This is a genomic window from Mesorhizobium sp. M0894 (genome assembly GCF_040319725.1).
Classification (GTDB): domain Bacteria; phylum Pseudomonadota; class Alphaproteobacteria; order Rhizobiales; family Rhizobiaceae; genus Mesorhizobium.
The window spans coordinates 1-57,671 of record NZ_JAMYOG010000018.1 but is presented as its reverse complement, the minus strand read 5'-3'; the positions used below and the strand labels follow the sequence as shown (position 1 = coordinate 57,671).

Here is a 57,671-nt window from a genome sequence, read left to right as displayed (position 1 = left end):
CCATCGCAGCGATGAAGATGTACCAGGCCGCCTTGGCGGCCGCGATGTGAACGGTCCATTCGATTTCGGCGTCGTCGGCGGTGAGTTCCTTCACTACCTTGCCATGTTCGTCATACCCATAGATTCGAAACCGGACGGCCTCGCGCCGGATTGCGCCGGTCTCGTCCCGGCATTGCGCAGCGGTCCGGGGCGCGGGACGCATCACTTCAGGCGCAAGTATCCATTCCTCGCTATTGCCAACGCGTGCGATTCCGATGCCGGGATGGATCTCCGCCCGAACGACTTCTGCTGCCATTGTCCCCCTCCGATCTTTTGGTCCGTCGAACGGCCGCCTTCTGACTTCGCGGTCCGTTAGGCTGCTAGAGCCAGTTGGCAAACCGAGAGACGATGCGGTTTTGAGGCTGCTCTCGCAGTTCCTGCAGGGCCATCGTATCCATTTCGAGCGCTCCGACGCCCCTGAAGATCACGACAATCGCTTTCTTCATCAGCTCCACGTCCATGCCACCGTGACCGTGGTCATGGCCATGATGGCCGCCGTGACCTCCTTCGTCGGCGGGCCCCTCCCAAGGGTCGTCGACATTGACCCACGTGCCGTCGACGACGAACCACTCGACGTTCCTGAGTTGTCTTCGCTTGACCGTTCCGGGCCGTGCGGCTTCCTGCGCCTTGAACCAGTCTTCAATGCGGTCATCGACCCAGCCGTGCAGCCTCCAGAACACCGGGCTGACGTGGGAGGAGAAGGTGGCGCCCAGATGATCGTTCGAGCGATCGAACCAGCCTTGAGCGAAGTCGTCGTCCTGCCGCCCCTCCGGGATAGCCAGTCCGTCGCGCGCGGGATCCCGCTGGATCGAAGTCCAGCGCATATGCATCCAGTTATGGATCGTGAATTCGATCCACGCGCCGAGCTCGCCGAGCGTGACCGTGGCGAGCCAGGCGGGGTTGGCGTATTGAACCTCCCACGATCGAAACCGGCCATTGAAGACCGCTGGGGTGCGCAGCGCCGCCAACCAAGCGGTCGTGCTCGCATCATCCGGCACGATCCAGGCCGGCGGCACCGCATAACCGTCGATGTTGCCAATCACGCGCTTCGCGCGGTCAGGTGCGAAGTCGGCGAGGACGCGGGGCTCGGGCAGCCGCTTCCAACCGGCGGGAGCGTTGGCGCCGGCGATGTCGCGAACCGCCTTGATCATACGCCGGTGCATGAACAGGAAATCTTCGCCGGAATGGTTCGCCAAATTGACGGGGCCGAGACCGGCTGACCGTTCTTTGCTGGGGGTTCCGGGCTGCCAATTATTGTCCCGAAGCCAGGTCTTCTGCTCTTCGGCGAGGTCGTCCCAATTGTCCCGGCTCGCATGCCACAGCTGATGATGCAGGCGCATCTCGGGACTTGCCAGCATCACCACGACGGGCTCGGGCAGGGGTGTCGCGCTCCGGGACTCCACGAAGTCGTGCCTCACGGCATAGAAGGAATAGCTCGCACCGGCCGGCGCGCCGTCATGCTCTACCGTGCGGAGCACAGTCCCGACGAGCGTCGGCTTCTGCTGCGCCGAGGGCTTGAAGTTCGGATGTCGCGGCCAGGTGGGGGCCAGCACACATTGATAATCGTAGATCCATGACTCCCAGGCCGATCCCTTGCGGCCGACAGCGCGGAATGAGACCGACACCGGATCGCCATCCGAATAGGTTCCCTCGACCGAGAGAAACGGGTACGGCTTTCCATTGCCATCGTCGGCAGGCGTCGGATCAACGCGCTCGCCGAGGTGACCGAACACACGTTTCGTGGCCGGATCGATGTCCAGATAGAGTTCAGCTTGCCAAAGCTGAATCCCGCCGCTCGGCTCGGCTCCATCCTCGACATTGAAGAAGCTTCTGTAAGTCCAGATACCGCGAAGTGCTTCCATGACATCCCCCGGGTGCCTCACACTATTATGCAGCCGTCGATTATTTTTGGTGTAGTTATACCGGCGGATGCTTGCGCCACTCTACTACCGGTCACGACAAATGCAACGCACTCGAAAGGAGGAAGCGACCACCTTCTACAGAGAGGGCGTCGCCTTGCAGTTTCGCCAGAACCACCAGGTGGTCGGCTTCCAGTAATCCGACCAGGCTTTTAGGTTTCGTGGCTTTCCGATCCTCTTTTGCCTTGGAACTGCGAGCACGCCCTTCATGATGGCGACCCGCCGCCTGTCCAACGCGCGGCAAGCGGCGCGCCCGAGAAATGACCCTGGGCAGCTCGGACCGAACCACTCATCCGCTATTTCAGGGGTGCGGGATCCAGTGCGGCAACATAGTCCTTCACCGATCCGCGGAGAACATGGTCGGCCATTACTAGGAAGATCTTGAGGCGCTCTCCGTATCGAGCATCCGGGTGACGATTGCCTCCGGCAACGATCGTTCGGATCAAAAGAGCTCGCATGCGTCCCTCAAGCCCCTCACGGGAGAGGGCCGCGATGTCATGGAGGATACAATCATGGAGATAACCCGCAAAGGTGTCGCCGATCCGGTCGGACAGCGCGACCGTGACCATCGCGTTGCCGAGGGCGACGGCAGCATCCGCCGGGATGGCGCCTGACGAAGACCCATGCCTGTCCGAAATCGCGGCATGCGGCGATGAGGGCGCGAGATGCCTTATATTGCGTATCCAATTGCCCATGACGTCGAATGCTTCGTACAGCAGGCGGGCATTGCGGGTGGGGAATTCCGCCATCGTGTCGATGTTCTGACCGGACGTGTCGTAGATTTTTTCCAGCTCGGTAACGAAGAGTGGCAGGTAGAACAGCCACATATGGTAGGGAATACTCTGACGCATGGCCTCATTGACCATGATGTCGAAATACCGAATGCCCACAAACGCGATGTCGCGCCATTTTTCATCGTCGAAATCATCGGCGCGGTCGTTGAGCTGGGCGGCATAACCCCTGTTTGTCCCTCCGCGGATCGTATTGATGACGGCGTCGCCTATGGGCTTCCAGGTGCCCAGCTTATGGGCCGTCTCGGCATCGCCGAAGAGAAATTGCAGCAAGACATTCTCCTCGGGAATTGCGTATCCGCCTTTGTCCGCGAGGTTCTGGTTCTGCTCGCTTTCCTGGTAGAGCCTGCTGCCGCTGTCGGCGATCATGTCACGCAGGGCCTTGTCCGAGAAGTCGAAACGCGGTTGCAGTTTGATCGCCATGAGGTCCGGCAATGCATCCGGCCGCATCGTGACGAGGAACTTTCTGAACTCCTCCGAACGCAACAGCATGCGTACGATTGTCTCGGCGTCGGCTTGGGCCTTACGGCCGGCCGGGACAAATTGCTTCGTCCATCGCATTCGCCGCCGGAACCACTCATAGATACGTGTGTTAGGGGCGACCCCCGACTGCTTCGGCTCGTCCTCTTCTGACCCGACCGGTTTGAAGGTTCGGATTTTCTGGCGTTGAAGCCAGTTCGTGTCGGCCAACCAATCGTGCGCTTTCTGCGGTAGTAGCCGCCGCTCCGCCACGGCCTCTATCAAACCGAGATGCGGCCGTATGAAATCCAATAATTCCGCAAAGCGACGATCATAAAGCAGGGTCTGCACGATCTTGCCAACGGCCACCAGCGAGCGCGGCCCCGGCTTCAGCAGAACGTTGAGGCCCCATGCAAGAATTATCCAGACGAATACCACCAGGAAAGCAGCCTGGGGCGGTGTGAAGGTGCCATCCTTCGGGAAAGTCAGCCAGGCGCAGGCTTCAGCGCTTGGCAATCGGCACCGCTGGCTCATCAAGGGGAAGAATTCGAAGTAGACAACAAGCGTGACTACGATAAGCGCCAACGGAATTTGCACAGCCAGATGCAACTGCGCGCGTAGGCGCGTCACCGGCGATACGATTGCGTAGAATGCGATGAAAAGCGCGAGAAAACTCAGGAAACCGTCCAGCGTCACCGAGCTTCTCCTGTGCAATTCGGATGCAAGCCCAAGCCCGGGAAACCTTGGGAATCATCACTGTCGAACTCGATGTAGTCTTTAAATATCGGGATCAGGGCATCGGCCTCAACCGGGGTGTACCCAGGGGATTGGCAGAGGATCACATAGTCGAACGGTTCGGCGGCCTGATAAGCTTCAACCGGAATCTTATGAAACGGGATGGGCGGCTCAAGGCTGTGCGGCAGGGCAAGGAGCTCTTCCCTTGAACGAGCGTCGCGGAAACGCGGCACATATCGCAATTTCATCACGCCGCATGCCGCATCGCCGTTCCAAATATGATCTGGGTTGACGCAACCCGAAGAGATGAGGTCGTCGAGGAAATGCTCGATAAGCAAGTGCCCCTTCAGAACGACCGGCACGAGCGGATCGACGTCGTCCATCAGCTCGTCAAACTCCACTTCATACCGTTGCCGATCGTCGGTCATTTCAATAGTTCTAGGATGGCTGTGTCGCCACAAACCAGTGCGGCAACCTTGAGGTTGATCGAACGTAGACGGCGCCTCCACGAATAGCAGGCTTTGCTTACGCAAGCGGGGGGGCGGAGACGCGCTGCGCCGTCATTTCGCGAAGATCTGCAATGGATGCCAGTGTACGCTTGGACCAAGTGTCAAACGCTGCCCGATCCCGCGCTCCATGCTCGAAGCTCCGATTGTCTTCGGCCAATCTTGTCAGTTCGCGGACGAGCCCAGTTAGCTTAGCGTCACCCTCGATATTGATCTGCACGTAGGATGCCAGTACTTCGAGACCCTCGACGGCGACAGGCACGCCATCTGGATTGTAGTTTTTGGCCACATCTTCAAGCTCAACTAGGCAGCGGGCCCAACCCTCAAGCGCTATGCGCTCCTTCTCGTTTCGCGCGCCCTTCAGAACGAGCGCATTCGCCAGGGCATGCAACCGCTCAGGTGCCTGGTCGAGCCAGCGATCGACAATTGGCATGGCAACTTGCGTAGGGCTGCGGGAATGCGTTCTTGCGTCGGCAGCAATTGTTGTGATCCGCCCAGGAGCGAAATCCAGATAACGACACACCTCCACCTGCAGCGATCGCAACTCGGCGACGTTGACCGGCCACCATCGTGCGAACTCCTGGGCTCGGTAGAACGCGATTACTTCCACTGAATTCCGCCCGTTTCCGAGACTCCTACGCTTGAATTCGACGAGGCTGAAGGAGGCAAACTCCTCCCCGCTTCCATCAGCGGTAAAGTCGCGGAACGGATCCACCAACACGGCCAGAGCGCGCGTGCTGGCCTTTTGCTTAAGAAGCTTCTTGATGCGCTCAATCTGATCGATCTTGCCACCATAGCGACGCAACCGGCTCCCATGGACAAATGGCATGCGCTGTTCCAGCTTTGACCGGCCGAGCTGCCACCAGCCAACGAGTTCCCTCAACCACTCCTGACGAGCACCGGGTTCAAGCGGCTCAGCCATCGGGTAGTTGTTTGGCAATGGCAACATGTCGGTGTCGAGGGATGGCAGGTCGAGATGGACGATAAGCGTATTTCCCTCGGCCTCCGCCCGCGCCACCTCCACCACGCGCTCATAGACCTCGTCGATATCGCGGCCTTGAATGGTCGTGGGTCCGTCGGGAAGGTTTTCTGACGCCCAAAGACGCTTCCTGATAGCGGGAATGGCTGCCGCATCGACGCCGCCGCGCTGAAGCGGTATCGGCTCGACGCGGATCGATGGCGTATAGGGCAATCCCTCTAATGTTAGCAAACGCACCGCATCGGTTTCGCGCCCGGTGTCGAAAGTGGCGCCGGACACGACGAGGACACGCCGGGCATTATTCCCGGCATGGTCATAGACATGATCGAACTGCGCCGCATGTTCATGCTTGTGGCCGTGAACGACAACGTCGAACTCCCGATCGCGAAGGAAGCTGCGCACCTGTTCGAGGTTGGAGAGGTCGGAGAATGCCTTGAGCTCTTCGCGAAGGCTTGGCGCTCGTAGGTGGTGATGCAAGACAGCGATACGTAGCTGACGCCCATGGTCCGGGCACGGAACTGCGTCGACCAACCGTCTTACCTCTTCCAACTGCTGCTCCGAAACCCTCGCCATGTCATAGCGAGCGAGTGCGTCGAGTTGCTTGCGCAGACTGGCTTCTTTTTCCTTGTCGGTTCCTGCGGCCAGTTGCGGGAGGTGTGACCACACGGTGGCGAGCGGCTCGGGAAGAACTGCGGCCGCGTGGCACCAATTGCTCGAGTTTATCGGAAAGATTGGCCCAGCGGTTGCTGCAATCCACGAGAATATGAGGCACGGCGGAATCTGCTTCTTCGATTCCGTCCAGCCATGGCACCACGCAGCCCCGGTCGCGCCAGGTCGTGCAGAAGTCTTTGTAGCGCCTCGCGGTTCCCGGATCATATTTTCGGTCGACGTCGTGGTTGCCAGGGGTAGCGACGATCCGCTCGGGGGTGATGCCGAATGGTCCAAAGGAGTTGAGGAGCAGGTCAAGAAGCAGCTCGTGGCCGCCTTGCCGACCACGATCCTGAGCGTCCCCCGAAAAGATTATGCCGTCGAGACACCGATCTTCGCGCTTCAGCCGCTCGGCAAGGCGCTCGAACACTTGTCGAAGGGCTAGCTCCCGTGTTTGTGGCGGCAGTCCGGCGACCATGGTTTTGCGATCATCGCGCTCCAGAGTGGTGCCCGCATAGGCAATGTGGGCATCCGTGACGTGTAGGAAGGTTGCCGAGGTCGACTCCATAATAATTCCTTTTCTGCAGTCTACGTCATCGACTTTGCTGAAGGCTAGGCCAGCTGGAAAGAAGTCACCGCGTCATTCACTTGCATCAACGATTCTGTTGAGACAAGATTCTTGCTGCGGGAGGGAATCATTATGTACGTGGATGGCAGATCGCTCCTAAGGAGCCAAGGCTCGCTCTTCGGGATCGGCGACCGGCCAATCGGCCTGGATGAGTATCAGGACTTCACCACCCGGACCGATCGCAATGATAAGGCTGGCGCCGATGGCCTTGGCTTCGTGCTGCTCGGCTTGTTTGGCGAAGTCGGCAGCCTGCTAAGCGCGCTGAAGAAGAAGCAGCGCGACAAAGACGCCTTTGCGGCGTACCACGACGAAGTCATTGAAGAACTGGGCGATGCCCTCTGGTATTTCGCGAACGCCGCACTCCGCGCTGAACTGCCGCTCAGCCAGATAGCCCGCAGTGTGCCAGCCAAGCTGGAGGACTGGGACTATGAGGGGCGTTCCGGAGCCGCCTCGACCTTCGAGGACCTGCAGCAGACCGAGGTGCCATTTGTCGGTCCTTTGGCAGGTGACGAAGTGGAGCACCGCTTGCTTGTCCTTGCCGGCAAAGTCGGCGTGCTGCTGGCCGACTGGAGCGAGGGGCAGATCAGAGAGAACCGCGATCGGCTGTCGGCTGATCTGGTCGAGATTTTCCGCGCGCTGCTGATCGCAGCGGACGACGCTCGCGTCAGCCTAGAACAGGCGGCTCGCAATAACGTCGTCAAGACGCTCGGCCGGTGGCCCGACCACCGGGACTGGGGGCCATTGTTCGACGAAGAGGTTCCTGAATACGAGCAGCTTCCGCGCCTGATGCGGGTTTCATTCGTTGAAAGGACAGTGAATGGACGCACATTCGTCGTGCAGCAATGGAACGGCGTCAACCTGGGCAGCCCGCTGACCGACAACCGTCACCAACCCGACGACTACCGATACCACGATGTCTTTCACCTGGCCTTCGCAGCGATTCTAGGCTGGTCGCCAACATTGCGCGCATTGCTGCGCCTCAAGCGCAAGAGCCGGCCGGAGGTGGACGAGAACGAAGACGGCGCCCGCGCCAACATCATTGAAGAAGGCATCTCGACCTGGATCTTCAATCATGGTCTACGGCACGCTGAGTTTCGGAACGTAACGACCCTTGAGTACGGCCTGCTCAAGGCTGTTCACGAGCTGGTGCGCGGCTATGAGGTCGAGAGCCGCCCCCTGTGGCAATGGGAGCGGGCGATTCTGGAGGGTTTTCGGGTCTTTCGCGAGCTCAAGAAGCATCGCAACGGTGTGGTCGTCATTGATCTCACCAAACGAACAATCGATTTTGAAGAGCTGCCATGACTGAACATCCCCACAACGCTGAAGAGTTTGTCAAACTCGTTGCCGACTTGAGGTTCGAAGACGCTTTCAATCCATACTCGGATCGTTGCTCGGACTTTGATCAACCCGATGCCGCCGATATCCGCCGACACAACCTGATGGCCGTTCTCGACGCAGCAATCGAGCGGGGTGTCGCTTCCATCTGGGTGGCCCGCGATCTCGGATACCGCGGCGGACGTCGTACAGGATTGGCCCTGACCGACGAAGTCCACCTACCCGCACATGCCGATTTGCTGGGGACGGCTCCATTATCCCGATCTACGACCGGCCCCGTCGTTGCTGAGCGCACCGCGACCGTGATTTGGCAGATGCTGAAGGCGATCGGACAGCCAGTTTTCCTTTGGAATGTCTTTCCGCTGCATCCGCATGCCGCCGGAGACCCGCTCTCCAATCGGTGTCACACGCGAAGGGAACGACAAGCGTGCCGGCATGTGATGATTGGGTTAATCCACCTGCTGTCGCCGCGACGAGTGCTCGCGATTGGCCGGGATGCGCAGTTAGCGCTCGAGGATCTCGGTGTCGCCGCGGACAAGGTCAGGCATCCGAGCTACGGCGGGCAGGCCGAGTTCATCGAGGGTGTCAGCACGCACTACGGCCTGCAAAACCTGGGAAAGGAAGCTACCCTTCCGCTGTTCGCCTGAAACGGTCGGCGATGATCGGTTTGCGCGAACGGTATCATGTTCGGTATTCCCGCCGTTCACTATGCCCGGCCACGAGCGCATCCGGGGACTCCGTCAGAAGAGAACGGCCACAAGCACCCATCACGCCGCCTCTCTGACCAGCCGCGCGGTGCAATTGTCGATCAGCGTGGTCACGTCGGCCTTGCCCCAGCCCTCCGTATCGAGCCTAGCCGATGTCGAGTTCACGGTCAGCGTGCCGACCTCGAACCCGCTCTCACGGGCGATGAAGCCAAGCAGGCGCCCCAAACCGAGCAAGTTGCCCAATGTCTTCTGGACGTAATAGTGGTTCCGATAGAGGGCGATCATGTGCAATGAACCGCTCCGCTCGGGTTTGAGCTCGATCATGCTCAGGCACTGACGGTTCAGGGCTTTGCGCAAGTCCCTGGCAGGGTCGGAAATGATGATCTCGTAGCGGTTCTCGTAGAAACGCCCTATCCGGGCGTCGTTGAGCATGCGGATGTTCTCGGCGAGCTGGTCGATACGGCCCCCCTTACGGTCTTTCCAATTGACCATGCGTTCGAAATAACGACCCCATTCGCCTGGCGTGCACATTCTGCGTTTGTAGACGTCCAGGTAGCGTTCGCGCAGTGCGTCGACGCCATCGCCCCGGTCAAGGCTGGACGGGAAGATCGTGTTGGCCACGGTAACGATTGGATATGCCTCATGCTGCCGCAGAAAGCGGTCAACGGTCATGATCACCGCCTCTTCGTCGGCATCGGTGGTAAGAGGGTGCTCGATGTGAAGCATCAGCCCACCAAGCGTGAGGTTAGGTTGGGCGCGCAGGTGAGCGGCGGCCTCAACCCACGCGCGCACGGGCGTCGATGCCGGCGGCATCGGATTGTAGAACATCGCCATCTCCTTCGCTGATGCTGAAGCCGCCGCACAGACGGCGGCTCATATATGTTTCCCGGACCCAGGCGTGCCCAGCGGCACCCCAGGCCGGACCCCAAGAATTCCGAACCAGGATAAGATCCTCGCTATCGAAGCGACCGTGCCCGACGGCAACAACAGCGTGCCCCCGCTGGCGGTCGATCGGTTCGCCGTCTTTGGGCAGGATGATTTCGTTTCCCGTCCGAAGCCACGTTGTTGCCGCGGTGAAAGCGGACGAGACGAAGAGCGCGAGGACGACCGGGCTGCCGCCATCGAGCCGCTCGCGTATCTGCTGGACATTCGTGTCGCAGCAATCCGAGCCGCAACGAAAAAGCGGTGATACGCTCGGGGGTGGCCTCCAGGCTGTTGCTTGCACCGGCAGGCCTTTGTACGGCCAGACAGGCTCGAGCGGCTGTCCGATATCATGCAGGACCTGGCGCGTATCGGGCAGAGTCGTCCCTTCAGCGGGGCCGGTGCCGGCCCGTTGGGCGGCGTGGTAGAAAAGCCACTCGACGCACAGGGAATCAAGGTCGCCGCGGGCCTGTTCGTGTACTGCCGAGGCCGCAAAAGATAGGCAGGTCGGGCGGCGACCCTGATCCCGCACTGGCCCCAGGACTGACCGTAAGTCTGTCAGGATATGCAGCGTCATGAGGCAGCCAGAAGCTCCTCGCGCTGCGGCTCGAACAGACCAGCCTCGTCGCTCGTCGCTGTCTTGCAGTAGAGCGTGAGCAACTGCGGATCGTCGTTTGGTGCCCACGGTCTGACTTCGCGGAGGGTCAACTGCCCAGCGAGTGGCCGCTCCGCCTGCGCGAGCACCCGGCGCACGGTGGAGGAGCCAATCTGCCCTTCCGGGACAGGGTCCCGTCCATCCCGCAGAATTGCAAATCCGGCGTCACGAAGTTCGTCGAAGGTCCAGACATAGCCACCGCCGCTGTCTTCTTTCAAGCGGAGCAGAAAGAGATCATCGCGGCTGGCTTCGATCACGGCGCCTTCGTCGCGCTCGGTCAAATGCCAGACGTCGACGCGCTGGGCATTCTTCAAAGCGTAGTCGCCCAGGAGCCGTCGCTTGAGATCGCGCGGTTCCACATCTCGGAGGTGCTGGCCCAGGGTGCGGCCGATGACATGCTCCCGTTCGAGCGCGAATACAGTCGCGCGGTAACTTGTGCCGAAGCGGAGCGACGCCTGATAGACGGTTTCGGGTTGCTCGAAGTGCCTGGGCTCCCAGTCGCGCAGTTCCATCTGCTCCTTGATCAGATAGGGCGGCAGCAAAAAGTAGGACGCGAACGCATCCGCTTCTCTCTCTTCAGGGGCGACTATCGACCTTCTCGACGCATCGCTGGCCCAAGGCGCGCGTCGCAGAATCCGGTCGTCATCGGCATGTGGATCGTGACCCAGAAAGAGGTGGCCGAGCTCGTGGGCGGCTGTGAACCGCTGCATGCCGAGCGGCCTACGCGTGCTCAGGATGATACCCGCAGCCCCATCCTCGCGGATAAAGGCACCAAGCAGCGGCTCGAGCGGCTGGAACATCAGCATTGCGCCCATCCGGGCAATACACCCAAAGACGTCTACCCGCTGCGCTCGCGATGCGCCTATATCGAGCCGCAAATCCCGCTGTAGGCGCTTAGCGCCGCGGATGCCGCGGAGGATGGATTCGCGCTCATTACGACCGACCATCACCGGTGACCTTCGACCTGGAGCGCAGGAACTCGGCAAATCGCTGAAGCTCCTGGCGGTCATTGTCCGAAAGGGCACTCGCGGTGCGTGCGAGGAATGCCACATCGGGCGGTACGACCGCTTCCGCTTCCTCCCCGGTAAACCAGGTCACCGGACGCTGATACAATCGCGCAAGCCTTTTGAGCTCGATTGCGCTGACCCCTCGACGCCCATTCTCGATTTCCGAAACAGCAGTGCGCGGCAGCTCCATGTGCTGTGCTACCTGCTCCTGCTTAAGCCCGACATATTCTCTTGCCTCGCGCAACTTGGCGCCGAGGACTAGGCTCTCATCCTCATTGACGGTGAAGCCGATCCGTTCAGCGGTCATGACACTTGCTCTCCTTCCGTCTGGTTCTTTGCTTGCTGCTCTTCCAGCAACTCCACAACGCGCTGGGTGAAGACAGCGACGCATGTATTTTCGTCATTGAAGCCGCCCGGCGGCATTGCGGCTTCGGGCAGCTTGACATTGAACTCCTCTTCGATCCGGAGAGCGATCGATATCATGACCAAGGAGTCGACCTGGGGTTCCCACCCTGCCTTGGGGGTTGGTCGATCGGCTTGAGCGCTCCGAATCTCGTCGCGGATAACTTCCTCGATAGTGGCGGTCGACACCGACATCGATAACCTCATGTCTCGAAATCCGACACAGATATAATGCATGTCGGAATTTCAGACAACACGCAACGTCAAAAAATAATCCGCAGCAGGACAGGTAAGGCGTTTCGCAGCGAGGTTCAGTTGTCAGGCATTGTGCTCGGACCGAAGGGCAACAGGGCCAGTCCGAACCCCTATGGGGGGCGTTCCGCTGCCGCTCCCCAAAGAGACTCAGCTGGTCTATTATCTATTCGGTCCCGCCGCGAGGGGGCGCTTCTCCGTCCCGGCTATGCAGAGACGCCGGGGGCGCAGGCAAGGGGATGCCGGAGGCTCGGCTCGCGGCTTGTCCTAGCAGGTTCTCTTCTCTGATTGGGGTCGTTGAGATCAAGCTCCTGCTGATATTGTTCCGGACCATGTCGCCCCGCGGGTCACTCGCTTCTCTTCGCGGTCGACGTTAAGCCGCCGCATGATGGGGTCAGTAGAGCGAGGCCTCTCAATCTGTTGAACGACCTTGGGAGAGTTCGTCCCAGGATCGTGCCTGCTAACGAGATCGCCTTGCCCGTCGTCCCCACGGGAACGATCCGGCTCACGCCCTTTCGGGCGGAATCAACTCCTCCTTCGTTGGTCCGTTATCCCGTATTTCATGCCGGTACGGGGCCGGGTGCCTTGCCGAAGCGGAATTCTGTCGCATCGCTTCCACATGCGATGCAGGATGACAGCGAGCTTGCGAGCAACAGCAACTCGGGCTCGGGCCATACCGCGCCGCTTGGCGACGTTCATACCCCACGCTCTGAGGCTCGACCATTTCTTGCTGAGCACAAGCAGCGAATGAGCCGCCTCATAGAGGGCCGTGCGGGCGAGCTCGTCACCGCATCGGCTTACCTTGCCCTGAATGTCCGTCTCGCCAGATTGATAGCGTGCCGGGGTCAGACCCAAATGCGCTCCGACATCCCTCGATCGGCGAAAGCGGTCCGGCTGATCGACCGTGGCACGAAAGGCGAGCGCGGTGATGGGTCCCACACCGGGCACGGACATGAGGCGCCGGCAGACTTGCTCCTTGCGGGCGATATTGAAGACCTGCTTTGTCAGTCGCCCGAACTCGCGCAACATCGTTGCCACGATCGCCAGAAGCGGCTCGACAAGCGCCATGATGACCGTATCTGCGCCAATCAGTTCGCGCACGCGATGAGCGAAAGTTGCGCGGCCTGGAGTGCCGAGCTTGATGCCGGCCTCCCGCAGAATCGCCCTAACGACATTTTCGATCGTCCGCATTTCATTGAGGACCGTGCGTCGCGCAGCGAAGAGGGATCGCCAGAGCCGACACTGCTGGCTCTTCACATGCACCTGCCGATACCAGCCGGTGCGCATGATCTGCGCCAAGGCGCGGGCGTCGTTGCGATCGGTTTTGTTCGGCATCGTTTTCATCGCCGCGTTGGCCTGCCGGGTCTCGATGCAGATCGCCGGCAATCCTTCGGCGCGAATACCGTCATAAAGCCAGGCTGTCAGCGAACAGGCTTCGAGCCCGATGCGCTCCAGCGGCAGATCGATTTTCCGCAAGGCTTCATAAAGCGCCCTCGGCTCACTCGCCGCCCGCCCTTCCTTCACGATCCGGCCGCTCTCGTCGACGACACAGATCGCGGTCTCTTCCAAAGACACGTCAAGTCCGGCAAAATATTTCATGGCTGCTCCTCCTGATGTTTGTGGCGATTTACATCGACCACGTTCTCACATCTCGACAGGAGCAGCCGCCCTCAATTTGGCTCGGGCGAGACCCCAATCACCCATCTGTTGAAGAAGTCTGACGTATTGCCTTGAGGATGGCCTCGTCGCCGTTGTGGTAGGCGAATGTGATCTCGATCGAGCCGTCGTTGAGCAATTCGGCATGGCCATCGCCTGTGACTTCATCCATCTCGTCACACCCGGCCCATGTGAAGTGAACTATCGAGGGGCTGTAGCTCAGATCGAGACCGGCTTGCAGGGCGCCAAAGGCGATCTCGCCGTTGTCGTCGGGTCCGATGGCGATGGTTGCGGGTCCACCGAGGTTCAGGTAACCGCGATCCCACAGATCGGCTTCGATGATCCGCCAGCGGCCGATCAGTTGGCAGCCTGCGGGCACGGTCATTTCGACGCCGCCAAGAGCTTGGGCAGCCGCACCAGATTGTAGGCGGCGGCCGCGAAGGTGAAGCCCACCCAACGCGGTCGCGGCCGCGCAATTTGGTCTTCTCCTGCCCAGCGACGGTTTTGATCCAGCCGAACGCCTCTTCGATGCGCTTTCTGATGCGCTGGCTGACGGCATAGCCACCGTGGCGCGTGGTGCGGCGATCGATCGCCGAACGACGGCCGTTCGTGTTCTGCGCTACGTGTGGTGTCACCTTCATCGAGCGCAACTCGTTGACGAAGTCCTCTGCGTCATAGGCCTTGTCGGCACCGAGCGTGATCGCCCGCGGCCGGTCGGCACGAGGTTCGATCATGTGCAGGGCCGCACCCACTCGGCATGTCCGTCGGCCAGCGTCAGACAGGCTTCCACCAGCAGGCCGTGGCGGTTCTCCATCAACCCATGTCCCATGAAGCACAACCTGGCCTCCTTGCCCCGCCCTTTGCGGTAGAGCCTGGCGTCGGGGTCCGTAGTCGAGGCGTGCGTCTCGTTCGATCGCCTCTCGCCGCGGAGGTCCGCCGCCTTCTGCCGGCGGTTCGCCATGACCGCCGCTTGGGCCGCCCTTTGGCTTGACGCTCTTCATCGAAGCCCAGGCCTCGATCAGCGTGCCGTCGACCGAGAAGTGATCCGTGGACAGGAGCTTCTTTGGGTTGCGCCAGCACGGCCGCCAGGAACTTCGCCGCGATATCGCCCTCCAGCAGCCGGTCACGGTTTTTGGAGAACACCGAATGGTCCCAGGCTGCGTCGTCGACGCCGATGCCGACGAACCAGCGGAACAGGAGGTCGTATTCCAACCGTTCCATCAAAAGCCGCTCCGAGCGGATCGAATAGAACGCCTGCAAAAGCATCGCCCGCAGCAGCTTCTCCGGCGGGATAGATGGCCGCCCGATCGGCGAATATAGCGCCGCGAACTCACGCTCCAGCCTCGACAGGGCTTCAGTCACGATCGTCCTGATCGCCCGCAATGGATGATTGCGCCGAACCCGGACCTCAAGGTCCACGTAGCTGAAAAGTTCGCCAGTTCGATCGTCGCCGCCGCGCACTCGTCACCTCCGAATCCTTCGGAGCCAGTGAATCATTGCTGCGGTCCGGTGGCGAGGGCCTTTTTCAACAGACCGCAGCGAGTACCGTGGCATAGTCTTATGCCGTCGACGGAATGTCCTTGTAATATTCCATTCATGGGCGATTATATATTTGACAAACCCGCGACCTTTTTCGATATCGGTGCTATATTTCCCGCTCACTCGGTCCATGGGGGTCGACGGTATGCAAGCGGGGCATTCACCTAGGTGGGCGGATAAGTACGGGCATTTGCTTCGATGGATCGCGTTAGTCGCGTCGACCATCGCCGCAACCTTGGCAATAGTGGCGGCCATCGCCCTCTTGTTCCATACTGGTTTTGATTTTTGGAAGGATGAGTTGAAGGCTCATTTCTTGGGAACGATTGGATTCGCAGGTATAGTCATAGCGAGTTTCGGGACAGTCACCTTTTTACGGCAATCCGAAGGACCAATTGAGTTTGAGGCGCTGGGCTTTAAACTGAAGGGCGCCGCAGGACAGGTGGTCCTTTGGGGCTATTGCGTCATTATCCTATCCTTGTGCGCTAAGCTACTTTGGTAGCCGGGCCGTGGGGCGGATTTCACCGGCCTTGTCCCGTTTTCTTGAATGTACTGTCTCGCTACCCAGCGGTAGGGGATTGGCAATCCACTTCATGAGTGGAGATAGAGCACAAAGCCACCTCCCTCTAACGAAATATTGTTAGTGTACGTTTGATTTTTTGAGTCAATTATTTCGGATCACGAAACGAAACATCCGAAAATGCGAGCCGATCCGGTCGGGAAGTGTTTGTGTCCATGTTGCTTCAGCATAGGTGAAGCTGGATGCGCCGAGCACCGCCACGAAGATCTCTGCCTCGCGGATCTTGACCTGCCACGGGTAATTTCCTCCATCTGAGATTAGAGTCCGGCCTCGATTGAAGGACGGACTGATGAAGAGAAATCGGTTTACGGAAGAGCAGATCATCGCGGTTCTGCGTGAGCACGAAGCGGGGGCAAAGGCGGGCGACCTGGCGCGCAAGCATGGGAACGCTTACCTCGATCTCCGGCCGCCGGGTGGCGCGTGAACTGACGGAACTGATCGCCCGGCGCGGCAAGCCGGGCATGATCGTCTCTGACCACGGCACCGAGTTCACCTCGAACGCGATCCTCGCCTGGTCGAAGATCATCAGGTGGAATGGCACTTCATCGCGCCGGGCAAGCCGATGCAGAACGGCTTCTGCGAAAGCTTCAACGGGCGGATGCGGGACGAGTTGCTGAACGAAACCCTGTTCTTCGGCCTTGACCATGCCCGAAACAACCATCGCCGAATGGGCAGACGACTACAACCGATCGCGCCCACATTCGGCGCTCGGATACATCACGCCTGCGGCTTATGCCGCCAATCTCACCGCAACGGACGATCGGCTGCGCAACCCCGACCTGCTCCGCCGATCACCCGTTGCTCAATCCGCGCCATACGGCGTAAAACCCGCCGAGGCTCTAACTGCAGCCGGATGAAAATTCAGTGGCAGGTCAGGTGGAGAAGCCAGACGAGATCATAGCACTTCAGGTCATCACTCGCGGTCGTGTCGGTGAGCGTCGTGGGAAGAAGCTTGATCTCCGAAAGGGCGTTCACGGGAGGGGACGGCAGAGTAGGCGTGCCATCAGCCGAAAACGGTATGTCATAGAAGTGCCACTAGACATGCGCGAGGTGATCAGAAGTACCAGATGTTCTGGCCAGCGTCGGCGTTTCCAACGTCATCGCCTTCCGATTTGTAGCAATCGGGCGTGTGGAGGGTTCTGCAATTCAATCGGTCTTGATGTCGTCGGCCCAGGTCGCCGCCCGAACAAAGGCCTGTTGTGCAATCTCATCGTGGGCAAGCCTAGGCCCTTGGTCCACATGCCGTAGGCAGGATGCAGCTTTATCAGCGCGTCCACCTTGATCTTTGTTGCAGGCTTTAGTCAACCCTAAGCAATTGGGGCCACCTCCATATGACCCATATCCTACCACGCCATCGAGGGAGACATGGGACCGATCAAGATTGCAAAGACCGCAAGGGCAAGACGGAACAACGTCGCCTCCTTCGTTGGCGTACTTTTTCGCGCAGTTTATCGGAAGTTAGAACTGAGCGCACACTACGCGCAAGGGGAATCTATCCCAATATCCTCTGCTTGCTATTCTTTTGCGAGCAGGCATTTAATCAGAGATTTCTTTACGCACCAAGGTGAGAGTTTAATTGTCTCGACGGTCAGGGGACGGGTGCAGGGAGGGTTCAATGGGGCGGCGAGACGTATTGGGTCAGAGGCCGCGACGCTCCATCATTTCCGAGCTGGTTGTGTGCGGCTTCACTGCAGGCCGGTGGACCTCGCCAAGTTCCAATGCACGGGGGAGCTAGACAGCAGCGTGGTCAAGCGCGTCTCCTTCAACGCCGAGCATGTCTATATGCTCATTCGGCTCAAGTAGGTCAGGCATCACGAGATTGACCAGGCACCGTTTTGCAACTTCTTGGCAGTGGGATCTAAGGTGGCCTTCTACAACGCGAGCATCGAGGCATGCGGGGGAGGGTCACTGACGCTTGGATTGGGATCGCGATTTCGCACCTGTTTTTCGATGTCGCAGCCCACAAGAATGCCAACATTGAAACGGTTGTGGTCTCGTGTCCGTCACGAGCCAATGGCGGCAGAAGTCGATCGCGGCATGCACCAAAAACTGCTCAGGCTGCAGTTTCAGCAAGGGTCCTACACGCTCAACAGGGGAAATTGTGGCTGCCGTCTCGTCTGGATTTCAGGGTTGACAGGAACTCACCAAGCAAGGCCTGACTCATCCTGCTGCCGAGCCAGCGCTGATTTATTTGGATACATTCCAAGCCCCTAATTTTCCGATATACTGTTTCGGCGTGTGTGGGCTGGGTCGCTGACATGATTGATTCAGACGTGTTTGATTTTGTCGAACGCTGCAGGAAGCACACGGCAACCGGGCCGTTGCTAAGTGATCTTCTTGAAACGGTCAGAAATCTCGGCTTCGAACATCTCATCCTGAGTGGTGTGCCACTTGGAGGGCAAAAGCTGGCGCCGATGGTTGAACTGAATGGCTGGCCCGCAGGCTGGTTCCAACGTTATGTCGAGGCCGAGCATGCCGCCGTTGACGGCGTCTGCATATACTCGGCGAAAACCCTGAAGCCGTTCCTTTGGGCCGACGTCCCAGCAAAATGGTCCGATACGGAAGGTTCGCGACGGGTTGCGGGCGAAGCGACAGAGTTCGGCATCTGTAGCGGCTTCGCCGTGCCAATGCTCAGCGTCCACCATTGGCAGTCTGTCTTGTCATTCGCCTCCTCTGCCAAGTCCTGCACGCTCTCTCCGCGGCAGCAGGTGCAACTGGTGACGATGGCGGTATACGCCGGCATGTCGATCCAGGCTCTGTCAAATGACGACGGCGATGAGGGTCCGCTGACGGATCGCGAAAAGGAAGTGCTTTTGTGGGCTGCGGCGGGCAAGACTTCGTCGGAAACATCCCAGATCCTCGGCGTGACCGAGCGCACCGTCAAATGGCACGCTACGCGGGCTCGTGAGGCTTTTGGCGTCGCTTCGACCACGCAAGCCGTCGTCGAAGCAGTGCGCAGGCGTCTGATCCATCCCTGAACGTGTCAACTGTCCGATCGGACAGGTGACGTACTTTAGCGCGCCTGCAACTATTCTCCCGAAGAACGATCGGGGGATCGCGCAATGATAGCTGCCCATGTCGTCAACGCGCATAACAAGTATCTCTACGAAAACGAATTCGATGAGTTTTTGCGCCGGCGGCACGACTTTTTCGTGCACCAGAAACATTGGCGCCCTGCGAGTCCGGATGGTCGCGAGCTGGATCAATTCGATACGGAAGCGGCAACCTATCTGCTGGGTATCGAAGACGGTCGCGTGGTGACCTCGGCTCGGTTGATCCCAACGAGCGAGCCGCACATGGTTTCGGAGGTCTTTTCTCACATGTGCGAAAAATCGGGCGTGCCCAGGCGTCCCGATTGGGCCGAATGGACACGCACTTTCGTCGTGCCTGACAAACGCTCGACCGGGCTGCGGGGCACGCTGACGCAGCTGTGCTGCGCGGTGATGGAATACGCACTCGACGAGGGGCTCGGCGCTGTCGGCGGCATCCAGGAAACCTACTTCATGCCCCACCACGGCGCGCTCAAATGGCGGGCCGAGCCGCTGGGGATGGCCAGGGAAGAAAACGGTGAGTGGTACATTGTCGCCTACATAGAAGTGAATGAGGCGGCCCTGGCGAGTGTTCGGAAGATCCTGGGCATCGGCCATTCGCTGCTGGTTCGTCGCGGCATTCAACGGCCGTTCCTCGAAAGCAGCAAGAACCTGCTGCGCGTGCCTGCATAACAACAATCGGCATCGGGAGGAAAGCATGAAAATGGGGGCCATCCTCATCGCTACAACTATCGTCGTCGTTGGGCTTGCATCCGGCACTCAGGCCCAGCAGGTCACAGCCTCCGGATGCGCGGAAGCCGTGTTGAAGCGGGCTGCGTCATGATAAAAGCCGGCCGGGAAACCTGACCACGAGAAATACTGCGCCAACAATAAATAGCATAGACAAAGTTTAAGAATATGTATAGATATTAATACAGATTTTGGCTAGAGAAGACGGCAACGTTAGCAGAATTATTATGCGCTCTGCGCTCTGCGCTCTGGGATCTATGTGATGGTTGATAGATATGCGGATATTGTAGGTATCCTCGAAGAAGCTGTGTCGTCAGGTGACATTGGCGCACATAAGAATTTCTGGCGTACGCTGACGCGCGATGAATTTGTCGCATACAAGGTGTTTGGCAGCGTGGCGCTGATTGCGCCGTCCAAAATGGGCAATGGGTTTGACCCGGTAGAGTCAAACCTTGTCAAGGCGCTCGAAGCGCGCCCGCCTTTCGGGCGCGACGTTGGAATTGCCGGAGCAACGTTCAGGAGAATGCCAGCGGGGCGCCCCGTTGTTTCTCAGGATCAGATCGATCGTGTTCGTGCATGGCTTGAGGCTGGAGCGCCAGCCTGATCCAGGAGGAAAAACGAAAATGAACTTGATTGCACGCATGAGCGGCTGTGCCGCTGCACTTTTAGTCCTCAGCGCAATCTTTCCAGCGTCATTGCAAGGGCAGAGTGGAGCCCCTGTACTACAGCCCAATCCTGCAGATGCAATCAATCAGCCTCACAAGCACGCCTGGGATCTTTTCCTGGCAGTCAATCATCCAGCCGACCTTTCCCATGGGCGTGGAATTGCTGATCCTACGAAGAAGATCGGCGATGCCGGGCAGGTGGTCTGGGAGACGTGGAAATTAGCCCGGACCGAAGTGTTCTTAGACCCAGCCACGAAACCTGAGACATGGGAAACACCGCCCAGCAATACTGCGAAGATTGTTGACCCGCCAAAGTCGTCGGTCTTGGTCGCGGAGCTGTTGAAAGGCAAGAACGGCATCGGCATTCAGCTCGATCCCGGCGAGCCGACCAACGAAACACGCATGAACAAGGCAACATTCGATTTTATGCGTGACAACGGACTTTATTCAGTTGAGGGACAAGAAGAATTCATGCAGGCCAAGTTGGCCGCGGCGCAGAAGATGTCATTTCCACTTGAGTCGGTTGAGGTGAAGGCCTCGTGGAGGAAATTTGCTGTGGCTGAGGAGAAGCCTGAGATTTCTGGTCGTTACTACACGCACCGCGACGAGAACGGTGTGCTCTGGGGTCTCGCCGCGTTGCATATTCTTACTAAAGAGGTTCCAAACTGGTTCTGGACCTCGTTCCGACAAGTTGACGGGCCAACGCCAGCATTTCCACAACCTGATCCTGTTGGTCGACCGGCTGCTCTCAATGGAACGGTTTGGCAGAACTATGAACTCAGCGGTGTCGAAACGGATTTCGTCGATTCAATGGGACGCCCAAATATCCTTTCTGATCCGATAATAGAGGGTGGTTTTGAGCATTCTTCTTGCATTAGCTGTCATGCCCACGCGGCCATTCGGACCAAAGTTGATGACGTACGAGATGAAATGCCGTTCTTCTTTGGTGTAGACGGAGCAGGCCAGGGGCTTACCCCAATAGGGCCTCCTGGACATGACACGTCGCTGCCGGTCGCCGACCAGACAAATATGTTCTTTGATGCCAACGGAGATCTGCAGTTCTTTCAGCAGGATTTCGTTTTCGCCTTACGGCGGGCGAATTCCCGCAAGTAGCGCTGGATTCCGGGGCGGCATCGCCGATTGAAACCAGCTATCACCACGCGACAACAGTTCGGAGGACGTGACCATCATGTCGTTTTCGGTTCGTGGATTGCCAGAATATCACAAAGGTATGCTCATTGTGGGTCTTCAACCGTCAATGGGTCGGTTCTGGCCGGGAGCGGACCCGGGTGTCATTGCTGCCTCGTTTGATACCCCGGCTATTTCGGCGATGGTGGGGCTTTCGCGGCGAGGCATGATCAAGCGCGTTATCCCGTTGTCGTCGGCGAGCCCAGGGGACGGGTTGGTTCCGGTTCTAGCTAGCTCCGCTGCAACCATAGCCGATTCCGAAGCAAGATACGGCGGGGGCGGGGCCCGTGTTGCTGCTGCGCTTGGCGCCACCGCGAGCCAGAAACGCAGCAAGGATGCAAACGCGGGTGTTTGCATTGTCGAGCTGGACTCGGAGGGCGACGAACATCGCTTACGTGACGAGCTTGCTAACGACCCGGATGTCACATTTGCCGCGCGCGTCCCCGTCCGCTACGCCTCAGTTCGTCGCCCTCGCCGGAGCAAGGTTACAGGTGCGACGCCGACGGCAATTCCTCCCGCCGGCGATATGTGGAACCTGGCGCGGATTGGCTGGAGCGAAGCGCGGGGATTGCCTGATTTCAAGGATGCAACGAAAATAAAGGTCGCCGTTCTTGATACTGGAATTGACGAACAGCATCCGGATTTGGTCGGTCGGATAGCTGGTTATGTGCATACCTACGCAGGCGTATCCGCGCCATCCGGTCCAGAAGATGTGATTGGACACGGTACTCATGTCGCTGGAACGATCTGTGCAAATTTCGATAACGTTTTCGGGGTACGCGGTATTGCCTCTTGTGCACTGCTGGCATGGAAGATCTTTGATGACGAGCCGGATCTCCTTCGGGTGCTGCTCGGACCAGACGAGTACGTCTATTATGTGGATCCTGTGATGTATCGTCGTGCGCTGAGCGAGTGCCTGGACGCGAAAGTTGATGTCGTCAATCTAAGCATCGGTGGGCCGGGTGAACCTGACCCGCAGGAAAGGCAGTTATTCGACCTGTTGGTGGCCGACGGTGTTACGGTCGTTGCAGCCATGGGAAATGAACGCAGTTTGGGTAGTCCGATTTCCTACCCTGCAGCAATACCAGGTGTGATCGGCGTTGGTGCGACGACGATTAATGACAGGGTCGCCGATTTTTCGAACAGAGGGGGGCACATCTCAATCGCCGCTCCTGGCGTTGGCATATGGTCAACGCTACCGACCTATCCTGGTCAGACGGGCTTCGTAGCGGCGACAAGACCAGATGGAACATCGATCCCGGGGGCGCCGAAGTCGCGGGACACGAACTACGCCTCCTGGCAGGGTACGTCCATGGCCAGCCCGCACGTTGCGGCAGCGGCGGCGCTAGTGCTCGCGAACAAGGGTAGGATGCCTGGGGGTGACGTGAGAACTGCGTTGATGAACTCGGCTGATCCTGTGCCTGGTATGGGTGGCGCTGCATTCCATCCCGACTATGGCGCCGGCCGGCTGAACTTGGTAAAATTGCTTGGTTAACAACGGTAGGAGCCTGTGTTTTTGCCCCAGCCGGATGTATTGCTGTTCAACTTTAAGTCGGATGTCCCCAGACTCCGTCGGGATGAGTTGCTGGCGACCATCGAAGGGTGGTCCGAAGTAAAGGCGGCGCAATATCTGAATCCTACGGCGAAGCGCGCTGAAACAGCTCGAATGGGTTACGTCGAACTGACGGAAGGCGCCGACACTGAAGCCGTTGGGCGCAAGCTTTCGGAGCTCGTTGAAGTTGAGATGACTCAGGAGCCGGCACGACGCGGGCTTTAGGTGGTGGCCTGAGATTAGCTGGGGCGGTTGTCTCCGATGGCACGGTCAAGGGCGAGCGAATAGTTTGGTGGCGAATCCGGACGACTGCACTTCGCCTCACGCATTAGAGCGACACGCCGGCGTTCTGAAATGGTGGATAGTACGGAAGTTACTAAGACCGAGATTGAACGTTCGGCAGCCGCCCCATTCTGCGTTCCAGTATCGGGGGCCGGCGTCTTTGTGGTGAAAATGGAAGTATTCGCAATGTCTTAGAGGTGGGGTGCACCGCAAACCGATGGCCAGAAAACGCAAATCCTCGGAAACGGCGCCCAAGCCGATCAAGGCGCAAGATGCGATGGTGCTGGACCCTACGGATACGGGGTCGCCGTTCATACCAGTTGGAGTAGGCGAAGGATCGTCGGGTGTAGCCGCAAGTCAGCCGCCCACACCGGAAGAAGACCTCGTCGTCGAAGTTGAATTGGCGCCGAGCGCAACTGCAATTGGCTCTGCGCTCTCGAGCAACACTGCGGGCTATCTCGCAGAAGTTGCCGGTGCCGCGCCGCCGGACGTGGCATTGCGCGGCGTCTTGCGGCGCTATGGGTTGCTTGAGGCGCGATCGGTGTTCACAGAGGGGCAGGTTCAGGCGGAACAGGCGCGCCTCGATGCGCTTCGGGCCGCGACCGCAATCGGATCTGCATCGGTTGAACAGGCAAGTGCACTGGAGCGCCTTCCGCCGCTGTCCAGCTTCATGCGGCTGCGCTTTCCGGGGGGTACGCCTCCGTCCGAGGTGACGACAGCGCTCAAGCAACTGCCGGAGGTCAACAAAGCGGTTATCGTGCCCAAGGCGGCGCCTCCAATGCTCGCCTTGTCGGAGCCCGATCCTACCGATCCACAGATCGGTGACGGACCGCTCACGTCGGACCCCGCGAATGGACTGGAATCGCAGTGGTATCTTCATCGCACCCGCGTGCCGCAGGCTTGGCAGTATTCGCGTGGCGCGAACGTTGTGGTCGCAGATATCGATTGGGGTTGCCGCACATCTCACCAGGAATTTCGGGCTTCCATCGATCGCTGCTACAATGCGGTCGATGGCGGTGCCGATGTGACGCAAGGATCGCACGCGGCCCACGGGACCGCGGTGCTTGGCATCGCCGGAGCGCGTGCAGACGGCGTTGGCATGGCCGGCTATGCGCCGGAGGCTTCGCTTTGGGCGGTCCAAGGGGACAGTGGCCCGAACGCACCCGTCTTCGAAGAGCCGTGGGCCGAGGCGGTCGACTTCGTTCGCCGCACCAATTCAGCGAACCGACGCAAGGTCGTGATCGTAGAGGTTCAGACTGCGCTCGGCGGCAATTTCGAGCAAATCCCATCCGTGCATCGCGCGATCCGTGCTGCGATTGCTGACGGCTGCGTCGTCTGTGTGGCTGCGGGCAACGGCAATCGACCGGCCGACAGGACCGATTCCGACGAGCCGTTCGATCCAACCGGCTCGATTCTGGTCGGAGCGACCGCATACGACGCCAACTTGAACAAACGCGCCTTTTTCAGCAACTACGGCGGCCGTGTCGTGGTTTCGGCACCAGGTGACCTGAACCACGACCTGACCTGCGGTCATGCGTCGGACTCCTCTTACCGCAACGGCTTCGGCGGCACGTCCGGTGCGACCCCTAAGGTCGCAGGCACCGTCGCGTTGATGCTGTCGGTGAACCCGGACCTGACACATGGCGACGTCCGGGACATCCTTTCCGGAACGGGCTCCACGCTGGTTGAAGATCCCGGCAAGCCGATCGGCACGTTCCTGAACGCCGAGGCCGCGGTGGCCGAGGCACTGCGTCGTCGCAGCTTGGGCCAGCCCACAGAGGCACTGCGCACGCCGGCCGGGCTGGAGGTGGCCGAGCCGCCGAAAACGAAGTCGGTCCATGGCATCAATCGTCGCCAGAGCCAATTGGTGCTGCCCAGGAATACCGGCGGGCCGATCAGCTGGGAGACGGTGGCCGAAACTCCGATTGTTGCCGACGCGGCCTCCGGCGAACAGCTTCCGGCTGGCGACAAGACGCTTCGGAGCTTTCGCGAAAGCGTCGAGGGCACTCTTACGCAACAGGATCGTATTCTGATCGTCGGGCAGGCAATCCAGATGCTCGACAATTTCTATGTCCATCGCCCGTTAAAGGAAGCGATCCACGCGGTGCGCCCGATCCAGCGACTTCGCGTGCTCCAGCGCCGGCTGATGCAGGAGAGCAATATTCCTGCCGGTGAACGGGACGAACTGGCGTTTCACAATACGCTAACTCAAGTTTTCAACTCGGTACGCGACCTTCATACGAATTATCAGCTTCCGCAGCCTTATCGCGATTACATCGCCTACCTGCCTTTCGAGGTGGCCCCGTTCTATGAGAACGGAGTTCGGAGGTACGTGGTAACGCGTGTGTTGACCGGCCATCAATTCCCCGTTCCCGAATTTGGGTCGGGCAGCGAACTGTTCTACTGGAACGGGATGGCGATCGAGCGCGCCGTGCGTGCGAATGCCGAGCAGACCGCCGGAAGTAACGACGCGGCGCGCCACGCGCGAGGCGTCAGTTCTCTGACAATCCGGCCCATGAATACAGCTCTGCCGCCGGATGCCGATTTCGTCGACCTGGAATTTCTGCCGCGACACGGCGATCCGAAGGATCTGTCGCAGCGGCGACAGATGCGGCAGCAATGGTTCGTCCGCTATGCGCCGACCACGTCGGGCGGCTCCGACAAGACGGCCGTGTCGGCGCCCCCTGCGCAAATTCAGCCGCAACCTCCGCAGGCGCCTCCGGCGGATATCTCCTTTGCGGCGAATGTGTCGGTGGATTTTAGCCGACACAGCACGGCGCGGTCGGCGAGCGTCATCTTCGATGAACCGGCCAAGATGGTGCCTCCGGCGGAGGCGGCGCCGCCGGCAGCTGCCGTCCCCGCGGCGTTGCTGTCACGAAATCTCGGGCTGGCTGCGGTGCTCGGCCTCGATAACGCGGCGGATGCCGTGCGGGAGGCGCGCCAGCTCATCTTCGATTCCGGCGCCTTGCGGAACCTGCAGAGCGCTAATTTCGGTGAGCAAGTCTCGGGCTTTTTTGCTAGCGCATCGCCTGACTCGCTGGAGGAAAATCCGACCGGCACGGAGATTACCGTCATGGTGCCCTGGAACGCTGCGTTCCGGGCCCGGACCATCGACATTGGTGGCGTGACCTATGGCCACCTCCAGATCAGAACATTTCATGTTGAAGACGCTGACGGCTTCGTTGCGGAATTCGTCCGGCTGCTCAGGAGGACACCACCAAATGGTCTGATCGTAGACGTGCGTGGCAATGGAGGCGGTAGCATCCTGGCAGCCGAGCGGCTGCTCCAGACACTCACCGCGACGAGAATCGAACCAGAACGCATGCAGTTCGTCGTCACGCCGGGCACGCTCGATCTGTCACGTAACAACCCGGTCGGTTCCCAGATTCCCCTTGATCAATGGCGCCCATCGCTTGAGGAGGCAGTCGAGACGGGCTCTCTGTATTCTCATGCCTTCCCGCTGACCGATCCGGTCAGCTGCAACTCGATTGGGCAGCGGTATTATGGCCCTGTTGTGCTGGTGGTTGATGGCAACTGCTACTCTGCAACCGACATGTTTGCCGCAGGTTTCCAGGACCACCGCATCGGCAAGATCCTTGGTGTCGCCAGCAACACTGGCGCCGGTGGAGCGAATGTCTGGGAGCACTGGCTCCTGAACCTTGTCCTGCCGACGGGATGGGGGCTGAAGCCGTTGCCGAACAACGCCAGCATGCGTGTGGCCATACGCCAGTGCCTGAGAGTCGGACCGCGCGCTGGCGCATTGCTTGAAGACTTCGGCGTCGTCCCTGACGAGATACACAGACCCACCCGCGCCGATGTGATGGAAGGTGATCGAGAGTTGCTCGCTCGTGCGGCGGAACTCCTCTCGAAGGAACCTCGTCGCGAGATCAGCGTCACAATAGGCGCCTCCGATCCGGCCAAGCCGGGCTTTCGCCTTGTGAGCATCAATACGGTCGGACTGACGAGGCTGGATTTCTACGTCGAGGGCAAGCCGGAAGGAAACGTCAGTCTCAATCCGGACACCGCGGGCAAGGCCACGCTGACGCTGCCCATGAAAGCCGGGTCGAACATCAATCTGGCCGGATTCATCAAGCCGAACGATCTTGTGGCTGTCGCGGTCCATCGCGGGCACGTGGCGTAGAGGAGGCGGGGGTCATCCGACTCGGACAGCAGGGGCAATTCTCGATGCGGCGCTGACGCCGCCTGACGAATGGAGAGGAGTTGGGCTTGACAATCTCTCGGGAGCAACAGCGTTTCCCGACGCGCAACTATCCCTACCGGAAGGGTGGTGCGCGCTTGGCCGCGCCTGCCGACGCAGTGCCGCCCGAAGCGAATGTGCTCTATCGTCGAGTCGGCGGGATCGATACCGACCCACGGCCGATGGATGCCGAGGAACTCGCTAAACTAGATGACCCTCTTGGCCGACTGCTGCGCTCGGGCAATCCGTTTCCGCTGACGACGCGGAGCCTGATTGCAGCCTTCGACGCACTCGGCGGGACGGCGGATGCGCTGCCGCGACAGCTGGTCTTTTTGGTCGCAGATGGCGGACATATTCCGTGGACACCGCAAACCGATCGGCTCCAGCGCGCATTCCGCTTCGTGATCGTTCGTGGAAAAGCCGACTTCACGTTGCTCGTTTCCTCGAGCACTTTAGCCGATTCCGCCGCGGACGATGCGTTTCTGCAGATCATCGGCTGGGACGATACGCATAAGGTGTTTCATTTCTACGAGCGGCTGACTGGTGCCTACTTCTGGGCTGGGATGTCGTCCCACGCATTACAGGCCGCCACACGCGGCAAAGGCCCTTTCGACAGCCATGTGAACGGTGCGACCGTCATGAAGGAGCTGCGATCGCCCTGGATTCATTGGCACGCGCCGCAGGCAGGCATCAACGAAAACGCGCTGGCGCCTGACGATCCACTGCGGAACGATCCTCTCTTCATTGGCCGCGTGACCGCTGAACGCATGGAGACCGAGGTTGCGCGACCGGGCATTCGGCGCTGGAATGCGGCGCGCATCGCGCGGGCCGTCGACGCCGACGGCAGCTGGAACGACGTTCGCCACTTCCTGCGCCAGGCTGTGACGGACACCACGGTGAACTTAGCCACGTCGGAAACGGCGAGCCATCTGATTGGGGAGGAGACTCCGCTCAAGCCACCGCTGTCGTTCTTCCTCAACCGCGATACGCTGTTCACAACCTTGGGCCTCGAGCCCGACGACCCGGCAGATGCCGACATCATGGTCCCGGGACTGGTCTATCGCAGGTGTCTGGCCGATTACGACGTTCATCTGTCCGACGGCTTGCTGCGCATCGAGGGCGACTCGCATTTTGCCTTTCTGACACCCGAGCCGGCTTTCGAGGATACGCAGCTGATCGATGCCCTCTTGCTGGCCGGCCTGCTGACCAGGCGCTTCGTCGCCGCGCTGACGATGACTGATTTCCCAAATCCGGTCTTTTCGGCGCGCCGGGCGGCCCTGCTTCGCCATGTGCCGACGGTCGCCAAAGGCCCAAACGCCGGAGAGGCAATGGAATGGGAATTTCTAGAGGCGATCCGTGCCGCTACAGGCCAGCAAGGCATTGGCGCCAACAGTCCGGAGCGGGAGTTCCTGTCGAACTTCGAGACGGTCGATTTCGAAGCCGCCTCCAGGGAGCGCATCGCGCAGTACTTCGGGTTGTTGAGGGCGGGCATGACCGATCCCGAGACCGTCGACGGCTGGTTCCGTCTAGCGGAGTATCGGCGACGACGGTTTCGCCGTAGGCCACTCGCCGAATTCGCGCTGACCACCCCGCGGACCAACATACCGCTGACGGCCGCTCCCTTGCGGATGACCGAGTATGGCCGTGTCGAGCCTGTCCGGACTGCCGAAACAGACGAGCCCCAACCACCTCAGGGAGAGACTTAATGCCCCGACTCGATCCGCCTGGATTTCTCGATGACCTCGATGCAGCCGGCAAGGAGGCCTGGAGCCAGCAGGTCTCCGCCTGGCTCGACAACGCCCGCGAAGGAGATCCTGCCCGCAATGACGGGCCGCGCGATCAGTTCTTCAATCCGCTGACCAATCCGCCAGCCGCGGACGCGCAGGTGGCCGTGATCTCGTGGAACGCGTTTCCGCGCCAGGTGCGCCTCAACTCCCTGAGTGATATGCAACGCTGGCGCCGGGCCGACGCGGCGCGCAGTGTCCAGGACGAATATTGCGAGTGGAGCGCGGCGCGCGATCCAGCCAGCGGTAAGATCATGCGTGTCGATTTCACTTGCGAAGGCCCCGAATACTGGCAGTTCTTGGCTGGCCAGGACCCGGAAAAGGTCGTGTCGCTCTATCGGGAACTTGTTTCGCCCTTGGTCCAGCGCGAAGACCTCTTTGTCGGCGGCGTCTACGAGCTCAGGAACCGCTTCAACAACTCGACCAGCAACGGCATCATGCATCTGATCCAGGACGCCAATACGCTGAGGGCGGAGATCTGGCTGGGCGCTGCCGCAACCATTCGCCGCAGGCGGGCCGGACAGGACATCACCGACGCCCAGGCGTTGATACAGTGCTCGCGTTATGGCGAGCCGAACCGCAACAGCGACCCGTTCATCGGCGATCAGGTCAACGCCCTCGCCAGGAGGCTGGCGGATATCACGCTGAACAACCCTGTTGGGCTTTATCTTCACCAGTTTAACCCAGTGGGTTGGGTGACGCCCGACGGCGAGAATGCAATGAACTTCTGGCGGTTCACGCGCGGCAGCAACGATCATTTCGTGCGCGCGACCTACGAAGTCCCACCTGGGCGCGGCTATGTCGTGGGCGACATCAAGATCGACGGCCGTCCTATCCAGTTCGGCGCGCAGATCGCGGACTTCATCACCATCAAGCTGGAGGGCATGGCAACTCGCATCGGGCAGAGTACGGTTGCCGCTTTCGAGGGATGCTGGGGAGAAGCTGGTGCGCCGCCTGCGGTCGTCGCCGCTGAGGCGGCGGATGCGGTTGCTTTGCCGACCCGGCTTCCCGGCCGAAGCGCAGCATACGACGCGCTGTCTGACCAGACGGTCGCCGAACGCACCGTCTTCGAAGCCCTGCCGGAGGTGCTTCGCCAGAACCTCGATCAAGCCGGCGCGGCCGACGACGCTGCCGCGCCGCCAGCATTGCTGCCCTATCCCCGGCTGCCGGATTCGAACTTTGTTCCCCGTTCTGTTGCCGGCAGGATCATGGCCTATGCCTCGCCGGATTCAACCTACGCCGTCACGAAGAAGCTGATCGATAGCTCGACCCGCTCACTCGTGATCGGCATCTACGACTTTAGCGCGGAATACATGAAAGAACATCTGAAGCGCGCGATGCGGCGCGGCGTCTCGCTATCTCTGATGCTAGACACAAATTCCACCGAGGAGCGGAACGTGCTGGATGAACTGGCGGCGCTCGGTGCAAACTGCGTCAAGGCGCCATCCAGCTCGGCCGGAAATCCCGTGGCTTACTTTGGCAACGCACACGAGAAGATAATCGTGGTCGACGGCGAGATTGCGATGATTCAAAGCGGCAATTGGTCGGAAAACAGCATCCCCTTCAACGAGGGCGACGGGGTGGTAATAGGGAGTTTCGAACCCGGCAATCGCGATATGGGTATGGCAGTTGAATCGCGCGAACTGGCAGCCTTCTTCTCCGATCTGGTCGCCCGCGACATGCGGCTGTCGCAAGGGCAGCCGCCGGACGCAGTTCCGCCCGGTGTGCTTGCGGCTGCTTCGCCAGCGAGCGATATCTTCTTCGAAGCAGCGCCGCCAGCGATTCCGACGAGACTGTTTTCCAGCATCACCGTCACGCCGGAGTCACCGATCAGCGTCACTCCGGTCATCACGCCTGAAAATTTTCATCCGACGCTCAGCCTCTTGCTCAGGTCCGCCAGGCGCAGCGTTAGGATTGAGCAGCAATACCTCCGCGGCGGGCAGCCCGCCGTCGAGGCACTCCTGCAAGAGATCGCAGATGCACGCGCAGATCACCCTGATCTTGACGTGCGGATCATCGTCTCGAAAAAATATTTGAATACGGGCCAGAAACAGAAATTCGTAAAGGCGATGGACGATTTCGATTTAGCGTTCGATACAAACTATCGATATCTCTCGACCCATCATTTCGTCCATTGCCACAACAAGCTCGTCGTGGTTGACGATGAGAAGGTGTTGCTTGGCTCGCAAAACTGGTCGACAACCGGGTTGCTTTCCAACCGCGAAGCCAGCCTGCTCGTGGAGCATTCTGGCATCGCCAGCTATTTTGCGAAGCTCTTCGACGCCGACTGGGAACTGAGCGAACCTGGAGCTGCGCCACCCGACTTTATCGATCCCGCCGAGGCGGGTATCCGATCTGCTTCCGATTTCGCCCAAGGTGGTGTGGTGATATCCAGCGTGGCCGACTACAGGGACGTTTGAGCGGCTCAGCTATCGTCAAACGTTGCCGGATCGTTTCAAGGATCTCAGTTGCATCGACAGTCTACGCAGTAACAATGACTGCAGGTGATCATCAGCGGTTACAGCAGAAGTGTTTGAATCGACAATTGGAGGCAACAAAATGCCGCAAGAGCTTTTCACCCTAACCACGTTGGGAACCTTGGCCGGAGCAACCGGAGCAACTGTGATTGTCGGTAATACGATACAATCAGTCGCCAACTACGGCGCCAAGTGGCTCTCACTTGTGATCGCGGAGCTTATCATCGTCGCGGTCGCCTTTTTCGCGGGTGCGACGGATGTCAGTGCATACTTCGTCGCCCTATTGAATGGTTGCCTCGTCTACGCGTCGGCTATTGGACTCAACACGATGACATCGCCCGCGCAGCCACTGGGGTCGCCGATCCCGCGATCGACGAACCAAGTGGGCTTGCCGCCGCAGGACATTAGCGGTTCCCGAGGCCGCGGCTTCTGGAACCGTTGGTGGTAGTGACTTGGATGTGGTCGTCTGGGGTTTCCGACCCTCGCTACCAGGTGCTCTGCGCTTCGGGCAACGACCCAAGAGCGCTTGCTAAGCTCGTCGCTCCTGGCGGGGCTTACAAGAGTTGACGGCACTTCCCGCGTCGGCGTCCGAGATGCCCGCACTTCAATCCGCACTTTACTTTGGCGTGGGAAATGGATCGTTGCTGGGGACGCGGCCTGGACGCTCGACCCATTGTCTTGAGACGGCATCGAACGAGCCGTTGGATCGGGCACCGCGGCGGCGGACGCTATCGTCGAGGCATTCCAATCCAAGTCCTCACATCCATTGCGCCAATATGCGGTAGCAAGTGCGGAAAAATTCCGCCGTCTCCTGGCGGCACGCCACGACGTCTACGGGCGGAAAATGCGGTGGAGGCAAGCGCCGTTCTGGCGCACACGCGCATTGGCGGTGTCGCTTGGTTCATCGTAGATACTTGGATTGCGACGTTTCAGGCAGCTATGGCACGTGGCAAGTTGCCTGTCGCGCATGCTCTGGCGCAAGTGCCGGACCAAAGCTGGCACCACGTTTTCGTCTGGAGGATTACGGCAATGCCAATACTTCCTCTCCGATGGGAAAACAGGAAGATCGCCAGGTGCGGTTACGAGAATGGAAAATTTCGGATAGTGAAGGGCATCGAGGCCGGGAGCCACATGGCTAAAGCGGCTGTTCCGCTATTGAGCCTCGACATGCGTTTTCGGGACCCACCCCGTCGGATTCAATCGCGAATCCCGCATCGATCGCGCTTCGCGCAAGAGATCGCCAAGTTGCCAGTCCGTGAGTTCGCAAAAGGGAAGCATTCTCCTCACGGTGTGGCTAACCTCGGATATCGAAATGCTCGGGCTGCCGATGTTGTCGATCAGGTGGCGGACAATCGCTTGGCGAACGTCCGATAAGGTAGGCCTCTGCGCGAGCGCAGGCATGACCGGCCCTATGAATGGAGCCGTGGTTCTGCGGCCACGGCTGTTTTTAAGTCGAACGCGACTGGCACACCGTGAATAATGGATGCTGCCGCCAAGAGCTCCTCCAGCTCGCGGTCGGTGGCCCTGCATGCGGGCATGAGTGTTCGGATGGCGCGGATTGCCTGTGCTATCGAAAGGAAGTGGGCCTTGCCTCTGGAGAGAACATAGGCTTCGGCGGCTCTTTCAACCGTGACTGTGTCAAAAGTGGTGGTCATCGAGAATTCCTCCCTGAACCCTGACCCACACGATTTATGGCACCAATTCGGCAGCCTGCAAGGGTTTGTCCGATTCCGAACAGTTAGGCGGAGGCTAGGCCGAAGTGACTTTGCTCCTCCTCGCCGTAAGCACCGTGTGTGAGTTTTATCATTCCAACGCGATCGACGATTGCGATCTCGCCGCGTTTGGCGTGAACCAGCCCCCGATATTCAAGCATTTGGAGGGCGGTGGTAACGCCGGGGCGCCGGGCACCAAGCATGGTCGCCAGAAATTCATGCGTCAGGTAGATCTTGTTTCCTTCGGCGCGGTCTTGGACCATCAGCAGCCAGCGGGCCAACCGCTCCTCGATTTTGGAATGGCCGTTGACCAGCGCGGTCCGGGACGACTGCACGAGGAACGCGTGGGCATAGCGAAGCAGCGACTCGCGAAGGGACTGGCTTGCTGCAATCGCAGCGCGAAGGTCTTCAACGGGCAGAATCCAGCCATTGCCGGCGACCTGGATATAGGTTTCATTGGGCGACTTGTCCTGGCCGAGAATAACGGCAACTCCTGTCATGCCGTCGTGGCCGACGATGCCGACCTCGCTTTGCCGCCCTCCGGTCATCGTAGCGACCACCGACGCGATGCCCATCTCTGGAAAATACACACGCTCGATCGGCTGATAAGAGACTTCCAGCTGGTCTTTGATGTTGAGTTCGACGTGATGCAGTGACGGCCTCAAAAGCGCGAAATCCTCCGAGGAGAGGGTTTTCAATACATGGTTGCGAAGAAGGGATTGGGGCATGGCTCTCTCTCCCATGCGGGCAAGAGCACGTACCTCTTACTGTCGGCTGCGTCCGACGCGCTGGCGGCCGACGTGGGAAAGCATAGGCTTCAAATGTGCGGTTGGCAAAGAGTCCGTGCCTGGCGAAAGGCTGGCTTGAGTCCCGTAGGTGGTGGGCGCTTCTTATGACTTATGAGGCCGGTCACGAATGTCCGGAACCGGCCTAAGCAGATCGGCAGGTTTCGAGCATCGAGTTGGCAAAAGCAGTCGTTCAGCTCACGTGATGAGTTTCGGGCGCCGTCGCCTTGCGCTTACCGACATTGTGCTTCACCCGTTCCGGCCCTCTTCTTAAGCGCAGTAACTTTGAAACAAATCCTGCCGGCAGGCGTTCCAGCATGGCGGGCGGCGTTGCCGGAGGACCCAATGCCCGACGAATACAATGACATCGTCATCCCCCAAGACCACGATGCATCGCCAGTTCGGGAGGAGGAGTATTTCGTCGTCTGCCCGGCGTGCGGTCAGGCGTTCGACATCAGGTGTATGGCAGAGGCGCTTCATCACAACGAGCTAGGCCACGAGCCATACGACCTCGACTCGTAGTCGGCAGTGATCGACGACCGTCGATGAGCGTTTGGAGATGTCCCTTCGCGGCCTCTATGCGAACCGGGTCGAAACCAACACCGAGGGTAAGCTCTCGCTCATCTGGCCGGTCGCGTCCCGACCGATCGGCCTAGAACGAATCCCTGTCGCGAGGGCGGACCTTCGCGGGCACGCTATGTCTTGACAGATACCTTGCGGGCTTTCAGCAACGACTCGATGCCGTTGCGGTCGTCGTCGATGCGGCCGCGGCCGTGACCGACCGAAAGCTTCGACACCGCATGCACCGCATGCGACAGTTGTTCTTCATCCAGGGCGACGGCGCCTACTCCACCGCAACCATGTCGCCCAGTTCTGTCACGACGCTCCAAAGCAGACCTGCTCCCGGCATCGGGTGCCGGGACCAACATGTGATCTCCATAATGCGTAAGAGCCGGAGGCCCATCGCCGGCGACAAGGCGCTCATTGCAGAGAAAGGTTAACGATCGATCGGATGCCCGCGTTGCCTTCACGCGCAATGTTGCTGGGCGCCTCCTTCGACAGCGCGCACATGCGACACGTCCTGGCGGCGCGCGCCGCCTGTTGCCGAGAGCGACGATCGCGAATGCGCGAACGGCTGGACGGCAGGTGAAGCGGGGTCCTTGCGTCTTCCCTACGCCGACACCGGCCACTGTATCGCCGTGAGCGTCAACCCGCTGAAGTCCGGCGGTGCTTTCTCAGCCGAGTGATCGCCGACTTGTCGACCGTGATCACCCCGCCGCAGTCAATCCGCACAGAGAGTTTGTTCGCCCCGCGATCGATGCGGGTGACGTCCGCAACAAGAACCACTCGGTCGCCGGCCCGGACTTTGGGTGGCGATCAATCGTATACGGATGGTCATACGAGGGAATGCTCACCCTGGCGCGCCCGCTGGGGAGAATCGTGATGACGGTACCTGCTAGTGAAACCTCATCGCCAACCTCAAATTCGCGAGGCATGTTAACGTGCAGCATGGTCTTCCTCCCGATGCTTTCCAAATTGATGCTTTGCTAATGCCCGGCCAACCAGGTTGGTTGCTTGCAATCGACTTCGTACAGTTCCGCACAATTCCAAGCTTGGCCTCGGATCGGCAATTGTGTGCGTCAAATCTGCAGAAATGGCTTTACATTCAGCGATGACCTTGGCGCGCCCAGGCCCGTGTTAGCGGAGCGGCGGACTTCCTCTCGATCCGGCGATGGCCATTAACGCGGAGTGTGGCGCGGAAATCGATCTTTCGCCTGCAGGTACGTCGTTCCGGTAAATTCGAAGAACGCCGACGCCGGAAGCAGGTATCGAGCGCGCTTTGATGCTACGGCAACGCCTACAAGCAATTTTCGCTATGTTCTCTTTGGCGGCAATGATCGATGGGCACCCTCGATCGTTGCCGTCCGCCGCCGCTCCTATTCAGTTCCAAGCCGGAGCTCGCTCGTCGACATCGGAGCCGGTGTTAACCAGCTTCCGCGCCGATCCCTCACTTCACGATCGCTACGTTCCCACCGATCACCGCTTGGCGCTGTCGCTGTCCGCTTCGGCCCGCGCAAGGAACTGCTCGGTCGTTGAGGCAAGATGGGTTTTCAGCCAATCCGCCATCGCGACTTCCTCTCGCAGGTTCTCTTCGCAAGCCCGAAGAACCTCGGTTTCGCCGAGCGATCGCGCAGCGGCAATCAGGATCGTGTAGGAGGCGATTTCCATGTGCTCGAACGTGTAGCTCGCCAGCGATCCTTTCATCACCTCGTCTCCGGCGAAGACACCGCTCAGCGATTGCGCCATCGCCGTCAGCTTGCCGCCAGCGTCCTTCATCGTGGATGAACCCTCGTCCATCTGATCGAGACAAGTCCTCAGCCGAGCGGCCTGCTGCTTGGTTTCGTCGAGGTGCTGTCGGATCCGGTCGCTCAGTTCGGGATAATTCTCGATACGACGCAACTGCCCGTTCAACATCGTCTCTGCCTGCTCTTCCATGGCATGAGCGTCTCTAAGCCATTGGACAAACCATTCCCGGCTTTCTGACATTTCGAATCTCCTTTGCTACTTAAGGAAAAACTTTCGGAAGAAGACATTGTTCCGGAGTAGAGCCCGCCGAACGGCCCTTGACAGTCCCAGAGGATCAGCGTCGTGGCGGGTTTCAATTCACCTCGCGAAATTCCCGCCGCCCTGGCAGTGTGCGCGGGATTTTTTGCGCTCCAGGTGGAACACCGGGGCGCGGGTAAGGTTCGGTGCACGCAGTACATCCTCCATACGATATTGCTGCAAGATCGGTGGTGCTCCGATCCAGCCCGCGTCTCCTCGATCCAGAGACGCGGGCTTTTGACGAATGTCTGTGGATCAGCGCGCCATCAGGTCTGTTCAGCGCTAGAGTAGAGGCGATCGCGTATCTATCTAACCGAAAGCAAACAGAAGCCAGGCGTGCCCCACTGAAAGCACAAGCAAGCGCAAAGGTTCCTAGACTGATGCTCGGCTGGCGGCAACTTGCTCGCCAGCCGAGTTTGTCTTAGCCGGTGGTCGGGGGAGACCAGCCAGCCACACGCTGGTGATTCCAACCTGTGCCGATGTGCCAATCAGCAACCTTCGTCGGTCTTTTTCACCTGGCCTGGCGCGGCGGTGTTGGCGGTCGTGTCCTGCTGACCTGGCGCAGCCTGCTGAGCGCTGCCAGTCTGCTGGCCGGGCGCGCAGTCTCTGGCCGAGTTCGGATTTGTGGTGCCGCTGGTGGTGGTCGTGTCGGTGCCCTGATCGCCGGACATGTTGGTCCCGCTGCTCGTCGTGCCGGTGCCCTGATCCGTCGTACTGGGCATGGTTGTCGTGGTCGAGGTTCCGCTCGTCGAGGTTCCGCTCGAAGTTCCGCTGGTCGTCTGGGCAAAGGAAAGCCCGGCCGACAGCGCCAGCACGGCCGAAGCCAAAAGGATGCGTTTCATCTTCCTTCTCCTGTCTGAATGCGCGGGATGCGCCTGGCAAATCGAACAGGCAGACAGAAGGAGTGTTCCCCGATGAAGTTCAACTTTTGTAACTCTGGTCCTAGGTCAGCCTCAGGATGACGGGCGTATATTAGAGGCCTCTTGAAGAAGACACTGCCCGCTCCAGACTCAATCCAAGGCTCGCGAAATGGGCATTGGTGACCAGGTGGCGATTGCTGCCACGGTTCGAAGGCGGATAACAGAGGACTGCGTAAGCCGTCTCTATCCCAGGTGGCGACTTCCCACATCCATCATCGACCACACCAAGGTGAACCGAAGCCGGCAAATCGACCTGAAAGGCGAGGTCACGCGCATTGACGAGGACACTGTGACGATCGACCTCGGGCCATTGGTCAGGGTCGACCGTGAGAAGGTCCGGTCTTGGTGCAGAAGTATCGGCCGCCAAAACGACGAAAGGCACTTGCAGATGCCGCGGATTAGAACAGACAACATCGCAACAGGCTATGAGGGCAGGCCGCATGACGGGCCAGTCGAGGACGAGTCGAAGCACTTGGTCTACTGCCCAGTCTGCGGCCAAACGTTCGACGCGCGCGATCTTGGACAGGTCTTCCACCACGCTGAGTCCCAGCACGAGCCGCTTCCGGTCGAGCAATAGTCCAGCTAGTTGAGCTCCGGCGGCAGACCGACGTTGAGACCTTCAGCGCGCCACCGGGTACGTTGGATGAGAAAAGGTGCTGCATGCACCGCGCCTTCCCCGCGCGCCGATGCTCCACCTGGACCGCAAAAAAGTCCCGCCGCACTGCCAGAACGGCGGGACCGATCAAACGCTTTGTACCAGGCGGGGGGATGCCGAGGGGTTGGGCTTGCCAGGTGAGCGCGGACCGTAACCAACCCTAAGCGCCACAGCGGCAACGCGTCTACTAACCGCCGGTTGGAGCGACAGGACCGATTAAGCCGCCGGCAGGTCAGGTCATCCCGGGTCATCGCTCGCAACCAGATGGTAGCGGAAATTTGCTGCGGATATGGTGGTTGAAATAGCGGCCCTTGGCGAACGCGGCCCGGAACGCGGCAAAGGTTTCCGGCGGTACCCCCTCAAACTCGTACCGTTTACCGCTGGCGACGAACCACACCGAGAGGGTCCTTCTATCCAGATCATATTCCATCTTGCGGATCGAAGTAGATGGCATGAGCACCACAGGCCGAGGCCCGCGCCCTTGCGGGGAGCGAGGGCCGATCGGGATACCGATCTGCAGCAATACCTGGAGGGGGAGGATTCGCTGCGTGCACCGAACTTTCGCGGCGGTCCCGTGTTCCCAATCGAGATACACAAAAAGCTGGCTGCACCTTTCGGCATCACGCGGACGTTGGATTTCTGAGAAAGCGCGAGCGTCAATACTAACTTCTGGTGATGGAATTTTCCCGTGAGATAGGCACGCTCCACGGCGAAAGGAGTGCCCCGCCATGACCGTCCTCGCCTACAACCTTGCCAATGACATCGAAGGATTGTGGAGGGTCGTCTTCGTGCCGGACGAACTGCATCTGTATGTGGAATTCAGCCAGCCAGACGCCGACACAAACCCGGCTGATTGGATGAGCGTTGATGATTTCCTTGCATGGCGGCCGAAAGGCGCACTCCACGAGCGAGCGCGCGACAGCTTGGTTTCGCTCATTTGCAAGGCGCTGACAGGGCGATGAGACAAGGGAAACCCGCACCGAGATCCAGTGCGAGCGCCGCGAGTGGGCCTAGGGCCCCACAAGCCAGTGCCACCCCGCCGCCGGCAAACCGCGGCGGGCGAGTGCCTCGGGGACACGATGGTAGATTGCTAATGCGTTCGCGCGTGTGGCCTTAAGTCGCAAACTATTGGCTTCAGAAGCAGGGCGTAGGGCTTCATTGATGGTGCTACCAACACCATATGGTGACCCATAGCCCTCCAAAACGAGAGAAGCTCGTCCCGACGGGTCGCACTGCCGCCGTCAGCTGGTAACTGCTACGAACTAGGAAACCATCATGCCTGAAAATATCAGACCAACTTCGAGAGATGTCCCCCTCATTCAGCTAGGCCTCTATCAGTGCCGCTTCCCGGTGAGCGAAGACGCTTCTGTACCCGGCGGTTATCGTTTTTGTGCTGGGCCAACTTCGCCGGATCGCGTCTACTGCGATCACCACCACCACATTGTGACCGCCGTGGACCCTCGTCGAGCCCGTTCGGGTCTTCACCTCGCTCAACGACCCGCCGCGTAAGCCTGGCTGGCGGCGGCCTCCCGGCCAGGCGCTATGCGCTCCAAGGCCGCCTTGGCTACGACCTTTCCGTCTGGCCCATCCTCCCTGTCTTCGCCGATGTATCCCCCGTCGCCCGATTGAGAACGACGACTTCTCGCCGAGCCCTTCAGCTCGCTACTCGCACAAACGCGTCGGCTCCAAAGGTTTGTCTGTCAGCACATCTTCAATGTGCCCGCGCCTGAAGCCCCAACATCTTCTGCGACCTAACCGCGTACCTGGCACCGCCGATCGGTTGCTGCGGCGGATTTTCGCTGTTCGCAGCTGAATAATGCCTATCAACCTTGTCATCGCACCTAGTCGCACGTAGCGGCCGTTCGAATTCTCATCGCTCGGCGCGATGTTTGGTCCGTCTGGCCAGAAGAGCGGAGCAAGCCATTGACACCCACGAAGTTGCTGATTGGGCAGATCGCTGTCGTATTCGCAATTGTCATTCTTGGCGTGTGGACTGCAACCCAATGGTGCGCCCACATGCTCTCCTATCAGCCGTCACTCGGCGCACCATGGTTTGTGACAGTCGGCTGGCCGATCTACCAGCCGTGGAAGCTGTTCGAATGGTGGTTCCAATTTGACGCCTATGCGCCTGAGGTCTTTGACAAGGCTGGCATACTTGCCGGAGCCAGTGGGTTCCTGGGCTGTGCCGCCGCGATAGCTGGGTCCCTCTGGCGCGCACGGCAGCGGGGGTTGGTCACCACCTATGGGTCCTCACGATGGGCCATGAAGCTGGAAATCGAGAAGGCGGGGCTGTTTCAGCCGGCCGGCGTTTTCCTTGGCGGACTGAATTATCGCTATCTGCGCCATGACGGACCGGAACACGTCATGGCCTTTGCGCCGACACGTTCGGGCAAGGGCGTCGGACTCGTTGTTCCAACCCTTCTTTCCTGGACCGGCTCGGCCGTCATTCACGACATCAAAGGCGAGAACTGGCAGCTGACCTCTGGCTGGAGGTCGAAGTTCTCGCACTGTCTCTTGTTCAATCCGACCGATCCGAGATCGGCGCGGTACAACCCGCTGCTGGAAGTGCGCAAAGGTCCAGATGAGGTCCGCGATGTTCAGAACATCGCCGACATTCTCGTCGATCCGGAAGGCGCGCTGGAGCGGCGGAACCATTGGGAGAAGACCAGTCATTCACTTCTAGTTGGCGCCATCTTGCACGTGCTCTACGCCGAAGAGGAAAAGACACTCGCCCGTGTCGCCACCTTCCTGTCGGACCCGCAACGCTCATTCGCTGCGACACTGCAGCGGATGATGACCACCAACCACCTCGGCACGGTGGACAAGCCCCAGGTCCATCCGGTCGTGGCCTCGGCGGCTCGTGAGGTGCTGAACAAGTCAGAGAACGAGCGCTCAGGCGTTCTCTCGACCGCCATGTCGTTTCTCGGGCTCTATCGTGATCCAACGGTGGCCGCGGCAACATCGGCCTGCGACTGGCGCATTGCCGACCTTGTGGATGCCGAGCGACCGATGTCGCTGTATCTGGTCGTGCCGCCGTCGGATATCTCGCGCACTAAGCCCCTGGTGCGATTGGTGCTCAATCAAATCGGCCGGCGGCTGACCGAGCGCCTGGAGGGCGATCCAAAGAAGAGCCGCAAGCATCAGCTCCTGATGATGCTGGATGAATTTCCGGCGCTCGGTCGGCTCGACTTCTTCGAGACTGCGCTCGCCTTCATGGCAGGCTACGGCATCCGCGCTTATCTGATAGCGCAGTCGTTGAACCAAATCTCCAAGGCCTATGGCGAGAACAACGCCATTCTCGACAATTGCCATGTGCGGATTGCCTTTTCCTCAAATGACGAGCGCACGGCCAAACGCATCTCGGACGCGCTCGGTACCGCGACCGAACTCAGATCGATGCGCAACTATGCCGGCCATCGGTTGGCGCCCTGGTTGTCCCACGTCATGGTAAGCCGCCAAGAGACCGCTCGCCCCCTGCTGACGCCGGGTGAGGTGATGCAGTTGCCGCAGGGTGACGAACTAATCCTGGTTTCGGGATTGCCGCCGATTCGCGCCAAGAAGTTGCGTTATTACCAGGATCCGAATTTCACGGAGCGAGTGCTGCCTTCGCCGGTGCTGCGCGACGGTGCCTACGCGGATCGGCCCACGTCGCGCCCGGACGATTGGAGCGGACAGGTGCGCGGCGTGGATCGGCGTCTTGCTGGCGATGACGACAGTGCCGGCGCGGCAATCGAAGACGGAGGTGTCCAGCAGCAGCGCCATCCGGGCCTGCGCGAAGAACGGACCCTCGTCGTCCAGGAGCCTGATCAGGGCGATCTGTTCACGCCCGCAGACGATGACTGCGAGACGCTCGCCGACAAGCGCGTCATGGATCGGATTTCCACCGCCGCACGTGCGTACGGCCTCAACGAGGGAATGGGCGACGACAAGGACATCGTGCCCGGCTTCTGAACGGCGCGCCTACGCGGGCGCATCCCAGCGTAGATAACGGCCGTAAGCGATTTCGAGGATCTCGACGATGCTCGTTCCCGTCGCCGGTGCATCAGCGCCGGTCAGAGGGAACGAGCAGCATGAAGCCCCACCGCATTCGTCACCAGTTTTTGCTTGAACCCGAGTTGAGCGAGAAGCTGGAGAACCTCAGCCGCAATCCATCGACCACCAAATCGGCCATTGTGGCGCACGCGGTCGAGACCTTTATCGAGCGGCGTGGGGAGAATGAACTCGACCAGCGCTACGGCAAGAGGCTCGACCGTCTTTCCCGCGACCTCGGACATGTCAGGCGCGATGTCGAGATGATCCTGGAGAGCCTGGCGCTCTTCATCCGCTTTTCGATCACGCTTCATGCTCACACGCCGGTGCCGGACAGGGCCACGCAAGCGATTGCCCAGGAGCGCTTCGACAAATTCGTCGAACAGGTCGGCCGCCAAATCGCTTCCGGGAAACGGTCACTTGGCACCGACGATCGCAGGGGAGGGGAAGGATGAGTTCTCATCCGGAAGCCGACCATCGCCGCCGCGTCATGCTGCGCACCGCCATGGGTCCGGCGATCACCGAAGCCCTTGCCGATCCGACCGTCATTGAGGTGATGGTCAATCCCGACGGTGCGCTGCGGCTCGACCGGTTGGGTGAAGGCCGGGTCGACACCGGCGTGCACATGCATCCTTCTGAGGCCGAACGCATCATCCGCCTGGTCGCCTCCCACGTGCGCGCCGAGGCGCATGCTGACAATCCGATTGTCAGCGCCGAATTGCCATCGGGCGAGCGCTTCGAGGGTCTGCTGCCGCCTGTCGTGCTGGGGCCATGCTTCGCCATCCGAAAGCCTGCGGCGAAACTCTACACGTTGGCCGACTATGTCGCCGACCGGGTCATGCTGCCGCTGCAGGCCGATGCGCTGAAGAAGGCGGTCCGCGAGCGGCGCAACATCCTGGTCGCCGGCGGCACGTCGTCGGGCAAGACAACACTTGCCAATGCGCTGCTGGCACAAGCCGCCGATTGCGACGAGCGGGTGATCCTGATCGAGGACACGCGCGAACTGCAATGCGCGGCGAAGGATTGCGTCGCCTTGAGGACGAGGCGGGGGGCGGTCACGCTCGCCGATCTCGTGCGCTCGACCCTGCGGCTCAGACCCGACCGCATCATCGTGGGCGAAGTCAGGGGCGCGGAAGCCCTGGACATGCTGAAGGCATGGAACACCGGGCATCCCGGCGGCATCGCGACGGTTCACGCCAATTCGGCGCGCTCCGCTCTCTACCGTATCGAGCAGCTCGCCCAGGAAGCCGTCGTCACCGTTCCCCGCCGCCTCATCGCTGATGCGGTAGATCTGATCGTCTTTATCGCTGGGCGCGGATCCTCGCGCCGCATTGACGCGATCGCTGAGGTCACCGGTCTCGACAGCAGCGGTGATTACGCCGTCACCCCGCTCACGCTTCCGCAACTCCAGCAGTTTTGAAAGGTCACCTCATGCGCAAGAAGCTTCGCTTCCTTTCGTCCATCGCGCTCGCGTTTCTTCTCACCGTCCCGGCCCAGGCAGCGGGCTCCGGCATGCCTTGGGAACAGCCGCTGCAGCAGATCCTTGAGTCGGTGCAGGGACCGGTCGCCAAGATCGTCGCGGTGATCATCATCATCACCACCGGCCTGACCCTTGCTTTCGGTGACACGGCAGGCGGTTTTCGCCGGCTGATCCAGATTGTCTTCGGCCTGTCGATCGCCTTCGCGGCATCGAGCTTCTTTCTCTCCTTCTTCTCCTTCGGCGGCGGGGCACTCGTCTGATGGCCACCGGAGAGCAGCATATCGAGGGTTTCGAAGTCCCCGTTCACAGGGCATTGACTGAGCCGATCCTGCTGGGCGGCGCGCCGCGAGCGGTGGCGATCCTCAACGGCACGGTGGCCGCGGCAATAGGCCTTGGCCTACAGCAGTGGATCGCCGGACTGGCGCTCTGGATCGCCGGCCACACGCTCGCGGTCTTTGCCGCTCGCCGCGATCCGGACTTCGCCAGCGTGCTTGTCCGTCATCTTCGCCTGAAGGGGTGGCTTGCATGCTGAACCTTTCGGAGTATCGCGGCAAAGCCGATCGGCTTGCCGATCATTTGCCCTGGGCCGCTTTGGTCGCGCCCGGCATCGTGCTCAATAAAGACGGTAGCTTCCAGCGAACCTTCCGGTTCCGTGGCCCCGACCTTGAAAGCGCGACCGAAGCCGAATTGGTCGGCATCTGCGCACGAGCCAACAATGCGCTACGAAGGTTGGGCTCCGGATGGGGGTTGTTTTTCGAGGCCGAGCGCGTTGAAGCGCTAGGCTATCCGAGCTCGGCTTTTCCCGATGCTGCCTCGTGGCTGGTCGATGAGGAACGGCGCGCGGCCTTCGAGGGCAAGGTCGCGCACTTCGAGAGTCGCTATCATCTGACCTTGGTCTTCATGCCGGCGCCAGATGGCCAGGCGCGGGCGGAAAGCGCACTGGTCGACTCGCATTACTCGGGAGGGGCTAGAGACTGGCGCCAGGAGCTGGCGTGGTTTCGCGACGAGACCGACCGCGTCCTGGATTTGCTGTCCGGCTTCATCCCGGAAGTGCGCGCCCTCGATGATGCCGAGACGCTAACCTATCTGCACGGCACAATCTCGACCTACCGCCATCCGGTCGCCATGCCGGAAACGCCAATGTATCTCGACGGTGTTCTGGTTGACGCGCCGCTTACCGGCGGCCTGGAGCCGATGCTGGGTGAGCAGCATCTGTGCACCCTCACCATCCTTGGTTTCCCGAACGTCACCCGGCCAGGGATCCTCGACGCGCTCAACCATCAGGATTTCGCCTATCGCTGGATGACGCGCTTCATCCCGCTCGACAAGACGGAAGCCACCAAGACGATGACACGGTTGCGCCGTCAGTGGTTTGCCAAGCGCAAATCGGTCGCCGCCATCCTGCGCGAGGTCGTGACCAACGAACCCGTCCCTCTCGTCGATAGTGACGCCGACAACAAGGCCCTGGACGCGGATGCCGCCCTTCAGGCATTGGGCGGCGATCACGTCGGCTTCGGCTATCTCACCACAACGGTGACGGTATGGGACAAGCACCGGCAGGCCGCCGCGGAAAAGCTCCGAGCGGTTGAGCGCATAGTCAATGGGCTCGGCTTCACCACGATCCGTGAAAGCATCAATGCGGTCGAGGCGTGGCTCGGCTCGTTGCCCGGTCATGTCTACGCTAACGTTCGCCAGCCGCTCATTCACACGCTGAACCTTGCCCACGTCATGCCGCTGTCGTCGGCGTGGGCCGGTCCGGTGGATAACGAGCATCTCGCCAATGTGACTGGGACCGAATCCCCGCCGCTTCTCTTCGCAGAGACCAGCGGGTCGACACCGTTTCGGCTTTCTACCCACGTCGGCGATGTCGGCCACATGCTGGTCGTTGGGCCGACCGGTGCCGGCAAGTCGGTTCTGCTTGCGCTAGTCGCTCTGCAGTTTCGACGCTATGCCGGGGCGCAGGTCTATGTCTTCGACAAGGGCAATTCGGCTCGTGCGGCAACACTGGCCATGGGCGGAGAACACCACGCTCTGGGCGCGGATGGTGCGCTTGCCTTCCAGCCACTGAGCAATATCGGCGACCAGGCTACTCGCAGCTGGGCGGCGGAATGGATCGCCGGCCTCGTTGCCCATGAGAATGTCACCGTTACGCCGGAGGTAAAGGAGGCGATCTGGTCGGCACTCATCAGCCTTGCCACTGCGCCGGTGCAGGAACGCACGCTGACGGGCCTGTCGGTTCTGCTTCAGTCCAATGGGCTCAAGGCCGCGTTGATGCCCTACACGCTCGACGGTCCCTTCGGCCGGCTGCTCGATGCCGATGAAGATCGGCTGGCTTTGTCGGATGTGCAGTGTTTCGAGACCGAAGAGCTGATGCACAGCCAAGGCGCTGTGCTCCCGGTTCTCACCTATCTGTTCCATCGTCTCGAGGAGCGGTTCGACGGACGGCCGACGCTGCTGATGCTCGACGAGGCGTGGGTCTATCTCGACAACCCTCTCTTTGCCGCCCGCATCCGTGAATGGCTGAAGGTGCTGCGAAAGAAGAACGTCTCCGTCATTTTCGCCACGCAGTCACTTGCAGACATCGCTGGCTCGTCGATCGCGCCGGCGATCATCGAGAGCTGCCCACAGCGCATTTTTCTTCCCAATGACCGTGCCGTGGAGCCGCAGGCGCGGGCAGCCTATGAGCGCTTCGGCCTGAACGAGCGGCAGATCGAATTGGTCGCCGGTGCCACACCGAAGCGCCAGTATTATTTGCAGTCGCGCCGCGGCAACCGCCTCTTCGAGCTCGGGCTCGGCCCGATCGCTCTTGCGCTCTGCGGGGCCTCTGATCCGGCCACGCAAGCTTTGATCGACAGCGTCCTGTCAGAGCACGGGCAGGACAGCTTTGCCTCCCGGTTCCTGAGTGCGCGCGGCCTCGATTGGGCTGCCGAGCTTCTCCAGCAATTCCCTCAACCAGACAAGGAGCAATCGTCATGATGCGGCGCCGCCTTCTCACCAGCCTGATCACCGTTTCCCTGATCGCAAAACCGATGGCCGACTACGTCCAGCCGGCCCACGCCCTAATCGTGTTCGATCCGTCGAATTATGCGCAGAACGTGCTGACAGCGGCACGTTCCCTGGAGCAGATAAACAACCAGATCCAGTCGCTTCAGAACCAGGCGACCATGCTGCAGAACATGGCGCGCAACCTTCAGCGCCTGGATTTTTCTTCCGTCGGCCAGCTCACAGGTTCGCTCCAACGGATCGACGCCCTGATGACCCAGGCCAGCGGCCTGAGCTTCGATCTCGACAAGCTTCAGAACCAGTGGCGTGTGCAATATCCGGAAAGCTACGACGCCACAATCAAGGTCAGCGATGTGGCGAGCGCCGCGCGCGAGCGCTGGCAAAACGCCATGCAGGCGTTCCGCCAAACCATGAGCGCGCAGTCGCAGATCGTGGAGAACGTGCGGGCCGACGGCGACCTGCTTACCGATCTCGTCAACCGCAGTCAGGGCGCGGCAGGTGCCCTTGAGGCAAGCCAGGCCACCAATCAGCTGATCGCGCTTTCGACCAAGCAGCAGATTCAGATCCAGACGCTGCTCGCGACCCAGTTCCGGGCTGAAGCCGAAGATGCTGCCCGCAAGGCGCAGTCCGAGGAAGCCGCCCGCGAGACGACGAAGCGTTTCCTGGGCACCGGAACGGCCTATCCCGGCAACTGATCAGCAGTTCTTCAAGACAACGAGGAAGGCGGCGACATGAACGACCTCGGCGTCATTGATCGCTTCATGGAGACTTTTACCCGCTATATTGATAGCGGGTTCGGTCTGCTTTCGGGCGACGTCGCCTTTCTCACCACCATCCTGATCGGCATCGACATCACGCTGGCAGGCCTGGTCTGGGCGTTCGGCGGCGAGCCCAATGTTCTTGGCCGGCTTGTCCGAAAAGTGCTCTATGTCGGCGCCTTCGCCTTCATCCTGAACAATTTTAAGAACCTCGCCGACATCATCTACCATTCCTTTGCCGGGCTCGGCATCAACGCATCGGCCGGCAATCTGTCGGCCGACAGTCTCCTGCGGCCAGGCCGCATTGCCGCGGCCGGCTTCGAGGGCGCCTGGCCGCTGCTCAATCAAGCGAGCCAGCTAGTCGGCTTCCCCGAGATCTTTGGCAACGCGCTGACCATCTTCGTGCTGCTTCTCGCCTGGTTCCTGGTCCTCATCGCCTTCTTCATTCTTTCAATTCAGCTCTTCATCACCATTCTGGAGTTCAAACTCACCACATTGGCCGGTTTTGTTCTGGTGCCTTTCGCGCTCTGGAACCGCTCGGCGTTTGTGGCCGAGCGCGTTCTCGGGAATGTGATCTCGTCGGGCATTAAGGTGATGGTGCTTGCTGTCATCGTCGGCATCGGCTCCACGCTCTTCGGCGAGTTCGCTTCCGCGCTGCAAGGCAAGGAGCCGGACTTGGCCGCGGCCATGTCACAGGTACTGGGCGCGTTGGCGCTGCTTGGGCTCGGCATTTTCGGGCCGGGAATTGCCTCGGGCCTTGTCTCCGGCGCACCGCAGCTTGGCGCGGGAGCCGCACTCGGAACCACCGCGGCGGCTGCCGGATCAACGCTCGTTGCCGGAGGTGCGGCGCTTGCCGGCGCGCGCATGGCAACCGGCGGCAGTCTCGCCGCAGTCCGCGCCGGCACAACCATGGGATCGGCTGCTTCCACAGCTTGGCAGATGGGGCGTGCAACATCGCCCGAGTCCGGCCTCGCCGGCGTAGCTGCTGGACTGCAGGGCGTTGCCGGCGCAGCTGGCGGCGCCGCGATGCGGGGAATGCGATCTGCAACAGAACCATTCCGGCGCAGCGCCGATGCCGGCCGCGATGCCGCCTGGACCGCGACGGGCGGCACGCCGATCGCATCAATGACCGGAAACCCTGCCGCGTCAGGTGCCAATGCCGCGCCGGCGTGGGCGAGGCGCTTGCGTTCCCAACAGACCGCGCGCGCCCATCGCCACGCCGCCACGCAGGCCGTCCGCGATGGCGATCGGGGTGGAAGCGGCGCCAATCCCTCTCTCAACGATAAGGAAGACTAGATGCTCTTCAAGCGACCTGTTCAGCGTTACGGGAAGACGCCCCACCCGGTCACACCATACCAGAAGGCCGCCCAACTTTGGGACGAGCGCATCGGCACTGCGCGCGTGCAGGCAAGGAACTGGCGCCTGATGGCCTTTGGCTGCCTCGCTCTGGCCATCGGGCTCTCTGGTGGACTCTTGTGGCAGTCGATGCAGGGCCGCGTCGTGCCTTATATTGTCGAGGTCGACCGCTTCGGTGAAACACGGGCTGTCGCGCCGGCAATCCAAACCTACGAGCCCGACGATGCCCAGATTGCCTGGCATCTCGGCCATTTCATCCAGAATGTCCGCTCCGTCTCCACCGATGCGGTGCTGGTGCGGCAGAATTGGCTCTCGGCCTACGACTTCGCCACCGACCGTGCAGCCCTCTTTCTCAATGAGTACGCTAAGGCCAATGACCCGTTCGGCAAGATCGGCACGCGCAGCGTCTCGGTGCAGGTGACGAGCGTGGTTCGAGCGTCCGACAACTCCTTTCAAGTCAAATGGACCGAGCAGGTCTTTGAGCGCGGCAGCCTCGCCAGCACAACGCGTTGGACCGGGATCCTCACCATTGTGATCCGGCCGCCGAACAATACCGATCAGCTGCGCAAAAACCCGCTCGGCGTCTTCATCAACGCAATCGACTGGTCGCGCGAGCTCGACAGTGCCGCGCAAACTTCCGTTCCCCCAAAGGAGCCCGCCAATGATAAATAGACTCTCGTCTCTCCGCACTGCGCTGATCCTGTCGGCGTCGGCTGCGGTCATTTCCGCCTGTGCCTCGAAGCCGGTGCCGCCGCCGCAGATTTCCTATGACCATGCTGACTTCAAGCCGGCCGCGATTGAGAAGGCGCCGGGGAAGCCCGTCAAAGTCGTGGAAGTGCCGAAACCGCTGCCGCTGCCCGGCCAGTTGCAGCCCGAGCCGGGCAAGGCTGCTGAAGACAAGCGCTCGCCTGAAGAACGTGTCGCCGATGCCAACAAGGCGGCGACGCAGCAACCCACCAAATATGGCTATGTGAATGCGGTGCAGGTTTACCCCTTTGCCGAAGGCGCGCTCTACCAGCTCTATGCCGCACCGGAGCGCGTCAGCGATATCGCTCTGCAGTCAGGCGAGAAACTCCAATCCGTGTCGGCCGGCGATACAGTGCGCTGGGTAATTGGCGACACCGTCAGTGGCTCCGGCGATGACCAGCGCACCCATGTGCTGGTGAAGCCCTTCGCGCCAGGACTTGCCACCAATCTGGTGATCACCACGGACCGGCGAAGCTATCACCTGCAGCTTCAAAGCACGGATAAGACCGCCATGGCAGCCATCTCCTGGACTTACAGCGAGGACCAGATCATCGCGCTACGCCGGCGCAATGCGCAGGCCGACGCCGCTATGCCAGTGGCGTCGAATGTGGCTCTCGAAAATATTCGCTTCCGCTATTCGATTACCGGCGACATGCCGCCCTGGAGGCCGACGCGCGCGTTCGATGATGGCAGCAAGGTCTACATCGAGTTTCCGCGCCGCATCGATCAGGGCGAGGCTCCGCCGCTCTTCATCGTCGGTGCTGACGGGGACAACCAGCTCGTCAACTACCGCATACGGGGCAACTATTACATCGTCGATCGCCTCTTCGCCGCAGCCGAACTGCGCCTCGGCGCCAAGCAGCAGCAGGTGGTGCGCATCACGAGGACCGACGGCAGGCAAGCGCCGAGGCGGATATTGCTCTTTTCGCGTTCCAGCAGGTGAGGGACGGCCCATGACGGATACTTCCCGCTCCGATGCTCCACCGAAACTCGATCCAGAACAGCTGCAGCTGCGGGCCTCGCCTCGCCGCGCTGTGCGCTTCAAGCGCAGCATTATTGTCGCCATTGCTGCTGTTGGTTCCGGGACCGTTCTAGGCGTCACCATGATGGCGCTGCAGGGACCGGCGCTGCGCATCAAAGAGCAGGCTGAAGAGCTTTACAACACTGAGCGGAAGCCAACCGCGGAGGCAATTGAAAGGCTGCCTAAGGACTATTCCGGGATCAAGCCCAAGCCTCCGGTGCTTGGACCACCGCTGCCCGGCGACCTCGGCCGCCCCATCCTTGAGCACCAACGCCAGCTGGGCATCGCGCCGGGCCAGGAGGTTTCGGCGGAGGAGCAGCGCCTTGCACAGCAGGCGATCGAGGCGCGCGAATCGCAAGTCTTCTTCCGGATCGAAAATCGACCCCGGCAAGCAGATGCCGCCGGCAACGGGCAGGGCGGGCGTCCACCCTTTGAGGCAACGGCTCCACAATCCGATGCCGCACGCGATTCAGCTTCCGTTGCACCGGCCGAGGGCGACCAAAACAATCAACAGCGCAAGCTCGATTTTGTCAGCCAGCGGAACACAAGTGGAATCTACAATCTGCATGCACTGCAGACGCCGGCTTCGCCCTATCAGCTGATGGCCGGCAGCGTCATCGCGGCGAGCCTGATCACTGGCATCAATTCCGACTTGCCCGGCCTCGTCGTCGCACAGGTCACCGAGAATGTGCACGACACAGTCACCGGCAGCACCTTGCTCATTCCGCAAGGCTCTCGCCTGATTGGCACCTATGACAGCGTTGTTGCCTTTGGACAAAGGCGCGCGCTGCTGGTCTGGCAACGGATACTGCTGCCCGACGGCTCTTCGATCGAAATCGACAATCTGCCGGCGACGGACACCGCCGGCTATGCCGGGCTTGAGGACAAGGTGGATTTCCACACCTGGCAGCTGATCAAAGGCGTTGCGCTGGCCACGTTGCTAGGGGTCGGCACGGAGCTGAGCCTCGGGGAAGAGGAAAGCGACCTGGTCAAAGCAATCCGCGAATCCGCTCAGCAGAACGTCAGTCGAGCTGGCCAGCGCATCACCGAGAAGAACCTCAATATTCAGCCCACGATCACCGTCCGCCCTGGTTGGCCACTGCGCGTCATCGTGCACAAGGATCTTGTGCTACGGCCGTACCCGAATTGACTGGAGTCATCATGACCAATCTGAAACTCGGCAAACTTCCGGATCGGACACCTTCGAAGATCACCATAAGCGTAAGTGCAGACCTGAACCAAGCACTGAAGGACTATGCGGCGCTTTATCGTCAGACCTATGGCGAGTCCGAATCGGTAGCGGAACTGATCCCGTTCATGCTGGCGGAGTTCCTGGAAAGCGATCGAGCGTTTGCCAAGGCCAGAAAGGAAGGGCTCCCTGTCGTCGACATGTCAGAGAAATCGCGGCGGCAGGCAATTTCAGGGTCCGAATAAGTGACAGCGACCAGTGAATCCGAGGGGGCACCTTTCTAGGCGGGCAAATGCATTGAAGCAATTTGCCGGCGGCAAGCCGAAACATAGGGCACAATAGACGAGCTGATCTGCCCCGAACCAATGCCGGCTCTGCGCCCAATCTCGGTCATAGCAGGGTGGCTTTGCCGCCCCCGAAAGCGGACCTCTGTGTGCCCTTGGCTCCGCCCGACCACAGGGAGAACGTTCTGTTTGCCTTTGGAATCTCGTCAGCCGCCCGCGCGCGTGACCCCGAAGATCAGGTAGTTGAGCTCGATCGGACCCGATCCGTTCAGCTTGGGGACGATTGCATTGCTCTGGCGATTGAGGACGAATTCATCCCAGTTCCAGTCAACATCATTGGTCTGGACGACCACGTAGGAACCGAGGCCAAGTTTTGCCGAAGTCGCGGTGCTGGAGAAATCTAGGCCCAGGCTGAACTGCAGGACCTGCTTGTTCTCTCCCTGCTTCTCAATTGTCGAGACCACACCTTTGGCGAGTTGGACGAACGGCACAAGAGCGGGTTGAGCCGTCGTCAGGAGGCCGAGTCCTTCTTTGAAGGCGGAATTGTCGAGGGCTTCCACCAACATGTCCATTCCACCGCTCCGGATGTTTATGGTGCGGCCTTCAAAGCTGAGACCATCCTTGCCGACGTTCACCCCGACGAAGATCGGCAGGCTCATGAGCGGCGCCGCGCTCCTGTCGGTCGCCGAGGTCTTCAACGCGAACCTCATTTCTTCAGACTTGCTACCTGCCTGGTTCTTTCCCATGAATTCGCACAATATCTCGTGCCGGCCGGTGCCCGGGTAGTTATGGACGTAGAAGCGATCGAGAGTGATTTTCAGGCTTGCGTCCTGAAGCGCGTTATCCGGCTGCATCGAAGTGGCGTTGACGATCTGTACTTCGCCGCTGGAGGCAGTTCCCTCCGGGATGAATCCCACCACCGCTCCAGAATAAGCCCAGTGGTCATTCGTAAAGTACGGAATGCGCACGCCTTGGCTTCGCTGTCCCATCTCATAGAAGCGGGCCGCAGCCTCCGTATCGCCTATCAGCTCGAGATAGGCAGCAATTTCCGTCGGATGTTTCGAGCCGATGCTGTTAGACTTGCTGAATTCCATGAGACCTCCTTAGGCGCGAACGCGCGGCCTTGGCCGGATGGCATTCCGAACCGATGCATAGATGTCCTCCTGGACGGTGGGCGCGACTTCGAGCGTGACGGCCAGCGCGTACGGCACCGAACTCTGGTGGAAGTGGGCGTTGAGAGCTCTCGCCTGCACACCGATGAACAGGCCGTTGGAATCGACGAAGGCGGTGCTGTTGTTCCCTTCAAGGATGAAATGGGCGCACGTGCCTCTGCGCATGTCGTCGGGATGAGGCTGCATGATCGTCTTCACTCCGCGCCAGAACTTGCGCTGTCCCGCCTGATCCACCACGTCCAACGTCACTCCGCGATAGGCGATGGAGGTCGGATGCATCGGAGGCATCCAGGAGAGCGTCATCGTGATTCTGCGGATTTCCCGTGACCGGACCATGCTCGTCGGAATCGGTACGCGATACTCGTGAAGCTGTTCATGCCTGATCTCGTCATCGGCAAGTAGCGTGACCCTGTTGCTCGCGCCTTCGATCACTTGATCGTAGCTCGGCCTGCCATATCCCAGGAACTTCGTGATGATACCCCTGCGCCTCCGCCACTGGCCCAATCCCGGGGGTGGATATGCGGCCTCCAGCAAGGTCCCGGCGTCGCCCCACCTCGCGCCGTGCACCAGGAGGGTTCTCGTCGCAAGGGATGCCCGACTGAAATCCCGGAGCGCTGTCCCGTCTTCGGCCAGCACTTCTTCCAGCGCATCGATGATCCGCACGCCGGCTCTGGTAACGAGCGCGGCCGCGTTGCTGGTTCCTGTTGAACGCCTCGTCTTGGAGGAGGATCCGGTGAAGGGATCGGGTGCGGCGGCTTTCAGGCCTATGTGGCCAATCTCGCTGGGCCATATATGATGCCCGGCCGGCTGGTTAGAAGCGTTCGCAACCTGTCTTCCTCCCGCTTCCACGATGTCGGGTTTTAGCGCGCGGTTGATCCCCGGACCGATAGCGGAGCCTATGTTGGTGACGCCAACGGCAGAAAAAGGGTCCATCGCTTCAGACGGGCAGTCTCCTGCTCCGTCCGCGTGGACGGCGCCAACGCTGAGGGCGGTCATGGCTTCAGCCGGACTGAGAAGGCTGCGCATCCCCTTACTGGCTTCGACCGCGCGGAGGAGAGCGATCTGCCGTTCGAGCGGGGCGGCGGAGTTGAACGAGGCGTGGTCGGAATAGCCCGAAGGGAACTGTCCCGTGATGTTCCCGGCGCTGACTACGAAAAGGATCCCATACTTCTCGGAGAGCCAGTCAAGCAGCTTTGCCCATGGGGTGGGCCGCCGGACGAATGGCCCTTCGGCGTCACAAAGCGAATGGTTGATGATCAGGACATCGGGACCGGATGGTCCAAAAAGGCCATCGTCCTCTTTGAGCGCCACTACCGCCCGGTAGATGACGCCGAGGGGAAGCAGATCCTCGCGGGTGCGTTCGTCATTCAGGTGTTGCGGTGCGGCCAAGACAGGGACCACCTTAAGCCTCCGTGTCAGAGGGTCCTCGCCGTTCGCGAGGTCGCCGTGAAGCACGAGCGATGCGATCGCGGTCCCGTGGAAGCGACGCTCGACAGGGACCGAGTCGCCCGTGATGTCCACTTCGACGACGTCGACCCTGCCGGCCAGCAGGGCGTGGTTCTGCATAGGATAACCGTCGAGGATCGCCGCGACCGCGGGGCGGAGTTCTTGCACCGGCCCCTGTGCAGAATTTTGTTCGGACTCTATCGGTTCACTCAGCGGAGCCGCGGAATACAGAGACTGCGGCCGGATCGACATAACTTGGTCGGCATTGGCCAGGGCGCCTGTCCGGGAGCGGACATCCACGGCCTGCTGGGCTGGAACCTCGATCAGCGCGACCTGGTAGCGGATTGGCTCAATGGTGACGAAGTCGACAATCCTGCCGCCAATCGCGGCAAGGATTCCTTCCAGCGACTCCTTGGCGTTCATGCGAACGCTTTCGTCCTCGTGGAACCAGAGGTCGAGTTCAAGCCGGACAGATCCCGCGGCGTCACGGGCCATGCGGCGGTCGATGAACAACTGCGTCGCCGGTTCAATGCGGTCCGTTGCGTTCCAGACGCGGATCTTCGACAGGTAACCGAATATCTTCCACCAATCCTTCTCGTCCTCCCTGGGTGCGAGCTTCGTCTCGAATCTCCGCCACATTGCCAGCAGTTGGCGCATGCCGTTCTCAGTTGGCATGGTGAGGTAAAGACGAGCCATCGCCGGATCGTCCGCCGGAAGGTCGTCCAGCACTGTGTTGTCGTCGCTAACTGTATCAGGCTCCGAGCCAGCGTAGTCTTCCGTCAGCCATTCGAATCCCAGCTGAGATGCGGCGGCGACGAACCTGTCTACGGGACCTATGGTCTCGAAAACCAGGGCGCGTTCGGGCGATGCGAAGACGGGATTCGTCGAAGCCTGGGCCGCAAGCGAATCCCTAATGAGGGCTATGCCCGGGGCAAGGCGCCTCGATTGCTCCTCAGATGAGCGTGCCCTCGGGAAGCGGGCCTTCCGGCGGCCTTTTATCCGCCTTAATACGTCGTCTCTTCGACGGATCCTTATTATCGGTCTGTCTGCTATGATCCGTCTCCCCCGGCGTTGACCGCTTCTGCCGTAGCTTCGCCAACCCTTCAGCCAGTGCTTGATCGGCCGCAAGCTTTCCTCGGGACAGAACGATCTTTCGCCTAACATCCAAGGTAAAGGCTTCGATATCCGAGAAATTCATTCCATTCAACGTGCTGACGAATTCTTTCTCAACTGATGCGATGGCGGCACCGAAGTCCTTGCGTAGTCTGTTAAACCATTGCGAAATTTCCTGCGACCCTGGCAGGGGTACGTCCACCCGGAGTTCGAACCGCCGCCACACAGCGCGGTCGAGAAGTTCGGGGTGGTTCGTGGCACATACGATCACGCAGTTCGTTGGGATCGAGTCCATCTGAAGGAGGAGCGAACTGACGACGCGCTTGATCTCGCCGGTCTCCTGAGTGTCACCCCGTTCCTTGCCGACGGTGTCGAATTCGTCGAAGAACACGACGCATCGCTGGCTGGCCACGAAATCGGTGAGCTTGCGGAGGCGAGTGGCCGTCTCACCAAGGAAGCTGCCGATCAGGCCGTCGTATCTCACGACATAGAACGGCATCCTCAGCTCATGGGCAAAGACTTCGGCCAGACTCGTCTTGCCCGTCCCGGGCGGGCCTACGAGCAGCACTTTGTGTCGCGGCTCGAGGCCATGCGACCTCAGCAACGCCATGTCGGCGTACTCGCTGATGAATTCCTGCACCTCTGTCGAGACCTCGGGAGACAGGATCAGGTCCTTGAGCCTGCGATCTGCCTTGAGCTCAACGAGCATTTCGCTCAGTTCCAGCGGGACATGATAACTTTGCGGGCGGGCCACGCTTCTTCGTTTCCTGCTGTCGGAGGCCATCGCGTCGACGATACGCTCGGCGATCCCGTTCTGCTGCTGGGCACGCGCCTCAGCCACCAGGGCCTGCAGGGAAAACTGCGAGGACGTACGGTCACCGGAATAGCCAGTGTCTTCTGTCCTACGTATCGCTCCGGTTCTTGTCATCTCCAATCTCGCTACTTCCACCAACGACTCGCGCCGCAGGCGTCCTCTCTCTCTCTCACAATGATAAGCCAAAAGGAGGCCGCCGCCAGAGGCTCCGATAAAAATGCCGCAGTCTACTGACTGTGCAATTTTAGGTTGTCTTCCTTAATGCCCAGTTTTCATAAGGGTACTTCCGGTAGCCAAATGCATAACCAGCCCCTCGTTCACACGCAACTTCCTGTGAAAACTCGGAGATCGAGGCCGAGAGCAACCGTCCGCCCCTTCGGTGGCCGCGTCTTCGGCCTACGAGGGCCTCCCAGCAGAACCCGCTTCTATCACTACCACCCCTTTGGGAAAAGGATTGGCGATGGCTGGCTCGATGAGATTGAACTTTCGTTTTCATTCCAACTAGGACAGCCGATTGAAATGGCGGCTATCCGCTGCCGTCGACCCAGAACCGGAAGGTCGGCAAACGGCCCCGCTGCCGACTGGTCCCCTTTCGCTTCCCTTCCGGCCGATAGTGCCCGAAGGAGAAGCACGATGGGACATTTCCAGCACGATCCTGCGATGCCGGAGCGCAAAGCTTGGAATGCTAGCCGGAACGTCGCTCGCGCGATCGAGCGCTCTTTTTCGTCATCCAACGCATCTCTTCGCAACGAACCTCAGGTTCAGGTCCCACAAAAGGTCTTATAGACGCGGCCATCGCGCGGTGGTGGCTCGGCATAGTGTCGATGCCGGCTCAATACTCCCCAGAAGTGCCGTTTGAATCTTCCCCAGTTTAGCGCTGTCGCCGGTCTTCCGGAGCGCGCT

48 protein-coding genes and 3 pseudogenes (1 of these 51 running past the window's edge) are annotated in these 57,671 nt (G+C 60.4%); 28 read left to right on the top strand and 23 right to left on the bottom strand.

Annotated elements, in window-relative coordinates; translation table 11 throughout:
• The 6 genes from NKH91_RS26530 to NKH91_RS26505 all read right to left on the bottom strand — a co-directional run.
• Positions 1–295, bottom strand: partial view of a LodA/GoxA family CTQ-dependent oxidase gene (locus tag NKH91_RS26530; protein ID WP_352813030.1) — the start only. Its footprint begins 1,658 nt before the window's first position; 295 of the gene's 1,953 nt are visible here — the first part of the coding sequence; its start codon is at positions 293–295; the stop codon falls past the left edge of the window.
• 64 nt (positions 296–359) lie between these two features.
• The gene (locus tag NKH91_RS26525) at positions 360–1,901 is read right to left on the bottom strand and encodes a hypothetical protein (protein WP_352813032.1); all 1,542 of its coding nucleotides are present in this window, start codon (positions 1,899–1,901) and stop codon (positions 360–362) included.
• 353 nt (positions 1,902–2,254) lie between these two features.
• On the bottom strand, positions 2,255–3,904 hold the full coding sequence (locus tag NKH91_RS26520) for a hypothetical protein (protein WP_352813034.1): 1,650 nt from the start codon (positions 3,902–3,904) through the stop codon (positions 2,255–2,257).
• On the bottom strand, positions 3,901–4,371 hold the full coding sequence (locus NKH91_RS26515; RefSeq protein WP_352813035.1) for a hypothetical protein: 471 nt from the start codon (positions 4,369–4,371) through the stop codon (positions 3,901–3,903). The genes NKH91_RS26520 and NKH91_RS26515 overlap by 4 nt, the downstream gene beginning before the upstream one ends.
• A gap of 97 nt (positions 4,372–4,468) precedes the next feature.
• On the bottom strand, positions 4,469–6,094 hold the full coding sequence (locus NKH91_RS26510; protein ID WP_352813037.1) for a hypothetical protein: 1,626 nt from the start codon (positions 6,092–6,094) through the stop codon (positions 4,469–4,471).
• Entirely contained in the window at positions 6,003–6,644 is a 642-nt protein-coding gene (locus NKH91_RS26505; RefSeq protein ID WP_352813039.1) for a metallophosphoesterase, read from the bottom strand. The genes NKH91_RS26510 and NKH91_RS26505 overlap by 92 nt, the downstream gene beginning before the upstream one ends.
• A gap of 132 nt (positions 6,645–6,776) precedes the next feature.
• On the opposite strand from NKH91_RS26505, the gene NKH91_RS26500 reads away from it, so the two are divergent.
• Both NKH91_RS26500 and NKH91_RS26495 read left to right on the top strand, forming a co-directional pair.
• Positions 6,777–8,006, top strand: a complete 1,230-nt coding sequence (locus NKH91_RS26500; RefSeq protein WP_352813041.1) for a nucleoside triphosphate pyrophosphohydrolase family protein — start codon at positions 6,777–6,779, stop codon at positions 8,004–8,006.
• A complete protein-coding gene (locus NKH91_RS26495; RefSeq protein WP_352813043.1) occupies positions 8,003–8,686 on the top strand; it encodes a uracil-DNA glycosylase in 684 nt (227 codons plus the stop codon). The genes NKH91_RS26500 and NKH91_RS26495 overlap by 4 nt, the downstream gene beginning before the upstream one ends.
• A 120-nt stretch (positions 8,687–8,806) precedes the next feature.
• Here NKH91_RS26495 and NKH91_RS26490 read toward each other — a convergent pair whose 3' ends face one another.
• From NKH91_RS26490 to NKH91_RS26455, 8 genes and pseudogenes are all read right to left on the bottom strand, one after another.
• Positions 8,807–9,574, bottom strand: coding sequence for a thymidylate synthase family protein (locus tag NKH91_RS26490; RefSeq protein WP_352813045.1), 768 nt, complete (start codon positions 9,572–9,574; stop codon positions 8,807–8,809).
• Positions 9,522–10,244 (bottom strand): C1 family peptidase, encoded by a 723-nt coding sequence (locus NKH91_RS26485; RefSeq protein WP_352813047.1) that lies wholly within the window; start codon positions 10,242–10,244, stop codon positions 9,522–9,524. Before NKH91_RS26485 ends, NKH91_RS26490 begins: the two co-directional genes overlap by 53 nt.
• The gene (locus NKH91_RS26480) at positions 10,241–11,128 is read right to left on the bottom strand and encodes an ImmA/IrrE family metallo-endopeptidase (RefSeq protein WP_352813048.1); all 888 of its coding nucleotides are present in this window, start codon (positions 11,126–11,128) and stop codon (positions 10,241–10,243) included. The genes NKH91_RS26485 and NKH91_RS26480 overlap by 4 nt, the downstream gene beginning before the upstream one ends.
• A gap of 127 nt (positions 11,129–11,255) precedes the next feature.
• A complete protein-coding gene (locus NKH91_RS26475) occupies positions 11,256–11,636 on the bottom strand; it encodes a helix-turn-helix domain-containing protein (protein WP_352813050.1) in 381 nt (126 codons plus the stop codon).
• Positions 11,633–11,926 carry an acyl carrier protein gene (locus NKH91_RS26470; protein ID WP_352813051.1) on the bottom strand — a complete coding sequence of 98 codons (294 nt, stop codon included), beginning with the start codon at positions 11,924–11,926 and terminating at the stop codon, positions 11,633–11,635. The genes NKH91_RS26475 and NKH91_RS26470 overlap by 4 nt, the downstream gene beginning before the upstream one ends.
• Before the next feature lie 617 nt (positions 11,927–12,543).
• Positions 12,544–13,582: pseudogene (locus NKH91_RS26465) on the bottom strand (IS110 family RNA-guided transposase).
• 97 nt (positions 13,583–13,679) lie between these two features.
• Positions 13,680–14,024, bottom strand: a complete 345-nt coding sequence (locus NKH91_RS26460) for a hypothetical protein (protein WP_352813053.1) — start codon at positions 14,022–14,024, stop codon at positions 13,680–13,682.
• Positions 14,021–15,100, bottom strand: a pseudogene (locus NKH91_RS26455) (IS5 family transposase). The gene NKH91_RS26460 and the pseudogene NKH91_RS26455 overlap by 4 nt, the downstream one beginning before the upstream one ends.
• A gap of 1,047 nt (positions 15,101–16,147) precedes the next feature.
• Here NKH91_RS26455 and NKH91_RS26445 point away from each other — a divergent pair.
• From NKH91_RS26445 to NKH91_RS26395, 11 genes and pseudogenes are all read left to right on the top strand, one after another.
• Positions 16,148–16,612, top strand: a pseudogene (locus NKH91_RS26445) (integrase core domain-containing protein); the annotation flags it as partial.
• A 1,401-nt stretch (positions 16,613–18,013) separates the two neighbouring features.
• Positions 18,014–18,733 carry a LuxR family transcriptional regulator gene (locus NKH91_RS26440; protein ID WP_502897219.1) on the top strand — a complete coding sequence of 240 codons (720 nt, stop codon included), beginning with the start codon at positions 18,014–18,016 and terminating at the stop codon, positions 18,731–18,733.
• A gap of 84 nt (positions 18,734–18,817) precedes the next feature.
• On the top strand, positions 18,818–19,477 hold the full coding sequence (locus tag NKH91_RS26435; protein ID WP_352813058.1) for an acyl-homoserine-lactone synthase: 660 nt from the start codon (positions 18,818–18,820) through the stop codon (positions 19,475–19,477).
• A gap of 319 nt (positions 19,478–19,796) precedes the next feature.
• Positions 19,797–20,138, top strand: a complete 342-nt coding sequence (locus tag NKH91_RS26430; protein WP_352813060.1) for a hypothetical protein — start codon at positions 19,797–19,799, stop codon at positions 20,136–20,138.
• A gap of 19 nt (positions 20,139–20,157) precedes the next feature.
• Positions 20,158–21,312: a hypothetical protein gene (locus NKH91_RS26425; protein ID WP_352885398.1), complete on the top strand. Its 1,155-nt coding sequence runs from the start codon at positions 20,158–20,160 to the stop codon at positions 21,310–21,312.
• 76 nt (positions 21,313–21,388) lie between these two features.
• The gene (locus NKH91_RS26420) at positions 21,389–22,882 is read left to right on the top strand and encodes a S8 family peptidase (RefSeq protein WP_352813102.1); all 1,494 of its coding nucleotides are present in this window, start codon (positions 21,389–21,391) and stop codon (positions 22,880–22,882) included.
• A 21-nt stretch (positions 22,883–22,903) separates the two neighbouring features.
• Positions 22,904–23,164 (top strand): hypothetical protein, encoded by a 261-nt coding sequence (locus tag NKH91_RS26415; protein ID WP_352813065.1) that lies wholly within the window; start codon positions 22,904–22,906, stop codon positions 23,162–23,164.
• A gap of 274 nt (positions 23,165–23,438) precedes the next feature.
• A complete protein-coding gene (locus NKH91_RS26410; RefSeq protein WP_352813066.1) occupies positions 23,439–27,362 on the top strand; it encodes a S8 family serine peptidase in 3,924 nt (1,307 codons plus the stop codon).
• 86 nt (positions 27,363–27,448) lie between these two features.
• A complete protein-coding gene (locus NKH91_RS26405) occupies positions 27,449–29,125 on the top strand; it encodes a hypothetical protein (RefSeq protein WP_352813068.1) in 1,677 nt (558 codons plus the stop codon).
• Complete coding sequence (locus tag NKH91_RS26400; RefSeq protein WP_352813070.1) at positions 29,125–31,623, top strand: phospholipase D-like domain-containing protein; 2,499 nt, start codon at positions 29,125–29,127, stop codon at positions 31,621–31,623. Before NKH91_RS26405 ends, NKH91_RS26400 begins: the two co-directional genes overlap by 1 nt.
• Positions 31,624–31,762: 139 nt before the next feature.
• Positions 31,763–32,128 (top strand): hypothetical protein, encoded by a 366-nt coding sequence (locus tag NKH91_RS26395; protein ID WP_352813072.1) that lies wholly within the window; start codon positions 31,763–31,765, stop codon positions 32,126–32,128.
• A gap of 961 nt (positions 32,129–33,089) precedes the next feature.
• On the opposite strand, the gene NKH91_RS26390 is transcribed toward NKH91_RS26395, so the two are convergent.
• Both NKH91_RS26390 and NKH91_RS26385 read right to left on the bottom strand, forming a co-directional pair.
• Positions 33,090–33,335: a hypothetical protein gene (locus NKH91_RS26390; RefSeq protein ID WP_352479079.1), complete on the bottom strand. Its 246-nt coding sequence runs from the start codon at positions 33,333–33,335 to the stop codon at positions 33,090–33,092.
• Positions 33,336–33,418: 83 nt separating this feature from the next.
• Complete coding sequence (locus NKH91_RS26385; RefSeq protein ID WP_352813074.1) at positions 33,419–34,120, bottom strand: Crp/Fnr family transcriptional regulator; 702 nt, start codon at positions 34,118–34,120, stop codon at positions 33,419–33,421.
• A 402-nt stretch (positions 34,121–34,522) separates the two neighbouring features.
• Here NKH91_RS26385 and NKH91_RS26380 point away from each other — a divergent pair, with 402 nt between their 5' ends.
• Complete coding sequence (locus tag NKH91_RS26380) at positions 34,523–34,699, top strand: hypothetical protein (RefSeq protein ID WP_352813076.1); 177 nt, start codon at positions 34,523–34,525, stop codon at positions 34,697–34,699.
• Between the two features lie 173 nt (positions 34,700–34,872).
• On the opposite strand, the gene NKH91_RS26375 is transcribed toward NKH91_RS26380, so the two are convergent.
• The 3 genes from NKH91_RS26375 to NKH91_RS26365 form a co-directional block, all read right to left on the bottom strand.
• A complete protein-coding gene (locus NKH91_RS26375; RefSeq protein ID WP_352813078.1) occupies positions 34,873–35,106 on the bottom strand; it encodes a hypothetical protein in 234 nt (77 codons plus the stop codon).
• A gap of 1,108 nt (positions 35,107–36,214) precedes the next feature.
• On the bottom strand, positions 36,215–36,724 hold the full coding sequence (locus tag NKH91_RS26370; RefSeq protein ID WP_352641893.1) for a ferritin-like domain-containing protein: 510 nt from the start codon (positions 36,722–36,724) through the stop codon (positions 36,215–36,217).
• Between the two features lie 545 nt (positions 36,725–37,269).
• Positions 37,270–37,623 (bottom strand): hypothetical protein, encoded by a 354-nt coding sequence (locus NKH91_RS26365; protein ID WP_352813081.1) that lies wholly within the window; start codon positions 37,621–37,623, stop codon positions 37,270–37,272.
• 187 nt (positions 37,624–37,810) lie between these two features.
• Between NKH91_RS26365 and NKH91_RS26360 the strand changes: the two genes are divergently transcribed.
• Positions 37,811–38,278 carry a hypothetical protein gene (locus NKH91_RS26360; RefSeq protein WP_352813083.1) on the top strand — a complete coding sequence of 156 codons (468 nt, stop codon included), beginning with the start codon at positions 37,811–37,813 and terminating at the stop codon, positions 38,276–38,278.
• 325 nt (positions 38,279–38,603) lie between these two features.
• Here NKH91_RS26360 and NKH91_RS26355 read toward each other — a convergent pair whose 3' ends face one another.
• Positions 38,604–38,810 carry a KTSC domain-containing protein gene (locus NKH91_RS26355; protein WP_352813085.1) on the bottom strand — a complete coding sequence of 69 codons (207 nt, stop codon included), beginning with the start codon at positions 38,808–38,810 and terminating at the stop codon, positions 38,604–38,606.
• Between the two features lie 274 nt (positions 38,811–39,084).
• On the opposite strand from NKH91_RS26355, the gene NKH91_RS26350 reads away from it, so the two are divergent.
• The 13 genes from NKH91_RS26350 to NKH91_RS26285 all read left to right on the top strand — a co-directional run bounded on the left by NKH91_RS26350 (position 39,085) and on the right by NKH91_RS26285 (position 52,184).
• A complete protein-coding gene (locus NKH91_RS26350; RefSeq protein ID WP_352508341.1) occupies positions 39,085–39,318 on the top strand; it encodes a hypothetical protein in 234 nt (77 codons plus the stop codon).
• Between the two features lie 961 nt (positions 39,319–40,279).
• Positions 40,280–42,307 (top strand): conjugal transfer protein TraG, encoded by a 2,028-nt coding sequence (locus tag NKH91_RS26340; RefSeq protein ID WP_352813090.1) that lies wholly within the window; start codon positions 40,280–40,282, stop codon positions 42,305–42,307.
• Positions 42,308–42,426: 119 nt separating this feature from the next.
• Positions 42,427–42,840 (top strand): CopG family transcriptional regulator, encoded by a 414-nt coding sequence (locus tag NKH91_RS26335; RefSeq protein WP_352541492.1) that lies wholly within the window; start codon positions 42,427–42,429, stop codon positions 42,838–42,840.
• Complete coding sequence (gene trbB, locus NKH91_RS26330; RefSeq protein WP_352495886.1) at positions 42,837–43,805, top strand: P-type conjugative transfer ATPase TrbB; 969 nt, start codon at positions 42,837–42,839, stop codon at positions 43,803–43,805. Before NKH91_RS26335 ends, trbB begins: the two co-directional genes overlap by 4 nt.
• A gap of 11 nt (positions 43,806–43,816) precedes the next feature.
• A complete protein-coding gene (locus tag NKH91_RS26325) occupies positions 43,817–44,125 on the top strand; it encodes a TrbC/VirB2 family type IV secretion system protein (RefSeq protein WP_352503327.1) in 309 nt (102 codons plus the stop codon).
• The gene (locus NKH91_RS26320; RefSeq protein ID WP_023680309.1) at positions 44,125–44,397 is read left to right on the top strand and encodes a VirB3 family type IV secretion system protein; all 273 of its coding nucleotides are present in this window, start codon (positions 44,125–44,127) and stop codon (positions 44,395–44,397) included. Before NKH91_RS26325 ends, NKH91_RS26320 begins: the two co-directional genes overlap by 1 nt.
• Positions 44,391–46,841, top strand: a complete 2,451-nt coding sequence (trbE, locus tag NKH91_RS26315; protein ID WP_352813094.1) for a conjugal transfer protein TrbE — start codon at positions 44,391–44,393, stop codon at positions 46,839–46,841. Before NKH91_RS26320 ends, trbE begins: the two co-directional genes overlap by 7 nt.
• The gene (trbJ, locus tag NKH91_RS26310) at positions 46,838–47,563 is read left to right on the top strand and encodes a P-type conjugative transfer protein TrbJ (RefSeq protein ID WP_352503325.1); all 726 of its coding nucleotides are present in this window, start codon (positions 46,838–46,840) and stop codon (positions 47,561–47,563) included. Before trbE ends, trbJ begins: the two co-directional genes overlap by 4 nt.
• Before the next feature lie 36 nt (positions 47,564–47,599).
• Entirely contained in the window at positions 47,600–48,922 is a 1,323-nt protein-coding gene (trbL, locus tag NKH91_RS26305; protein WP_352813096.1) for a P-type conjugative transfer protein TrbL, read from the top strand.
• Positions 48,923–49,654, top strand: a complete 732-nt coding sequence (gene trbF / locus NKH91_RS26300) for a conjugal transfer protein TrbF (RefSeq protein WP_352813098.1) — start codon at positions 48,923–48,925, stop codon at positions 49,652–49,654. It abuts the gene before it with no gap.
• A complete protein-coding gene (trbG, locus tag NKH91_RS26295) occupies positions 49,644–50,672 on the top strand; it encodes a P-type conjugative transfer protein TrbG (RefSeq protein ID WP_352528987.1) in 1,029 nt (342 codons plus the stop codon). Before trbF ends, trbG begins: the two co-directional genes overlap by 11 nt.
• A 10-nt stretch (positions 50,673–50,682) precedes the next feature.
• A complete protein-coding gene (locus tag NKH91_RS26290) occupies positions 50,683–51,900 on the top strand; it encodes a TraB/TrbI/VirB10 family type IV secretion system protein (protein ID WP_352718533.1) in 1,218 nt (405 codons plus the stop codon).
• Between the two features lie 11 nt (positions 51,901–51,911).
• Positions 51,912–52,184 carry a DUF2274 domain-containing protein gene (locus tag NKH91_RS26285; protein WP_352517831.1) on the top strand — a complete coding sequence of 91 codons (273 nt, stop codon included), beginning with the start codon at positions 51,912–51,914 and terminating at the stop codon, positions 52,182–52,184.
• Between the two features lie 245 nt (positions 52,185–52,429).
• Here the strand turns inward: NKH91_RS26285 and NKH91_RS26280 are convergent, their stop codons facing one another.
• From NKH91_RS26280 to NKH91_RS26270, 3 genes are all read right to left on the bottom strand, one after another.
• Positions 52,430–53,317: a hypothetical protein gene (locus NKH91_RS26280; RefSeq protein WP_352810630.1), complete on the bottom strand. Its 888-nt coding sequence runs from the start codon at positions 53,315–53,317 to the stop codon at positions 52,430–52,432.
• 9 nt (positions 53,318–53,326) lie between these two features.
• On the bottom strand, positions 53,327–55,570 hold the full coding sequence (locus tag NKH91_RS26275; protein WP_352885399.1) for a S8 family peptidase: 2,244 nt from the start codon (positions 55,568–55,570) through the stop codon (positions 53,327–53,329).
• A 223-nt stretch (positions 55,571–55,793) separates the two neighbouring features.
• Complete coding sequence (locus tag NKH91_RS26270; RefSeq protein WP_352885400.1) at positions 55,794–56,795, bottom strand: AAA family ATPase; 1,002 nt, start codon at positions 56,793–56,795, stop codon at positions 55,794–55,796.
• Positions 56,796–57,671 lie beyond the last annotated feature (876 nt).

Coding starts and splice junctions, on each gene's coding strand:
- NKH91_RS26460 (WP_352813053.1), bottom strand. CDS start 14,024: ATGACCGTGCCCGCAGGCTGCCAACTGATCGGCCGCTGGCGGATCATC.
- NKH91_RS26360 (WP_352813083.1), top strand. CDS start 37,811: ATGGGCATTGGTGACCAGGTGGCGATTGCTGCCACGGTTCGAAGGCGG.
- NKH91_RS26290 (WP_352718533.1), top strand. CDS start 50,683: ATGACGGATACTTCCCGCTCCGATGCTCCACCGAAACTCGATCCAGAA.
- NKH91_RS26375 (WP_352813078.1), bottom strand. CDS start 35,106: ATGTTGGTCCCGGCACCCGATGCCGGGAGCAGGTCTGCTTTGGAGCGT.
- NKH91_RS26350 (WP_352508341.1), top strand. CDS start 39,085: ATGACCGTCCTCGCCTACAACCTTGCCAATGACATCGAAGGATTGTGG.
- NKH91_RS26505 (WP_352813039.1), bottom strand. CDS start 6,644: ATGGAGTCGACCTCGGCAACCTTCCTACACGTCACGGATGCCCACATT.
- NKH91_RS26435 (WP_352813058.1), top strand. CDS start 18,818: ATGATAGCTGCCCATGTCGTCAACGCGCATAACAAGTATCTCTACGAA.
- NKH91_RS26440 (WP_502897219.1), top strand. CDS start 18,014: ATGATTGATTCAGACGTGTTTGATTTTGTCGAACGCTGCAGGAAGCAC.
- NKH91_RS26495 (WP_352813043.1), top strand. CDS start 8,003: ATGACTGAACATCCCCACAACGCTGAAGAGTTTGTCAAACTCGTTGCC.
- NKH91_RS26380 (WP_352813076.1), top strand. CDS start 34,523: ATGCCCGACGAATACAATGACATCGTCATCCCCCAAGACCACGATGCA.
- NKH91_RS26420 (WP_352813102.1), top strand. CDS start 21,389: ATGTCGTTTTCGGTTCGTGGATTGCCAGAATATCACAAAGGTATGCTC.
- trbJ (WP_352503325.1), top strand. CDS start 46,838: ATGATGCGGCGCCGCCTTCTCACCAGCCTGATCACCGTTTCCCTGATC.
- NKH91_RS26425 (WP_352885398.1), top strand. CDS start 20,158: ATGAACTTGATTGCACGCATGAGCGGCTGTGCCGCTGCACTTTTAGTC.
- NKH91_RS26395 (WP_352813072.1), top strand. CDS start 31,763: ATGCCGCAAGAGCTTTTCACCCTAACCACGTTGGGAACCTTGGCCGGA.
- NKH91_RS26480 (WP_352813048.1), bottom strand. CDS start 11,128: ATGCTGATGTTCCAGCCGCTCGAGCCGCTGCTTGGTGCCTTTATCCGC.
- NKH91_RS26410 (WP_352813066.1), top strand. CDS start 23,439: ATGGCCAGAAAACGCAAATCCTCGGAAACGGCGCCCAAGCCGATCAAG.
- trbB (WP_352495886.1), top strand. CDS start 42,837: ATGAGTTCTCATCCGGAAGCCGACCATCGCCGCCGCGTCATGCTGCGC.
- NKH91_RS26475 (WP_352813050.1), bottom strand. CDS start 11,636: ATGACCGCTGAACGGATCGGCTTCACCGTCAATGAGGATGAGAGCCTA.
- trbG (WP_352528987.1), top strand. CDS start 49,644: ATGATAAATAGACTCTCGTCTCTCCGCACTGCGCTGATCCTGTCGGCG.
- NKH91_RS26515 (WP_352813035.1), bottom strand. CDS start 4,371: ATGACCGACGATCGGCAACGGTATGAAGTGGAGTTTGACGAGCTGATG.
- trbL (WP_352813096.1), top strand. CDS start 47,600: ATGAACGACCTCGGCGTCATTGATCGCTTCATGGAGACTTTTACCCGC.
- trbF (WP_352813098.1), top strand. CDS start 48,923: ATGCTCTTCAAGCGACCTGTTCAGCGTTACGGGAAGACGCCCCACCCG.
- NKH91_RS26485 (WP_352813047.1), bottom strand. CDS start 10,244: ATGACGCTGCATATCCTGACAGACTTACGGTCAGTCCTGGGGCCAGTG.
- NKH91_RS26335 (WP_352541492.1), top strand. CDS start 42,427: ATGAAGCCCCACCGCATTCGTCACCAGTTTTTGCTTGAACCCGAGTTG.
- NKH91_RS26370 (WP_352641893.1), bottom strand. CDS start 36,724: ATGTCAGAAAGCCGGGAATGGTTTGTCCAATGGCTTAGAGACGCTCAT.
- NKH91_RS26385 (WP_352813074.1), bottom strand. CDS start 34,120: ATGCCCCAATCCCTTCTTCGCAACCATGTATTGAAAACCCTCTCCTCG.
- trbE (WP_352813094.1), top strand. CDS start 44,391: ATGCTGAACCTTTCGGAGTATCGCGGCAAAGCCGATCGGCTTGCCGAT.
- NKH91_RS26285 (WP_352517831.1), top strand. CDS start 51,912: ATGACCAATCTGAAACTCGGCAAACTTCCGGATCGGACACCTTCGAAG.
- NKH91_RS26390 (WP_352479079.1), bottom strand. CDS start 33,335: ATGACCACCACTTTTGACACAGTCACGGTTGAAAGAGCCGCCGAAGCC.
- NKH91_RS26490 (WP_352813045.1), bottom strand. CDS start 9,574: ATGTTCTACAATCCGATGCCGCCGGCATCGACGCCCGTGCGCGCGTGG.
- NKH91_RS26525 (WP_352813032.1), bottom strand. CDS start 1,901: ATGGAAGCACTTCGCGGTATCTGGACTTACAGAAGCTTCTTCAATGTC.
- NKH91_RS26320 (WP_023680309.1), top strand. CDS start 44,125: ATGGCCACCGGAGAGCAGCATATCGAGGGTTTCGAAGTCCCCGTTCAC.
- NKH91_RS26365 (WP_352813081.1), bottom strand. CDS start 37,623: ATGAAACGCATCCTTTTGGCTTCGGCCGTGCTGGCGCTGTCGGCCGGG.
- NKH91_RS26470 (WP_352813051.1), bottom strand. CDS start 11,926: ATGTCGGTGTCGACCGCCACTATCGAGGAAGTTATCCGCGACGAGATT.
- NKH91_RS26325 (WP_352503327.1), top strand. CDS start 43,817: ATGCGCAAGAAGCTTCGCTTCCTTTCGTCCATCGCGCTCGCGTTTCTT.
- NKH91_RS26430 (WP_352813060.1), top strand. CDS start 19,797: ATGGTTGATAGATATGCGGATATTGTAGGTATCCTCGAAGAAGCTGTG.
- NKH91_RS26400 (WP_352813070.1), top strand. CDS start 29,125: ATGCCCCGACTCGATCCGCCTGGATTTCTCGATGACCTCGATGCAGCC.
- NKH91_RS26280 (WP_352810630.1), bottom strand. CDS start 53,317: ATGGAATTCAGCAAGTCTAACAGCATCGGCTCGAAACATCCGACGGAA.
- NKH91_RS26500 (WP_352813041.1), top strand. CDS start 6,777: ATGTACGTGGATGGCAGATCGCTCCTAAGGAGCCAAGGCTCGCTCTTC.
- NKH91_RS26355 (WP_352813085.1), bottom strand. CDS start 38,810: ATGCCATCTACTTCGATCCGCAAGATGGAATATGATCTGGATAGAAGG.